This window comes from Avibacterium sp. 21-594 (assembly GCF_026226815.1).
Taxonomy (GTDB): domain Bacteria; phylum Pseudomonadota; class Gammaproteobacteria; order Enterobacterales; family Pasteurellaceae; genus Avibacterium; species Avibacterium avium.
Map to the genome: position 1 here is coordinate 2,166,483 of NZ_JAKKOC010000001.1, position 57,671 is coordinate 2,224,153.

Sequence of the window (57,671 nt, forward strand, 5' to 3'; positions counted from 1 at the left end):
AAGCGGGCTTTGATAAATCTCACCCGTTAAATTTCAAATTGTTATATAACACCTCCGATAACCACAAAAAATTGGCGAGTGCTGCGCAGTCCATTTGGAAGAAAAATTTACAAGGCGTGGTCAATATCACTTTGGAAAATCAAGAATGGAAAACCTACTTAGATACGCGTCATCAAGGCAACTTTGATGTGGCGCGTGCAGGTTGGTGTGCGGATTATAATGAAGCTAGCACGTTCTTGAACTATTATTTATCCAATAGTGCGAACAACACTGCATTCTATAAAAATCCAGCTTATGATGCCTTGATTGATTCTTCATTCAAAGCGCAAAGCGATGATGAGCGCGCAGAAGTGTATGCCAAAGCAGAAGGATTGTTAGATGCGGATACCGCAATGGTGCCAGTTTATCATTATGTTCAACCGCGTTTAATTAAACCTTGGGTGAAAGGCTTTGCTTATGCGCACCCAGCACAAAACTATTATTTAAAAGACGTTTATATCATTAAACATTAATCTTTTTTACCCGCACTTTTGGCATTTTAAGGAAAGTGCGGGTGTTTTTTTCTAAATTTTTTTGTGGGAATAATTTTATGCTTAAATTAATTTTTCGCCGTATTTTAGAGGCGATCCCAACCTTATTTATTTTAATCACCGTTTCGTTTTTTATGATGCGACTTGCCCCCGGGAGTCCATTTTCCAGTGAAAAAAATTACCCACCAGAAGTCATTGCCAATATTGAAGCAAAATACCATTTGAATGAACCATTAATGGTGCAATATGGCATTTACTTGAAAGATTTGGCACACGGTGATTTCGGGCCTTCATTCAAATATAAAGATTACAGCGTAAACCAGCTTGTCGCGCAATCTTTTCCAGTATCGTTAAAATTAGGGTTTTCAGCCTTTTTAATTGCCTTAGTATGCGGGATTTCCGCAGGCGTTATCGCCGCGTTGAAACAAAATAAGTGGCTAGATTATTTGATAATGACCTTTGCGATGACTGGAATTGTTGTCCCCAGTTTTGTGGTCGCCCCGTTGTTGGTGCTGATTTTTTCCATTACCTTAAAATGGCTGCCTTCAGGCGGTTGGGAAGGCGGGCAGCTGACCAATATGATTTTACCCATGATTGCCCTTTCCCTTTCTTATATTGCTAGTATTGCGCGGATTATGCGTAGCTCAATGATCGAAGTCTTGCATTCTAATTTTATTCGCACGGCGAAAGCAAAAGGGTTACCAATGTCGCGAATTATTTTGAAACACGCGTTACGCCCAGCACTGTTGCCTGTCATTTCTTATATGGGGCCTGCTTTTGTGGGAATTATTACCGGCTCAATGGTGATTGAAAGCATTTTCGTGCTACCGGGAATCGGGCAGCTTTTCGTGAATGGTGCGCTAAATCGTGATTATTCCTTAGTGCTAAGTTTAACTATTTTGGTTGGCACATTAACCATTGTGTTCAATGCCATTGTAGATATTCTTTATGCCGTGATTGACCCGAAAATTCGTTATTAATGGAGTGCAGACAATGATAAAAACAAAAGAAAATCAAGCACTAATGGAAAAATTAGGGGAGCAATTAGACAAAGTCGAAGGGCGCAGTTTATGGCAAGATGCCAGACGCCGTTTTTTCCGCAATAAAGCGGCGGTGGTGAGCCTTTTCGTGTTATTTCTCATTTTGCTTTTTGTAACCTTTACACCAATGTTGATGCCCTTTAGTTATGATGATACCGATTGGGCAATGATGTCTTCACCGCCAGATTTTGAATCAATGCACTATTTAGGCACAGACGGCTTAGGGCGAGATCTTCTAGTTCGTATTGCCATTGGCGGGCGTATTTCCTTATTAGTTGGGATTGCAGGGGCACTTATTGCCGTTTTAGTTGGCACGCTTTATGGCGCAACCGCAGGTTATGTGGGCGGCAAAACCGATGCGATTTTAATGCGTATCTTAGAAATCTTATATTCTTTTCCGTTTATGTTTTTTGTGATCCTATTGGTCACGTTCTTTGGGCAAAATATTTTGCTGATTTTCGTGGCAATTGGCATGGTGTCTTGGCTAGATATGGCGCGTATCGTTCGTGGCCAAACCCTAAGCCTTAAGCGTAAAGAATTTATTGAAGCGGCGATTGTATGTGGTGTTTCACCAAGTCAAATTGTTTGGAGACATATTGTGCCGAACGTATTAGGTGTTGTGGTGGTTTATGCCTCCTTGCTCGTGCCGGGAATGATCTTGTTTGAATCTTTTTTAAGTTTCTTAGGATTAGGTACACAAGAACCGCTTAGTAGTTGGGGCGCATTACTAAATGATGGGGCAAACTCAATGGAAGCCGCGCCTTGGTTACTAATTTTTCCAGCATTATTTTTAGTGGTAACGCTATTTTGTTTTAATTTTATTGGTGATGGCTTGCGTGATGCGCTTGATCCGAAAGATCGATAAGGTGAGAAAATGAAAAACGAAAAACACCCTCTCCTTGATGTTCAAGATTTAAGAGTAACCTTTAAAACGCCTGACGGCGAGGTTACTGCGGTGAATAATTTAACTTTTACCCTCAATGCAGGGGAAACCCTAGGCATTGTAGGGGAGTCAGGCTCAGGCAAATCGCAAACCGCGTTTGCCTTAATGGGATTATTGGCAGATAACGGCAGAACTTCGGGATCAGCTCGTTTTAATGGCGAAGAGATTTTAGGTTTATCGCCATCACAATTAAACCGCTTAAGAGCGGAGCAAATTGCGATGATTTTCCAAGATCCAATGACGTCGCTTAATCCTTATATGAAAATTGGTGAACAACTCACAGAAGTGTTGGTGCTACATAAAGGTTATGATTACAAACAAGCTTTTGAAGAATCCGTGAAAATGTTAGATGCGGTGAAAATGCCCGAAGCGCGTAAGCGAATGGCAATGTATCCGCACGAATTTTCTGGCGGTATGCGTCAGCGTGTAATGATTGCAATGGCATTATTATGTCGTCCAAAATTATTGATTGCTGATGAACCAACCACAGCCTTAGATGTAACCGTTCAAGCGCAGATTATGACCCTATTAAATGAGTTAAAACACGAGTTTAATACAGCAATTATTATGATTACGCACGATCTTGGCGTAGTAGCTGGGAGCTGCGATCAGGTGCTGGTGATGTATGCGGGAAGAACGATGGAATATGGCTCAGCGAAAGATATTTTCTATCAGCCAACCCACCCTTATTCCATTGGGTTGATCAACGCTGTGCCACGTTTGGATTCTGAAGAAGATAAGCTTTTAACTATTCCCGGCAATCCACCTAATTTATTGCATTTGCCAACGGGTTGTCCATTTAGCCCACGTTGCCAATTTGCAACGGAACAATGCCAAAACAGCCCACCATTGGAACAATTTGCACCAAACCGCTTGCGTGCTTGTTTTATTGAGCCAAGCCAGCTGGTAAGGGAGAATTAAGATGAAAAAATTATTATTAGAAGTTGAAGATCTGAGCGTACACTTCAAAGTGCAAAGCAACGAAGGCTTTTTATTTAAGAAAAAACAAACCTTGCACGCAGTAAACCACGTTTCCTTTAAATTGTATGAAGGGGAAACCTTAGGCGTGGTAGGGGAGTCTGGTTGCGGAAAATCCACCCTTGCCCGTTCGATTATTGGCTTAGTGAAATCCGCTGGCGGCAATATTTTATGGCTAGGTAAAGATCTTAGTCAGCAATCAGAAAAGCAGTGGCACGACACACGCAAAGATATTCAAATGATTTTCCAAGATCCCTTGGCATCACTCAATCCGCGAATGACCATTGGAAATATTATTGCTGAACCACTGAAAATTTATTTTCCCCATTTATCGGCACAGGAAGTCAAAGATCGTGTGCAAGCAATGATGTTAAAAGTGGGTTTATTGCCAAATTTAATTAACCGCTACCCGCACGAATTTTCGGGGGGACAATGTCAGCGGATTGGCATTGCACGCGCCTTGATTATTGAGCCAAAATTAATTATTTGCGATGAACCCGTTTCAGCGTTGGACGTATCCATTCAAGCGCAAGTAGTGAATTTGTTAAAATCCTTACAAAAAGAAATGGGCTTATCGCTGATTTTTATCGCACATGATCTTGCTGTGGTTAAACACATTTCCGATCGCGTATTGGTGATGTATTTGGGCAATGCGGTAGAGCTTGGCACTTATGATAAGGTGTATCACGAAACCAAACACCCTTACACCAAAGCCCTGATGTCGGCCGTGCCAATTCCTGATCCTGATTTGGAACGGGGTAAAAAAATTCAGCTACTAGAAGGGGATCTTCCATCACCAATCAATCCGCCTTCAGGCTGCGTGTTCCGTACTCGTTGTCCCATTGCAGACACAGAATGTACTCTCAGCAAGCCACGCTTGGAAGGAAATGAACAGCATTTAGTTGCGTGTTTTAAAGTTTAATTTATTACGGGATATGTGGCATCATATCCCCTTATTTTATGGCTAACAGGAATTTGTTAGTTTTTTGTTTGGCTCTGAAGCCAAAAAGTGGGGTAAAAAATACCGCACTTTTTATGTTTTAAAGGAAAGTAGAAGTTGGAAATGCGTCATTATTTCATTTTCGCAATTTGTTTTATCTTATTGCAGCTCTTTATTTTTATTTTTAATCGCACCCTATCTTGGTTGTATTTTTCACCTAAAAACACCGCATTGTCACGTTTTATTCGTTTGTTAAATTACCTTGTGGCAAATGCGATAGTGCTACTTACTATTTCTCGAATTTACCCAATGTTTCGACTCAGTGCCTTTATTTTGGCATTTTTGTTATTTGCGAGCTTTGTCAGTTTGGCTTGTGCGACAATTTATTTTGTGTTTAGAAACCAAAAATTTAAGCAAGAATTACAGCGCACTTTAGCTTGGCTTTATCCCATTGGTTTAGCCAGTTTGATTGGTTTGAGTGTGTATAATGCTTACACGCCACAGGTGATTCATTATGAAATCACGCTAGACAAGCCTTTCAAGCCACTACGCATTGGAATGGCGAGTGATTTTCACCTTGGACGCTTATTTGGTGGCAAGCAGTTAGATCAACTGGCTGAAATAATGAACACACAAAAGGTGGATATTATTTTGCTACCGGGCGATATTATGGACGATAATATTCAGGCTTATGTGGCAGAAAAAATGCAGCCACATCTTGCGAAACTGCGTGCGCCCCTTGGAGTTTATGCCACCTTAGGCAACCACGATTTCTTTGGGCAGCAACAAGCCATTGCCAAAGAAATCCGCAAGGCGGGTATTACGGTTCTGATGGATCAAGCACTAGAAGTGGATAACCGTTTTGTGCTGATTGGACGCAATGATGATTTATTCAAAGCGCGGCCAAAAACTAAGCAAATTTTAGCCGCACTTGATAAAACTAATGATAAAACAAAAAGGGAGCTACCGATTTTTCTGTTAGATCATCGTCCAACAGAAATTATGGAACATTCCACCTTACCGATCGATATTCAAGTTTCAGGCCACGCGCACAAAGGGCAAGTGTTTCCTGCAAGTTTGATCACAAAAGTGTTATATCGTTTAGATTATGGTTATGAGAAAATTGGCAACGGACATTTTTTCGTAACTTCAGGTTATGGTTTTTGGGGAATCCCAATGCGATTGGGATCGCAATCGGAAGTGTTTATCATAGATGTGAAAGGAAAAGAGTAGGAATGATGATGAACGTTCTAAATAAAAATTTTAGCAAAATTTTCACCGCACTTTGCTTGGGGGCGAGTGCATTGTTTGCCAATCCTGCGCAGGCGGAAGGCAGGCTGACGGTATATTGTAGTGTGCAAAGCTCAACTTGTGAAAAAATCACGCAAGCCTTTAGTAAAAAATACAATGTGCAAACCCAGTTTGTGCGTAACAGCACAGGCGCAACCTTATCCAAGTTAAAAGCGGAACAAAATAATCCGCAAGCGGACGTGTGGTATGGCGGCACAATCGAATTGCATCATCAGGCGGCAGATCTTGGCTTGCTTAGCCCCTATCGCTCACCAAAACAAGCGGAAACAATGCCACAATTTAAAGCCTTGTTGGATAAAAAAGGCGAATTTACGTCTATTTTATATATGCTTGTTCTCGGCTTTGGCGTGAATACGGAAAAATTTGCTGAACTCGGCATTAAAGAGTATCCAAAATGCTGGAAAGATTTGCTCGATCCACGCTTAAAAGGGCAAATTCAAATCCCTGATCCACAGCTCTCTGGCACAACTTATACGGCTATTGTTACGCTCATTGAGCTTTTAGGGGAAGAAAAAGCCTTTGAATATTTAAAACAACTTGATGCGAATGTATCGCAATATATGAAAAGTGCGCAAGTAACCAGCAATCTATCTCGCGGTGAAAGTGCGGTAAGCGTGGGATTTGTGCATAGTTATGCTACGGAGAAAGAAAACGGTGCGCCAGTGGAAGCCATTTTGCCTTGCGAGGGCGATAGTTATTCCCTTGGTGGATTGAGCATTATTAAAGGCGCGAGAAACTTAGATAATGCGAAATTATTTGTGGATTGGGCATTATCTAAAGAAGCGCAAGAGCTGCCGTGGCGTGAAACGGGAGTATATCAAATTCCAACTAATGTGAATGCCGAAGCCTCACCAAAATCCGTTGATCCAAAAACCTTAAAGCCGATTAATATTGACTTTGAGCGTTTTGGCTCAGCAGAAGAAGGGAAGCGTTTAGTGAATAAATGGGTGCAAGAAATTAAACTGAAAAAAGAAAATTTATAGGAAATATAGATACGAGGCATAAAGTAAAGCTTAAAAAGATGACATTGAAGCCATTACTTATCACATTTTGGAGCCTCTCCCACAATTTGTGTAAATGCCTGTTTCTGAGATAATACATTAGATACAGGTATTTTATTATGAACGAAAAACAACTCCACGCCTTGGCAGCAGAATTTGCCAAACACCTCAAAACGCCGGAAGACCTTAATCAGTTTTCTCGAATGCTCAAAAAAATCACGGTCGAAGCAGCCCTAAACGCGGAACTGACTGACCACCTTGGTTATGAAAAACATCAGCCACGAAAAGGCAAAAATGCGCGTAACGGCTATACGTCCAAAACTGTGATGTGTGATGAGGGTGAAATGGAAATTGATACCCCTCGTGACCGTGAGGGCACCTTTGAACCGCAGCTTATCAAGAAAAACCAAACCCGAATTACCGGAATGGACGAGCAGATTATCGCCTTATATGCCAAAGGCTTAAGCAATCAAGAAATCGTCGAAATGTTCAAAGAACTCTATGATGCTGATGTGTCAACGAGCTTGATTTCTCGCGTGACAGATTCGGTTAAAGAGCGCGTCTTGGAATGGCAAAATCGCCCGCTTGATGCGGTGTATCCGATTGTTTATTTGGATTGCATCGTGGTCAAAGTGCGTCAAGACGGGCGGATTATCAACAAGTCCGTCTTTGTGGCGTTGGGTGTGAATTTGGAGGGGCATAAAGAATTACTCGGACTCTGGATTGCCGAAAACGAAGGCGCGAAGTTCTGGGCAAACGTGCTAACAGAGCTGCAAAATCGCGGTTTAAAAGACATTTTAATTGCGTGTGTGGACGGTTTAAAAGGCTTTCCTGACGCCATTAATGCCGTTTATCCCCAAACCAAGATTCAGCTTTGCATTGTGCATTTGGTGCGTAATAGTTTGAAATATGTGTCATGGAAAGATTACAAGGCGGTGACTGCGGATTTAAAACAGGTGTATCAAGCCCCGACGGAGATGCAAGCACGCGAGAATTTGACCGCACTTTCGCAAAAATGGCAGGAAAAATACCCGCTTGTAGCGAGAGGTTGGGAGGAGAATTGGGCGAATATCGCGACATTTTTTGATTATCCGTCGGATATTCGCAAAGCGATTTATACCACCAATGCGGTGGAGTCACTCAATAGCGTGATTCGGCGAGTCATTAAAAAACGCAATGTATTCCCGACGGATGAGTCGGTGTTCAAGGTAATATGGCTGGCGATGAAAGATGCGTCAAAGAAATGGACAATGCCGATTCAAAACTGGAAACAGGCAATGAATCGTTTTATGATTGATTTTGGTGATCGCCTCGACGATCACCGTTAAGTTGAAATGGGTGTTTACACAGAATTTGGGATAGGGTCACATTTTGTGTTGTTCTATTATCTGCCTGTGGTGGTTCTACGCCTCAGCCCGAGAACACAACAAATACAACAGAGCAAAAAATTAATGCGGTATATTTAGAGCGTGATCTGAGTTTCCCTGTTCAAGTGAAACTCATTCAATATTTCACTCATGCTATATCAGGGACTCGTTCTGATGTCGCAATGTTAACACCTGACATTGTTCTTTATTTTGAGAATCAGCGTGGTCAGCGTTTACCGGTTATCAATTATGCAGATGGCAGTGCAATGCAAGTGGTTTATGGTGATCGTTACCGTTTAATTTATGAAAATACGAGTTATCAGAATACCTATGAATTGGTAATCAGTATTGATGGTATTGATGTGAGCAAAGGTACGCAAGCGAGTCAGTATAATAATGGCTATGTTTTACACTCTCGTAGCAAAATTGCCATTGATGGTATTCACCATGATAATCACCTCACGCCTTTTGTTATAAAACAAGCGCAAGGTATGGTTGGCATCGCCATTCATCGCCTAAAAAATATAAGGATAAAACAATGAAAAAATTAACCCCACTTTTAGTGGTAAGTTCAGTTTTAACACTCACTGCTTGTTCTAACACTAAATTAACTGATGTAGATCACAAGTGATGTCCACCAGAGCAAGTGAAGCCACTTGAGCAAATCCAGCGTGATAGTGTTAACTTGGCAGCCGATGCTTATTCCAATTCGGAAAATCAGCAAATAAAGATTTGTTAGCGAAAGGAAAAAGCTCACTTGATGAGTTAGCAGAAAAAATTTAAAATGGTTATGCTCGTATTGATAGCATCACTTTAACTGGTCATACCGATCTCCTTGGTTCAGAAAAAGCGAATTATAAATTAGGCTTAAAACGTGCGGAAACGGTACGTAGTTACTTACAGAGCCATGGTGTTTCAGCACCAATTAATGTAGCAAGCGCAGGTGAAAGCCAGCCTGTTACTAAAGACTGTGTAGGTAATAAAGCAACTAAAGCATTGGTTGCTTGTTTACAACCAGATCGTCGTGTGAGTGTTGAAATTATGGGTATTCGTAAACCTTAACCTTCTTAAAGAGAGCAAGCTGTTTGCTCTCCCTAACTTAAAGGAGTCCAAATGAACAAAGTATATAAAATCAAGTATGATCCTATACTTGGACGCAGTGTTGTTATGTCTGAATTAGGCAAAACAGCAGGTAAAAAAGCGAGTAAAGCGCTAATAGCCATAGCAATTGCCAGTTCTGTATTCAGTGGCGTTGCATTCGCCGGTGAAGCAGGAATTGGTAATAATCGTCCTTCTCATTTTGCAGGGCGTATTAGTGATGTAGATATTGATGCAAAATTAGCTGAGTTTCGCAAAGATCCAACCCTAGCAAATGCCAAATATCATATTAATGCCGAGGGTTACAACGCCGGTTTAGTTGGTGATAAGCTAGTAAGAAATGCCAGTGCCGATCCTGATTTTCTTGCAACCATCAGTGCTTCTTGTAAAGCAACAGGGGCTGATTGGGAGAATAGTTGTACCCTTGATGATAAGCAGAAAATAGAAGCATATTTTCAAGACTATGTTTTAGAAGCCATTAAGCTAAGAGATTCGGAAGTCCGTGATACAGGAAATGTTGATCATACTGCGGGTGGTCCTAATAATAAAGACGTTTACACGATTTCTGGTGGTAGCTGGGACGAGATGGATTGGAAAGCCAATGATAAGCGTGAAATGTTATTACCTAGTAGTGAAAGTTTAGGTATCGCTGATTCAGGAAAAAACTCTGGCGTTTATCGTGATGTCTATGTGGATCATGCAACATTAAATGTGGAAGACAGTGCGGTGTTTATTTCACGTCCAACAGCACACCGTGCTCAGGTATATGTCGTTGATGGGGGAACCATTAACTTTAAAGGCGAGCATACCTATATAATTAATATGCAACCAGTTCAGAGCCATGCCCTTTCTATTGGTTATACAAAAGAATTGGATGGGGATGATACATTTGGTAATGTGAATGCGAAAAACTTAACTGTTTTTATGGGGAATGGAAATACAAAAGCAGCAGGTAAGTGGGCTAGAGGAATTTTGGTTGGTTCAGATAAAGAAACAGCAGACATTTCAACTCTGAATGTAGAGAAAAATCTAGCCGTAGATGTTCGTAGCTGGGCAAATGGAGCGGGTGCAGTTGATGTTATGCTAAAAGGTGTTGCTAACGTAGGCGGAACAACCACTATCGCTTCTGATCGACCATATGGTACAGGCTTAAAAGTGCGTGGTTTATTCGATGGCAAGGGAAATATTAGCATTCTTTCAGGTAATAATATGACCTACAATGGAGGCTACAGACCACAATGGGGAATTGATAACTCTGGTCGTATCTTTGCTGGTTCTGATGTTTCTGTTCGAGTATTAAGCCATGATAGCATTGGTATCAAATTGAATGAGAGCGGAGAGGATAATCATGGCCGTAGTGTGATGGATGTTGCAGGGAACTTAACCGTAAATCAGGGGGAAGCGGAATCTAAAGATAATCAAGAGTGGGTTCCTCGTGAAGTGATTACTGGAACGGGAGTTCTTGTCAATGGCGGTGATTTACGAGTTGCTGGCAATTATTCAGGTAAAAGTGAAAACACCAAAGAAGTAACCGCACTGAAGATTGATAATGGTGCTGTTTCTGTGGGGGGAAATGTAAACCTTGAAACAATTGGTTCTAAGGGGGGCTCGGTTAAAGTAATTAATCGAGATCAAACAAGTACGGCAAAGAATACGCTGATTGCTCTTAATGGTAGTAATGCTAACCTTAATGTAGTGGGGGACACCACACTTGGTTTACACAGCCGAGAAGCAACAGGGATCAAGGTAACAAAAGGTGAAGCTGTACTTGGTGGTGCAACCATACCAGATAGTAAGACATTCCGTGGTGGAACAGCCGAAACCAATCATGAAAATGCAGTTGTTACCTTTGCTAAAGGGGCTATTGAAGGTACGATGACTGCAGGTACTGCAGTAGAGTTAGCGCCAGAAGATAGTAAAAAAGCAGTCTACCTACAAGAGAATACTGCCACGATTACAATGAATGGGGCAGAAGCGAATGGTGTGGTAATTAAAGACGCGAGCGGAAATACAACATTTGATGCGACTGTAAAAGGTAAAATTGAGTTAACGAATGCAACTTCTGATGAAACGAAACACGCAGCGATTAATTTAGCTGGTGAAGGCACATTAACTGTAAGTAATACAGCAGAAGTATTGAATGTTGCAGACAAAGTTGCCATCTTGAAGCAAGATGACCGTAATATTACTGCTGATGTAGCTGGTAAAGTAGTGGGTAAAGTATTGTTTACTGGGGCAGGAGCGAATAAGTTGACCTTGTCTGAAAAAGCAGACAGCAACACATCAAATATGACGGTAATTGATGGTGGTGCTGGTGCATCAGATTTGATCTTAAAAGGTGATGGTTATTTATTAAATGCCTTCACAGCAAGTAATGGGGCAACTAACTTACCTAGTGGGCAAACAGCATCACAACTACTAAATTGGGATACCTTGAACTTAACAGACACAACATCAGGGGCTACCTTGAATTTAGTCGGTGATACTACGGTAAAAACCAAAACGACCATTGGTGTGAATAACTTCTTAACTAAAAAGCAAGTACAAACCGCTACTCTAACCAGTGGAACAGTAGAAAATAATGGGACTATTGATATACGTGATAGCAATAGCTCTATTAATAATACCTTAAAAATTGAAGGTAATTATGTGGCTGGCACAGATGCGAAGGTGTTAATGAACACTCATTGGGATGAAAATGGCGATGAAGCAGGTGCTCAGTCATACTCTGATGTCTTACATATTACCGGTACAGCTACGGGTGTAACCAAAGTAATACCAATTAGTGGTTCAGAGAATAATGTGATTAGTGGTACAGCTAAAACGGTTGCTGGTTCTCGTTTCAATACGGTACCTGTGGTTAAAGTGGACGGGCAAAACAATGAAGGAACCTTTATAGGAACTGCTCGTGTGGGAGATGGGACTAATGCACAATTAATTAGCCGTGAAGCTGGAGTTGGTCGCGAATATTATTGGACATTGTATGCTGATACAACGCCACCTACAACACCGCCGACGACGCCACCTACAACACCGCCGACGACGCCACCTACAACACCGCCGACGACGCCACCTACAACACCGCCGACGACGCCACCTACAACACCGCCGACGACGCCACCTACAACACCGCCGACGACGCCACCTACAACACCGCCGACGACGCCACCTACAACACCGCCGACGACGCCACCTACAACACCGCCGACGACACCACCTACAACGCCACAAATACCAATATTGGATCCGTTGGTACCAATTACGACCTTAATGCCAAGAGCTAATTTGGAAATGGGGTATAACACTTTGGGTGGTTTACATGATCGCCGTGGTGAATTGCAATCTATGGCTTGGGATTCTTGTGGCTGTGTGCAAAAAAATGCAACAGATCAAGCTTGGGTACGTATTTTCGGAAAAAGGCTTGAGCTAGATGGTAAACATCGTTTTGATTTAGATATGGATCAATATGGTATCCAAATTGGCCATGATTTCAGTATTCGTTATAATCCTGAAGATGGTTCTCGCCAACATACTGGTGCATATTTAGGCTATGCGAGAGGTAACACCGATTTCTTTGATCGTTATCGTGCGGTTAATGGTGTAATTAGCGATGATAAATTCGTTGCAAAAGGTAAAACAGATGCTTATAGCCTTGGTTTATCACATACTCGTTATGCAAAACATGGTGGCTATATGGATTTCGTAGCACAAGTTTCATGGTTGAATAATAAATATCAATTAAGAGATGTTGCGTTAAATGCGAAACAAAAAGGTCTCTCTGCTGCTGTTTCTGTAGAAGCTGGTCGCCCATTTGTGATTAATCATTCTAATTGGATGATTGAACCACAAGCTCAGTTGGTTTATCAATTCTTGCATTTGAATAAATTCACTGATGGTGCATATCAAGCTCAACAAGCAGATGTTCATGGCTTGCGCGGACGTGTAGGTTTCCGTTTAGCTCATAATAGTCGACACGGATATTTCACTGATTCGATCTATTTCACAGCGAATGTATTGCACGATTTTAGTGCAGATAAATCAGCTAAAGTTGGTACAGGTGAATATAGCGAAAAATTCAACCGCACTTGGTTTGATTTAGGCTTAGGTGGTCAAATCCCAGTGAGCAAAAATGGTTATATTTACTCAAGCGTTCATTATGAACGTAACTTTAGCGGTGCAAAACGCCAAGGTTACTACGGAACTATTGGCTATAAACATACTTGGTAATAAACAGAGGGATACATCTTTGTATCCCTATTTAAAAAAGGAATCATTATGAAAAATACATATAAATTATTAGCATTAAGCACTTTCACATTAGCTCTGACTGGGTGTTCACTAAGTGAACCTGAATACTCATGGTGTCAACCTGAAGCGGTTACTGAACAAATTAGTTTAGCAGCTGATGCTTTATTTAAGTTTGATAAATCTGCTAAAGAAGACTTACTACCGAAAGGTCGTGAGACTTTAGATGAATTAGCTAATAAATTAACTACAGGCTATGTTCAAGTAGATAAAATTGATCTTGTTGGACATACAGACCGTTTAGGTAGTGAAAAATATAATTATGATCTTGGCTTACGTCGTGCAGAAACAGTAAAAGCTTATCTGAATGACAAAGGTATAACAGCGCCAATCACTACAGCAAGTGCTGGTGAAACTCAACCAGTAACTAAAGACTGTGTTGGTGAAAAAGCTACTAAAGCGCTTGTTGCTTGTCTACAGCCAGATCGCCGTGTAGTTGTTGGTATCACTGGTGTGAGAAAAGTAGAAAAATAATTAAAATAGGAAATAAAAGCCACATGATAAAATGTGGCTTTTTTAATATCTTTTATAATTTTGTCTGTGCTTAATAATTTTTTGAGATATAGCCCCTTTACATAAGGCAAGATAACGTTAAAAAACGGCACCTGTCCATATTCTTCCACATTCAGTTAATGACATTTGCCAATAATCTGGTGCTTGATTGTCTATGGCTTTAATGTAAATTTTTACTAGGTTTCGCCATAAATATCACTGTCCGATTCCAGAATAATACAAAGATTTTGTATTATTTAGACTCTTTCAGCTTACTTTAAGGGGGCTATTTTAATTTTATTTTTGGGGCTGTAGTAGATTAGCCCTAAATTTCACACCATTTTCGCAATATTTTTAACTGCTCTTTTGGTGTCCCAAAGTTAAACCGAAATTCACATTCCTTCAAGAATAAAGGAAAGTTTTTTCGGTTAATTCCATTATATTTTCGCAGTATCCGCTTCGCCTGATTCCAAAAATTTTCAATGCCATTAATATGATTTTGTTTCACCGCAAATAGCTCGGAATGATTGATTCGTTCGTGGTGAAATTCACTCACATCAAGCGCATCATAACTGCGATAAGTGTCCGTATAAACCCAGCTATCAGGCTTGATTTTTCTTTTAATAACAGGGAGTAAGTAATGTTTCACTCTTAGTGTTTTCAACCACAACAGTAAATACCTTTCCTTGTCGTTTTAGTAACCCAAAAACAGCAACTTTTCCAGCCGCTCCTCGTCCTCGTTTTCCCTTTCGATGACCACCAAAATAGCTTTCGTCTAGTTCAATTTCCCCCTCAAAAATCTCGTTAACTTCAAGGGATAAATGATAGCCAATCACAAGCCTGATTTTATGGTAGAACAAAGCGGCTGTATTCGGTTGAATATCTAGCAAATTTGCTGCTGTTCTTGCAGTAACTTCTGCGACAAAAAACTCAAGCAGTTTTTTCTGTATGGATTTCTTTAATTTACAATATGTTATCTTCATTTTTGTAGTATAGCATTGTTGATAATCTACTACAGCCCCAAATTAATTTTTAGCCAAAAAACGACCCCACTTTTTAGGTGGGGTCTGTGCTTTTAGCCTTTAGCCCTTAGCCTTTCAATCGTTCAAAGCCTGCTTTCAGATCCGCGATTAAATCTTCAACCTCTTCAAAACCAATATGCACACGAATTAATGTTCCTGTGAGCTTACGTGTAATATTTGGGCGAATTTTGGCAATTTCTTCAGGTTGGTTATACAGAATTAAAGATTCAAATCCCCCCCAAGAATACGCCATTGAGAAGAGTTCAAAATGATCCATAAAACGTTCTAATTGTTCTTGGGTTAATTTTTCGTTTAACTCAAAAGAAAACAGCCCACTTGCGCCAGTGAAATCTCGCTTAAAGTTTTCGTGTCCTGGGCAGCTTGGCAAAGCAGGGTGATACACGGCTTTGACTTCAGGCTGTTGAGCCAGCCATTGCGCCACTTTTAAGCTATTTTCTTGATGTTGTTTAAGGCGAACCGCTAAGGTACGAATACCGCGCGCAGTTATATAAGCGGTATCCGCATCTACCATTTGCCCCATTAAATAAGAATGTTCGCGTAATTTATCCCAACAACGGGCGTTAGACACCGCCGTGCCAATCATTGCATCGGAATGGCCCACTAAATATTTCGTGCCAGCTTGGATTGAAATATCAATATCGTGTTCCAACGCCTTGAACAACACGCCTGCTGCCCAAGTGTTATCAATCATAATCACCACATCAGGATTCACCGCACGCACGGCTTTGACAATTGCAGGAATATCAGGCACTTCCATCGTGAGCGAGCTTGGTGATTCTAAAAACACCACTTTGGTATTAGGTTGCATTAAATTGGCGATCTCCGCGCCCATAAGCGGATCATAATAAGTGGTACTCACGCCCATTTTTTGCAAAATGACATTACAGAATACTTGAGTTGGCTCATAAGCCGCCCCTGTCATCAAAATATGATCCCCTGTGGCAACAAAAGAAAGAATCGCATTGGTTACTGCTGCTGCGCCACAAGGATAAAGATAACAACCTGCGCCCCCTTCTAATTCACACATTAAATCTTGCAAAGCAAAGTGAGTGAGGGTGCCGCGGCGGCCGTAATATAATGCGCCTTTGGTGAGATTTTTGCCTGCTTCTTTTTTATCTGCAAGGCAATCAAAAACCAGCGAAGAAGCTCGCTGAATCACAGGATTGACGCTACCTTGCGTCATTCTCTTTTTGCGTCCAGCGTGGACAAAAGTGGTGTTTGATGTGGTATTTGCTTTCATAAATTTTCCTTACTTTTATTAAACTTAGGTAAAAATAATCAATTTAATAGATAAAAACAGCTATTCAAGTGCGGTGCTTTTCTTTAGAATATTTGCCGATTTACGCTTATTGTTGTTTAAGCATATCTATCATCAATTTTTTATAGGAGATTTGTACTATGGTATTAGTAACTCGTCAAGCACCAGATTTTACTGCATCAGCAGTATTAGGCAACGGTGAAATCGTTGATAACTTTAACTTAAAAGAACACATCAAAGGTAAACCAGCGGTTATCTTCTTCTGGCCTTTAGACTTCACTTTCGTATGTCCATCTGAAATCATCGCATTTGACAAACGTTACCAAGAATTCAAAAACCGCGGTGTTGAAGTAGTTGGTGTGTCTATCGACTCTCAATTCACTCACAATGCGTGGCGTAAAACCTCTGTTGATGCAGGCGGTATCGGTGAAGTTCAATTCGCAATGGTTGCAGACGTTAAACACGACATCGCACAAGCTTACGGTATTGAACACCCTGAAGCAGGCGTTGCACTTCGCGCTTCATTCTTAATCGACAAAGATGGCGTTGTTCGTCACCAAGTTGTAAACGATCTTCCACTTGGTCGTAACATTGATGAAATGATCCGTATGGTAGATGCGTTACAATTCCACGAAGAGCACGGTGAAGTTTGCCCAGCTCAATGGGAAAAAGGTAAAGAAGGTATGACTGGCAGCCCAGAAGGCGTTGCAAAATACTTAAAACAAAACGCAGATAAACTTTAATTTTCTATTTCGTTTGATTTTATTTAGGAACGCAATAAGCCCTACTTATGTAGGGCTTATTTTTTGCATAATAAAAGACACAATAAAAAAAGCTAAGTTTTATTAAACTTAGCTTTTCTTTGGATCAAATCATTAAAAAATTGATGATGCAAGAACAAGGATCACGCTAAGTGAAAGAACCACCATCATCATTGCATAGCCAAATGTACCCATAATTTACTCCTAAAAGTTGATAAAATTTCTCGGGATTATAGCAAAATTGCGAAAAAAAGAAAATTTCTTAAACAAACGAGAAAAAGCTGTGATGAAGTGCAAATTTTTTCACAATAAGCCTTAACAATTCCATTTCGCCCCTTATAATAGCCAAAATTTTTTGGAGGAACTATGGCAACAATTAAAGATGTGGCAAAAATGGCGGGCGTGTCCACCACCACCGTATCCCACGTGATCAATAAAACCCGCTTTGTTGCACCTGAAACAGAAAAGCAAGTACGCGAGGCCATTCAAGCACTCAATTATTCACCGAGCGCAGTGGCAAGAAGCTTGAAAGTAAACACCACAAAATCTATTGGAATGATCGTAACCACCAGTGAAGCCCCTTATTTTGCGGAAATTATTCACGCGGTGGAAGAGCATTGTTATCGCCAAGGCTATTCTTTATTTTTATGTAACACGCAAAACGAGCCTGAAAAAATAAAAAATCACTTAGAAATGCTAGCCAAAAAACGCGTGGACGGCGTATTGGTAATGTGTGCAGAATATACACAAGATTCTCTTGATCTATTGGCGAATTTTACGGATATTCCAATGGTGGTAATGGATTGGGGGCCGAATAATCAAAACACTGATATTATTCAAGATAACAGCTTTGAGGGCGGTTATATGGCAACCAAATATTTGATTGATAACGGACATAAAGCCATTGGTATTATCGCGGGAGAATTAATCAAAACCACCGCCAAAACACGCTATGAAGGCTTTGTGAAAGCAATGGAAGACGCCAATTTACCCATCAATCCTAACTGGGTGATGGAGGGCTTTTTTGAGCCTGAAGACGGCTATGAATGTATGAATAAAATCTTAAGGCAAGATGAACTACCAACCGCCGTGTTTTGCTGTAATGATGTAATGGCACTAGGCGCAATTTCGGCCATTGGCGAAAAAGGGCTGAAAGTGCCTGATGATATTTCCATTATTGGCTATGATAATATCCACGCCTCACGTTTTTATTCGCCGCCACTCACTACGATACATCAGTCTAAATCTCGTTTAGGCGCACAAGCGGTGAACTTATTGTTCCAACGCATTAGTGAGAAATCAGGCCAGCACGAAATTATTGAAATGCACCCTGAATTGGTGATCCGTAGCTCGGTGAAAAAATGTAATTAACGCCAATTTATCCGATCAGTACAATGCCCGTTAAGTGCGGGCATTTTTATTTCTATTTTTTAACAAATTTGTAACTTATTTAGATTTTATATAAAAAAATTAGAAAATTTTATAGAAAAAACTACCGCACTTTTGATTTATATTATTTTTTATCTTTTAAATAATTGACCTTTCTCCCTATTTTTGATTATATCTATCTCAGAAAACGAATTTACTTTTTTGTGAGGTGCTTATGATCCAACAATACACAACGTTGCGTAACAACATCAATATGCTTGGGCATTTCTTAGGGGAAACCATTAGTGATGCGCAAGGTAGTGAAATTCTTGATTTAATTGAAAAAATTCGCGTATTATCAAGAAATTCCCGTGCAGGTGATGAAAAATCCCGTGAACAATTGCTTGAAATACTAGCCACAATTTCCGATGAAAATATCATTCCTGTGGCGCGTGCTTTCAGCCACTTCTTAAACCTCACCAATATTGCTGAACAATATCAAACTATTTCTCGTCAGCATATTGACCAAGAGTCTTCCGACCGTACCTTAGAGGCGCTCTTTCAACGCTTAAAAGCACAAAATGTGCCAACAGAAAAAGTGCTTGATGCGGTACAGAAATTGATTATTGAGCTGGTGCTTACCGCTCACCCAACAGAAGTAACACGCCGTTCACTCGGACATAAACACGTTGAAATCAACCGCTGTTTAAGCCGTTTGGAACACGATGATTTAACCGAAGCGGAAACCACCAAACTTAAACGCCGTTTAATGCAGCTGATTGCCCTTGCTTGGCATACCAATGAAATTCGTACTCAACGTCCAACGCCCGTTGATGAAGCCAAAGCAGGAATGGCGGTGATTGAAAACAGTTTATGGAAAGCCGTGCCAGAATTCTGCCGTTTATTTAACTTCCATTTAGAGAAAAACTTTGCGGTGCAGCTGCCGGTAGATCTTGCTCCAGTGCGTTTTTCTTCTTGGATGGGTGGCGACCGTGATGGTAACCCATTTGTTACCGCGCAAACCACGCGGCAAGTGTTGCTGATGAATCGTTGGAAAGCGGCTGAACTCTTTTTAGAAGACATTAAATTGCTTGCCGATGAGCTTTCGGTGATTGAATGCACGCCTGAATTCCGTGCTAAATATGGCGATCACCTAGAGCCTTACCGTTTTGTGGTGAAAGATTTGCGTAGCAAATTGATTAAAACCGTGGCGTATTACGGCGATTTATTGGAGGGCAGAACCCCAGTTGTAACTGAGCAAGAATTACTAACTGATGACGAACAGCTTTGGGAACCCCTTTACGATTGCTATCAATCTCTACATCAATGTGGAATGCGCATTATCGCTAACGGCGCACTACTTGATTGCTTACGCCGTATCCGTTGCTTTGGTTTATCCCTTTCTCGTCTTGATATTCGCCAAGAAAGCACACGTCATAGCGATGCCATTGCAGAAATCACCCGTTATATCGGTTTAGGCGATTATTCACAATGGACAGAAGATGACAAACAAGCCTTCTTAATCCGTGAATTAAGCTCACGCCGCCCATTGTTACCGCGTGATTGGCAGCCTTCAGCAGAAACGCAAGAAGTGCTAGATACCTGTAAAGTGATCGCAGAACAGCCAGAGGGCGTGATTTCTTGCTACATTATTTCAATGGCGCGTACGGCTTCTGACGTGCTTGCCGTGCATTTACTCTTGAAAGAAGCGGGCGTGCCTTATCACTTGCCTGTTGTGCCATTGTTTGAAACCCTTGATGACTTAGATGCGTCTGAAGAAGTAATGCGTCAATTATTCAATATCGGTTGGTATCGTGGCGTGATTGACAACAAACAAATGGTGATGATCGGCTATTCCGACAGTGCCAAAGATGCAGGAATGATGGCGGCCTCTTGGGCGCAATATCGTGCTCAAGAACAGCTAGTGAATTTGTGCGAAGAACTCGGCATTGAACTTACCTTATTCCACGGACGTGGCGGCACAATCGGACGTGGTGGCGCACCAGCACACGCAGCGCTACTTTCTCAACCACCACGCTCATTGAAAAACGGCTTGCGTGTTACAGAACAAGGAGAAATGATCCGCTTTAAACTGGGCTTATCAGCGGTGGCTGTGGGCAGTTTGGATCTTTACGCCAGCGCAATTTTAGAAGCCAATTTATTACCACCACCAGAGCCAAAAACAGCGTGGCGAGAAGTAATGGACGAGCTTTCTACCACGTCTTGCGAAATTTACCGTGGTGTGGTGCGTGGCGATAAAGATTTCGTGCCTTATTTCCGTTCTGCAACGCCAGAACAAGAGCTGTCAAAATTACCATTGGGTTCACGCCCTGCAAAACGTAATCCAAATGGTGGGGTAGAAAGTTTGCGTGCCATTCCTTGGATTTTCGCTTGGATGCAAAACCGCTTAATGCTCCCAGCGTGGCTTGGTGCTGGTGCTTCCGTGCGTTTAGCTATTGAGCAAGGCAAAGGTGATGTGATCGAAGAAATGTGTAAACAATGGCCGTTCTTCTCCACGCGTATCGGAATGTTGGAAATGGTATTCAGCAAAACCGACACTTGGCTTTCAGAGCATTACGATCAGCACCTTGTGAAACCTGAATTGTGGTACTTAGGGCAATCATTACGCGAACAATTAAAAGCAGATATTCAAACAATTCTGTCTTTATCGCACGAAGATCAATTAATGTCTGATCTTCCTTGGATTGCCGAATCTATCGCACTGCGTAATATTTACACCGACCCACTTAACTTATTACAAGTGGAATTATTACGCCGCTTGCGTGAAAATCCAGAAAATCCAAATCCTGATGTTGAACAAGCCTTGATGATCACCATTACAGGTATCGCAGCGGGAATGCGTAATACAGGTTAGTTTTCCTTGTTACATTGTTAAAGGTGATAGAAACGTTAAAAGTGATAGAAAAGTGCGGTAAAAAAGACCGCACTTTTTTTCAAAATCATTTACTTAACCTTATGGATTGAGTAATATGTGCGCCCTTTTAATAACAAAAATAAGTGAAATTTAGAATGGATTTATTTATGGATATTGTTGGTTATTTTGGTACGGCACTTGTTGTGCTTTCCTTTATGACCAATTCGCTTTTTAAGTTACGTTTATTCAATGCCATTGGCGCATTTTTTGTAACTATTTATGCAATTTATACCCACGCAATTCCAGTGGTTTTGTTGGACGGTTTTATTGTTATTATTAACGTGATTCAGCTATGGCGAAATAGAAAAAATACACAAAGCTAGGCGATACAAAGCTGTTAAGTTTATCCAAATAAAGAAAAGGGGCAGAAATTTAATCTGCCCCTTTCATTTTAAAAACTCAAATTATTTCAACCGCTCTTTTGCTTCAGCAATGGCTTCTGCCACGCGTAATGGGGACACCCCACCTTTGGCGCAGCGTTTGTCTAAGCAGGATTGTAGCGATAGGATCTCATACACATCATCGCTGATCACATCACTGAATTGGCGGAACTCTTCTAAGCTCAGATCTTCTAAGCCTTTGTGTACGCTGATGGCATACACCACCGTTTCGCCCACAATATGGTGAGAATCGCGGAATGGTACGCCTTTTGCCACTAAATAATCGGCTAGCTCGGTGGCATTTGAGTAGCCTTTTAGCGCCGCTTCACGGGTGCGCTCAACGTTCACTTTAATATCATCTAACACGAAAGTCGTCATATCTAAACAGTCTTGCCAAGTATCCAAGGCATCAAAAATGCCTTCTTTGTCTTCTTGCATATCTTTGTTATAAGCCAGTGGCAAGCCTTTTACGGTCATCAACATTCCAGTTAGCGCGCCCATTACACGGCCTGCTTTACCACGAATGAGTTCGCAAGCATCAGGATTTTTCTTCTGTGGCATTAAGGAAGAACCCGAAGTAACGCGGTCAGAAAGCTCCACGAAATCTGCTTCACCGCTGTTGAAGATAATCATATCTTCCGCAAAACGTGAAAGGTGAGCCATACTTAACGAAGCGGTGGAAAGCAATTCGATAATGTGATCACGGTCGGAAACGCTGTCTAAGCTATTGCGAGTTGCCATTGCAAAGCCGAGATCTTGTGCTAATTGCTCACGATCAATCGCATACGCCGTGCCAGCTAAGGCACCGCTTCCCAAAGGACAAGTATTCATTCGGTGATAAGCGTCCGTGAGGCGAGAATAATCACGCTCAAGCATTTCCACATAAGCCATACACCAATGGGCGAACGTGATGGGTTGCGCGCGTTGCAAGTGGGTATAACCCGGCATTACGGCGTGTTGATTGTTTTCTGCGGTTTCCACCAATTTGGTCTGCAAGGCACGAATGGAATATTGCAACTCGGTTACACGCTGTTTGCACCACATTTTGATGTCTAACGCCACTTGGTCGTTACGGCTACGTCCTGTGTGCAATTTTTTACCCAGATTTCCTACTTTGTTGATGAGCTTACTTTCTACCCAGCTGTGAATGTCTTCAGCGTCATCTTGCAAAATACCTTGCAAATTCGACCGCACTTCAATCAGCAGTTCGTTTAAGGCTTGCTCTAATTGTTGCTGTTCTTGCGCGCTTAACACGCCAACGCTAACCAAGGCTTTTGACCAGCCGATTGAGCCTTCAATATCCTGTTCTGCAAGGCGATAGTCAAAGCGTAGTGAATCGTTGAAATCTTTAAAACGTTTATCTGCTGCTTGTGTGAAACGTCCACCCCAAAGTGCCATAGTTTATCCTTATCTTTTTGATTTTTATGATTAAAAAATGTAGAGGCGAACCCAAATGTTCGCCCATACCAAATTGCTTTACGTTTACGGTAAAATTCTGGTGCCGATTATCTCACCTGCAAAAAGTGCGGTCAATTTTTCTGGATATTTCCAGTTGGCAATATCCACACCTGTGTTAAGCATTTTTGCTGCATCTAAGGCGGCATTGACCTTCACGATCATTCCATCTGTAATCACACCTTGCTGAATAAGTTGTTGAATTTGTTCGCTATTAAGCTGTGGCAGGCGCTGTTTATTGGCATCTAAAACGCCATCAACATCAGAAAGCATCACCAGATCGCCACCAATTAATGTGGCAATCGCCGTTGCTGCTTGATCCGCATTTACGTTCATTAAACGCCCTTGATCGTCCACCGCAATGGAGCTAATAATGGGTAAAAAGGCTTCACTTAGCAAGGTATGCAAAAGGGTGGGATTATTTGGCTTCACATTGGCAACGTGGCCAAGTTCTTCATCAAAGGCTTGTGCGCTGGTGAGTTTGCCATCTGCCAAACAAAGCCCCACGGGGTTGAGATTAAATTTTGCCGCTTGTGCCACCAAAGTTTTATTGGCAATGCCTGCCAGCGCACCGACGATAATATCAATTTGATCTGCTGGCGTTACTCTTAAGCCATTTTTCTTTTGTACAGGCAATGCAAGGCGCTGCATTAATTCGTCCACCACGCAACCGCCACCGTGTACGATAAGCAAAGGGCGGTCGAAATTTTGCTGATAATTTGCTAATGCGGTAAACAGATTTTCCATTGCTTGCGGGGTATCTAATAGCACGCCGCCTAATTTAATTACTAAAGGTTTCATTCTTTTCTTCCACTAAATTAATCCCAAGGTTTCCGCAAAACCGTAACGAATATTGGCACATTGCACCGCTTGTGCTGCCGCGCCTTTAAGCAGATTATCTTCTGCGCTAACAATGATAATGTAGCCATTTTTAACCGCAAAACCAATGTCGCAATAAGGGGTGAATTCCACCGCTTTAATGCTCGGCAAGCCTTGTTCATAGACGCGCACAAGAGGGCGATGCGCATAATATTGCTGATAGGCTTCACGGATTTGCTGTTCGCCCACGCCGTCTTTCAATTTGGTGGTAATAGTAGCTAAAATGCCCCGTTTAAAATTGCCTAAGTGCGGGGTAAAAATCACTTCTGTGCCTAAATGGGTGGCAATTTCAGGCTGATGACGATGGTTAAATACGCCATAAGCATTCAGGCTGACTTCGCAAAAACTATTCGTGAGCGATGCTTTGCGTCCAGCGCCGCTTACCCCACTTACTGCATTAATAATAGGTAACTGATTGAGATCTAATAAATTATTTTCAATTAATGGCTTTAAGCTGAGTTGAGAAACTGTTGGATAGCAACCAGCCACCGCCACTAAATCCGTTTGCGTAATGGCACTGTCATTCCATTCCGCTAAACCATAAACCGCTTTTTCTAATAATTCAGGATAACGATGTTCAAAACCATAATATTGTGGATAAAATTCCGCATTATTCACCCGAAATGCGCCAGATAAATCAAACACTTTACATTGATTTTGCAAGAAAATTGGCGCAAGATCGTGGCTAACTTCGTGTGCGGTGGCTAAAAAGACCAGATCATTTTGTTGTGCAAGTGCGGTTAAATTTTCGTCCAAAGGTTGCAACGGTAAATCAACAATCTGCTTCAGTTGCGGATAAATATCAGAAATGGCTTTATGCGCATCTTGGCTTTGCGCTGAAACATATAATCCATTGAGCTGAAATGCAGGGTGCAGGGTTAGAATACGAGCCAATTCAGCCCCTGTATAACCACTTGCCCCAATAATAATGGCTTTTTGCATAGAACACCTTGTAGATAAAAATATAACACTTGATTAATTATGCTATTATTGTGCATAATTAATCATAAATCAACCTTTAATTTAATACAGGATAAACTTAATGAAAAAATTGCCGCCTTTCCTTGAAATGTACTCTCAGCTTATCGCATTGCCCACTATTAGTAGCGTAGAAGCAGAATTTGATCAATCGAATAAAGCCTTAATTGAATTGCTTGCCACTTGGCTTGGCGATTTAGGCTTTACAACCAACATTATTCCCGTGGAAGGCAGCCGAAATAAATTCAATTTATTAGCCACTTATGGTGAAGGGGAAGGGGGATTATTGCTCGCAGGGCATACAGACACCGTGCCTTTTGATGAAGGTCGCTGGCATTTCGATCCTTTCAAACTCTCCGAAAAAGACGGCAAATTTTACGGCTTAGGCACCGCGGATATGAAAGGCTTCTTTGCGTTCGTGTTAGAAACCTTACGTCATATTGATCTCAGCAAATTAAGCAAACCCTTACGCATTCTTGCTACTGCTGATGAAGAAACCACACTTTTGGGTGCACGCACCTTCAGCCAGCACAGCCATATTCGCCCAGATTGTGCCATTATCGGCGAGCCAACTTCCTTAAAACCCGTGCGCGCGCATAAAGGGCATATTGGGCAAGCGGTGCGAATTATGGGGAAAACAGGGCATTCCAGTGATCCTGACAAAGGCATCAACGCCATTGAATTAATGCACGAAGCCACAGGTTATTTAATGGAAATGCGTAATGAGTTAAAGGAAAAATATCATCATTCCGCCTTTGCCATTCCTTATCCGACAATGAATTTTGGCGCAATCCACGGCGGCGATGCGGTAAATCGTATTTGCGCGTGCTGCGAACTGCATTTTGACATTCGTCCGCTGCCACAAATGCGTCTAGAAGATCTCAATGAAATGCTACAAGAAAAGCTGCGTCCAATGTTTGAAAAATGGGGTGATCTTATTTCACTCAAAGCCTTACACGAACCCACTCCAGGTTATGAATGTGAACACTCCGCCCAAGTTGTCCAAGTGGTGGAAAAATTGCTTGGCGAAAAATGCGAAGCGGTGAATTATTGCACGGAAGCCCCTTTCATTCAACAACTTTGCCCAACATTGGTGCTAGGCCCTGGTTCAATCGAACAAGCCCATCAACCTGATGAATATCTCTCCGCCGAATTTATCGAACCCACTCACGAACTGTTGAGCAAATTAATTAAGCATTTTTGCTAAAGAAAATATTTCCTAAAAATAAAAAGTGCGGTGAAAATTTTGTTAATTTTTCACCGCACTTTTTTATTATGAAAGTTATTATCGAATAGTAAAATTAATTGGTACGCTCATTGAGCTAGCTAAACCAGCAGGTTTCGGGCCGATTGATTTGGCATTTTTTACCGCGCTTAGTGCAGCGTTATCTAAATCCGCATTGCCTGAGGATTTTTGCACACTGGCATTGAGTAATGCGCCATCATTAGCGATTGAAAAGCTAATGGTTACAACACCTTGTTTACGCATCATTTTGGCGCGTTGTGGATAGCGTTTGTGGCGTTCAATTTCTCGGCGTAGCGCATTGCGATAGGCATTGAGTTCATTTGAACTTGTGCCTTTGCCGATTAAATTAGGATTGCTCACCGTTGCCTTGCCCAAACTGGTTGCAACAGAATTGGCTTTGGCGTCTGAATTGATGTTGCGATCACCTTTTATTAGATCTTTATTGGCTAATGGTTTTTCTTTCGGCTTTTTCTGTACTTTTTCTTTTTTCTGTTTCTCTTTTTGTGGTTTTTCTTTCTTTGGCTCTTTCGGCTTTTCTTTCTTAATTTCTTTTGGTTTTTCTGGTTTTGGCGGTTCAGGTTTTACAATGGGATCGGGTACAATTTCTTTTGCCACTGGCTCTGGTTCAGGTTCTGCAACAGGTTCTGGTGCAGGTTCAGGTTCTTCAACGGTCATTCCCATTAGCATTTCCATTGAAATACTATTATCGATCACGTCTGCTTGATAGCCATTGGCGCTGCTATCGGCTTTTACTGCATAGACAATCGCCCCAATCACGGTGGCGTGAAATAGGAGAGAAAAGAAGAAGCCGAACCAAGAACGATGTTTATTTGCCATTTATTTGCCTTTTTCTTTCATTGTGACAATGGCAACATTTTTGATGTTATTTTTCGCCATTAAATCTGTTAGGCTAACAAAATCTTGGAAGGTGGCTTTGGCGTCCACTTTCAGGGTGACTTTTTGATCTTTTGCCCAGCTTGCCACTTCTTTTTCCATTTGCGCTAAATCTGTCGGCTTATCGTTAAAAAAGATTTCGCCTGTTTCCGTAACGGTTAATAATTTGGCTAAATCGTCCGATTTAAACGCCACAGTGCTACTGGCTTTTGGCACGTTCACTTGAATTTTGCCTTGCGAAATAAAAGACGCGGTGATTAAGACAATCGCCAGCAACACTAACATAATGTCAATGAAAGGGATAATATTGATTTCATCAAACTTTTTCACATTATGCCCCTAGATTTTTTTGTCCGTTTAAGGCTTTCCATTTTAGGCGATTGACTTCCACTTTGCGTTGCAAGCCGTTGTAAAACACCATTGATGGAATGGCGACTAAAATCCCCACCGCTGTGGCTTTTAAGGCAAGGGAAAGGTTAAGCATAATGGCAGCGGCATCAATGTCCCCACCTGAATTTCCTAATTCATAGAAAGTTAATAAAATCCCGATAACTGTACCCAATAAACCCACATAAGGGGCATTTGAGCCAATGGTGGAAATAATGGTGAGGTTACGGTTGAGATCGATGTCTAACTCGTGGATATTGGTGTAGTGTGAAACGTTCACACGGCTTAAAAAGATAAAGCGTTCAATCACGAACCATACCATAATAAAGCTCATTAAACCGAGTAAACCTAAAATAATATAATCAACATAATGTTGTAAAAATGCGAATAATTGCGGCATTTGAAAGTGTCCTTAACGCTGACTTCAAAAGATTAGCTAGATTAGCTAAGTTGTAATTGAGAATTAATTTCAATTAGCTTTGAATTCTAGCAAATTAAAAATTCTAGGTAAAGTTTAGCGGAAAAAAGTGCGGTATATTTTTCTCATCGTTTTATGCAAAATCATGGCAAACGATTGCGTAGGCGTGCTACAATACGCGCAATTTTCAGTAACTCAAGCCATATAGGAAAAAATCGTGAGCAAACAATCATTAAGCTACAAAGATGCGGGTGTGGATATTAATGCCGGTAATGCCTTAGTAGAAAAAATTAAAGCCGATGTAAAACGCACCACACGTCCCGAAGTGATTGGCGGGTTGGGCGGATTTGGCGCGCTTTGTGCGTTGCCGAGCAAGTATAAAGAGCCAATTTTGGTGTCTGGTACAGACGGGGTTGGCACAAAATTACGCCTTGCCATTGATTTGAATAAACACGATACCATCGGCATTGACTTGGTGGCAATGTGTGTTAATGATTTAGTGGTGCAAGGGGCAGAACCGCTATTTTTCCTAGATTATTATGCCACAGGCAAATTAGACGTCGATGTGGCAGCCAGTGTGATTAAAGGCATTGCCAATGGTTGTGAGCAATCAGGTTGCGCCTTAGTGGGCGGGGAAACCGCAGAAATGCCGGGAATGTATCATCAAGGTGATTATGATTTAGCAGGTTTCTGCGTGGGCGTGGTCGAAAAATCAGAAATTATTGACGGCAGCCAAGTGAAAGTGGGCGATGCCTTGATCGCATTAGGCTCAAGTGGCGCACATTCCAATGGTTATTCCTTAATTCGCAAAGTGATCGAGCGTTCAGGTATCGATCCTGCTAGCGCAGAATTAGACGGCAAGCCTTTCGCCGATCAAGTGTTAGCACCAACCAAAATTTATGTTAAATCCATTTTACAATTAATCAAACAAGTGCCTGTTCACGCCATTTCTCACTTAACGGGTGGTGGTTTCTGGGAAAATATCCCACGCGTGTTACCGCATAATGTGAAAGCGGTGATCGATGAATCAAGCTGGCAATGGCCTGCTATTTTTAACTGGCTACAAGAACAGGGCAATATCGATCGCTATGAAATGTATCGCACCTTTAACTGCGGGGTGGGTATGATCATCGCCTTGCCACAGGATCAAGTGGAAATCGCGTTGGCGTTATTGCAACAAGCTGGCGAAAAAGCGTGGCAGATTGGTCGCATTGAAAGTGCGAGTGAAGGCGAAGAGCAGGTTGTTATTCGTTAATGAAAAAGATCGTTGTACTGATTTCTGGTGAAGGACAAACCTTGCAAAGCATTATTGATGCTTGCAAGGTGGGGGATATTCCTGCGCAAATTTGTGCTGTTATCGCCAATAAAGCAAATGCTTATGGCTTACAGCGCGCAAAAATGGCTGAAATTCCCACCGCACTTTTTGAACGCAAAGATTACGCTGATAATCTAGCAATGGATCAGGCTATCGGTGATTATATTGCTGAGCTTGGCGCAGATTTAATTGTGCTAGCTGGCTATATGAAAATTCTAACCGCTGAATTTACCCAACGCTTTGCAGGCAAAATTCTCAACATTCACCCCTCATTGTTGCCGAAATATCCGGGCTTACACACTTATCAGCGCGCGTTGGAAGCGGGCGATCAAGAACACGGTACAACGGTGCATTTTGTCAATGAAGAAGTGGACGGTGGTGCGATTGTGTTGCAAGCCAAAGTGCCAATTTTTCCAGATGATGAAGTCAGTGATATTGAACAGCGCGTGAAATATCAAGAGCAGCAAATTTATCCTTTAGTGATAAATTGGTTTGTGACTGAGCGTTTAAGGTTAAAAGAAGGCAAGGCTTATTTAGATCAGTGCGCGTTACCTGAAAATGGCTATGCCACAGAATAAAATTGTATAAAAATGCACCGCACTTTGATAATCCTTATGAAATATGAGCGATTTTTAACAAAAGTGCGGTCATTTTTTTATGGATTTTTGTTATAGTAAGGCAAATTTTGTAACCTATCAGGATCACAATGACAGAAAAAGTTATTATTGATGAAAATCGATTTATGCGAACCATCTCTCGCATTGCACACGAAATCATCGAAAAACATCAAGATTTGGATCAATTAGCCATCGTTGGCATTAAACGCCGTGGCGCGGAAATTGCTGATTTAATTAAGCGAAAAATTCTTGACCTTACAGGCAAAGATTTGCCATCAATGGATTTAGATATTACTTTTTATCGCGATGATTTAGAATACATTGAGCCGCAAAATCAATCGCCAGTATATAGCGGCACATCAAATTATCTGAGCATACAGGATAAAATTGTTATCTTAATTGATGATGTATTATTCACTGGTCGTACAATTCGTGCTGCATTAGATGCGCTGATTGATTTTGGACGCGCAGCAAAAGTAGAATTAGTTATTTTTGTTGATCGTGGTCATCGTGAGTTACCGATTCGCGCGGATTATGTCGGGAAGAATATCCCAACCAGTCGAAGCGAGAAGATTCAAGTTCGGACAATGAAATTTGATCAATGTTACGAAGTGGTATTACAAGCAAACAACAAATGAACCTTTTAGCAAAAAAATTATCTAATTAACCAGATTTTAACTCTAATTAATGGAATAAAGATGAAACTATTAAAGATTAAGAACCTATTTCTTTCAGCAATCGCCTTATTTGCCGTGGCTGTAACCGCACAGGCAGAAGAACGTGTAGTGGCAACGGTAAATGGTGTGCCAATTTTGGAAAGCCAAGTGCGCGGGGCATTAGGTAAACGTGCGAATACATCAGGCAATCGTCAAGCAGCGCTTAATAGCATCATTGATGAAATTTTAGTGCAACAGGCTATTCAAAATTCTGGCGTAAAAGTAAGTAGTGCGCAGGTTGATCGTGTGATTGAAGGGATTGCAGCGCAAAATGGTTTAACCTTTGGACAACTTCTTGATGCCCTTGACTATCAAGGCATTAGCTATCCTCAGTTCCGTCAGCAAATTGCTAATCAATTATTAATGGGCGAAGTGCGTAATAAAGTAATTGGTGAAAGTATTGGCGTGAACCAAGAAGAAGTTCAAGAACTTGGACAAAAACTTCTACAACAGGCGCGTGCGCAAGGTACAGAAAAGAAAGTAATGGGAACGGAATATAAAGTTCGTCATATCTTATTGAAATTAAACCCATTATTGAATGATGCACAAGCAAAAGCAGAATTAAATAAAGTGCGTAGTGAGATTCAAAGTGGAAAAACAACCTTTGCTGATGCGGCATTGTTATATTCTAAAGATTATTTATCAGGGGCGAATGGCGGTAATTTAGGTTTTGCTTTCCCAGAAGCTTATGTGCCACCTTTTGCGAAAACCGTACAAACCACCAAAAAAGGCACAATTTCTGCGCCGTTTAAAACAGAATTTGGTTGGCATATTTTAGAAGTTACCGATACCCGTCAAGGGGATCGCACACAACAAGCTTATATGCAAAAAGCGTATCAGCAGCTGATCAACGAACAGATTCAAACTTATTCGAAAGATTGGCTAGTAGCCTTGCGTAAACAAGCGAATATTCAATATTTCAGATAATCAAAAAATCCCAGCCAAACGCTGGGATTTTGTTTTATAATAGCCCGTCTTTTTTTAACGTGATAAAAAATATGAATTCAAAAACACATTTAGGTCATACTGCGCGTAAACGTTTTGGGCAGAACTTTTTATTTGATCAAAATATTATTCAAAGTATTGTGGCGGCGATTTATCCTCAGCCAAATCAATTTCTAGTGGAAATTGGCCCTGGTTTGGGAGCATTAACTGAGCCTGTTGCAGAGCAAGTTGAGCATCTTACCGTGGTAGAGCTGGATCGCGACTTGGCAGAACGCTTACGTCATCATCCATTTTTACATCAAAAATTAACGGTAATTGAAGCCGATGCTATGCAATTTGATTTTGGCGAGCTCTATCGCGAGCAGCATTTAGCGGAAAAAAATCAGAAATTACGCATTTTTGGCAATCTTCCTTATAACATTTCAACACCATTAATGTTCCATTTGTTCAACTATTGCGAACAAATTCAAGATATGCACTTTATGCTACAAAAAGAAGTGGTAAAACGCCTTTGTGCTGCGCCGAATAGCAAGGCTTATGGACGCTTAACCATTATGGCGCAATATTTCTGCCAAGTAATGCCGGTCTTGGAAGTGCCACCAACAGCATTCAAGCCAGCACCAAAAGTGGATTCAGCAGTGGTGCGTTTAATTCCACACAGCACGCTTCCGCACCCTGTGAAGGATTTATATTGGCTTAATCGCGTGTGTACGCAAGCCTTTAATCAACGCCGTAAAACCTTGCGTAATGCACTTTCTACGTTATTTTCTGCAGAAAATCTTACCGCACTTGGGATTGATTTAAATGCACGAGCAGAAAATTTGTCTATTGCTGATTATGCAAGATTAGCCAACTGGCTGGCGGATAATGCTGAAAAAAGTGATGAATAAAAAAATCCCTTACTAAAATTAGTAGGGGATTTTGTTTATCTGATTAAACAGTCATTGGAACTTCCATTAACAGAATTTCAGTGTCGCTATCTGCCACAATATCAAAATTCTCTGTATCCCAAACACCTAGACCATCGCGGCTTGATAGTTTTTGCCCTGCAACTGTCGCTTCGCCTTTCAATACGAAAGCATACACGCCGTTGCCTGATTTATGAATGTTATAGGTTTTTTCTGTTCCTTTATCAAATTTCGCTAATGAGAACCACGCATCTTGGTGAATCCATACGCCTTCATCATCGGCATTCGGTGAAAGAATTTGTTGGAAATCATTTGGTTTTGCGCCATCTGCAATGCTAATTTGTTGATAACGCGGTGTAACATCTCGTTTATTCGGGAATACCCAGATTTGTAGAAATTGAGCAGGGATATCCGCATTAGGATTCATTTCACTATGGCTTACCCCAGTTCCCGCTGACATCACTTGAATGTCGCCTTGGCGAATGACACTGCCGTTACCCATACTGTCTTTATGCGCCAAATCACCACTTAATGGAATAGAAATAATTTCCATATTATCGTGCGGATGCGTACCAAAGCCCATTCCACCTTCTACATAATCATCATTGATCACGCGCAATGCACCAAAATGGATACGCGCTGGATCATAATAATTAGCAAAGCTAAAAGTATGACGGCTTTTTAACCAACCGTGATCTGCGTTGCCACGGCTATCTGCTGAATGATATAAAGTTTTCATCGTTACACTCCTAAATTTTAAATTTGTTGAAATCATTTATTTACGGGAGCTATTCTACATTTTCTATTTAGGAGATAAAGATGAAAAAAATGAAAAGACTTTTTATTCATAGTAAAAAATAAGGCGACCCTATGGGATCGCCTTGATGGTTTTATTGCTGAACTCTCGCTTTAATCCGATCAGCAAACATTCCAATACTTACTGCGAAATAATTGGAGCGATTCCAATCAAGCAAGGTGCGGAAGTTGTTTGACACTAAGAAAGCGCGACCATTTTCACCGTCTGGTTGCACAAGCCATAATTTGGCGTGGGAAAGTGCGGTGAAATTTTGTGTACTTTCTGAGTTGAAGGATTTGAGTTCAATGCCCTGAGCTTGCCAATCTTGCAGTGAACGCGCTTTGTGCTTTTCAATGCCCGCTAAACTTGGGCTAATATACTGATTTAAACGCACCTCCACGCCCCACGGCAATTTGTCGTCCCAACCTACAGTATGCAAATAACGAGCGATAGAAGCGAAAACATCATAGTGATTTTTCCAAATATCTTTCTCACCATCACCATTACCGTCCGCTGCATAGCTCAGGTAAGAACTTGGCATAAATTGCGTTTGCCCCATTGCGCCAGCCCAAGAACCTTTCATTTTATGGCGCTGGATATGATCACGTTCTAACATTTTCATCGCAGCAATAAATTCTTTACTAAATAATGGCTCACGGCGGCCATCAAAGGCAAGGGTGGCTAATACAGAAAGCACATCATAATAACCTTGATAATAACCAAAGCTACTTTCCATTCCCCATAGCGCCATTAAATATTCTTTTTGTACGCCAAATTTTTTGCTCGCCTTTTCTAATTGCGGTAATTGTTCCCAATAACGTTGTTCCGCAACATTCACCTTATTTGTGGTCAGTACGCGATTAAGATAATTCGTTACCCCATTAGGATTGAATACTCTTGGTTCATTCGGGTTACGTTTTTTTATTTTCCCCGCTTGTTGTTTATCCAATGCCACTGCTTTAGGAATATATTGAATATTTTGTTGTGCATTTAGCACCGCACTTGAAACCCCTTGTCCAGCGGCTTTAGCTTTTAGAAATTGTACATAATCATCAAAATTATTTAATGTACGAGGTTTGTTATATTGAGTATTTGCACTCACCGCTTTAATAGAATGACTACTTGAACAAGCAGATAATAAAACCGCAGAAAATAATGAAGTAAAAATTAATTTTTTGTTAAACATTGGCTTTCCTTAAAATAAATAAAATTTTATTTGCGTAAAAACTTATAGATGATTTTTAATAATGAAACAGGTAATAAACGTGGTAAAACACGCAATAAAAATACGATAAATCCTGAAATCGTGGATTGTAATTTAACGTTGCGTTTGAGTTTAAATAAATTCCACTCACATTTTGCTTGCGCTAACCCACGGCGGCGAGAAACCATTCCATTGCCTACGCGAGCATAAACTAAAATATCAGGCAAATTCGCCACATTTTGCGGATATTTCGCCACCAAGTTTATCCATAAATAATAATCTTCTTGAATATCTTGATAACCCCCAGCAGCGAGTACGACAGATTTTTGATAAGCCACGGTCATATGATTGAAAGGGCTGCGCGTTTTTGTGAACTCGACAATTTCTTTAGGTTGAGTTGGTACATTGCGATAACTCACAATGTCTTGCATATTCTCGCCAAATTCAGCAATTTGTCCGCCAAAAATAATGGTTTCAGGATTTTGTTTGATGAAATTTACTTGTTTTTCAAAACGTTGCGGATCGCAAATATCATCGGTATCCATACGGAAAACCCATTCGTTGGCACAATGCAACAATCCTTCGTTTAATGCTTTGCCCAATCCTTGATTTACCGGCAACTTCACTAATTTTAGCGGTAAAAATTCTACAAAATTTTGCACCGCACTTTCTAATTCCGGCGTAACGACTCCGTCAAATACTAAGACAATTTCATCTGCGGGCAAGGTTTGCGAGCGCAAACTTTCTAAACATTCACGCAAGAATTGTGGATTTTCCTTAATATATAAGGACATTAAAACTGAGAATTTCATTAAATAAACCTTTTTAAATGAATAGCTAATTTTGGTGAAATAAAAATGATGATCGCAATAATCAGCGATTTAATATTTTTGCTTAATTTAAACATTTTCCAATAATAAATTCCTGCTTTGCGTGATAAATTCATAATATACGGATAGGCAAGCATATAAAGTGAATTTAGAGCAAAGTTTTTTTGCTGAGTTGGTGTTTTCACATAATTCTTTTCAATAAAACCGATTGCTTGTTCTGTATTGGTTAAATTGGTTGAAACACTGGAACGTTGGGTATGAAAAGTACATTCTGTTAAAGCCTGATCGACATAGCGCGGTTTTAATTCAGGTGATGAAATTACTTTTAATACAAACTCATAATCTTCTAAAGATTTTAATTGCGTTGAAAGCCCACCTAAAGCTAAAAAGAAAGATTTCTTAATCCCAATCATCGGCATTCCACCAATTTTATTGGCTAATAAAATATTATCCAATGTGAGATCTTTTTGTTGTGTAAAAGGGTGAGTAAAATAGCTAAAATTTTCATTCACCATTACACATTTTGCAGGGTGATAAATAAAATTCACATCAGGATTTTGCGTAATTTTCTGCGCTAAAATTTCACATTTCGACTTTTCAAAACGATCATCATCATCTAAAAATAACAGCCAATCTTGCGTTGCATTTCTTGCTCCAATATTACGGCTTTCCGCCGCACCTTGGTTTTGCTCATTACGAATAACGGTTACACGAAAAGGATAATCTTTTTCTACCACTACTTTTTCTTTCGAGCAATCATCAACAATGATGACTTCAAAATTATGCGCACTTTGCTGCGTTAAACTCGTTAATAACGCAGGGATTTCTGCTTGTCGATTATAAGATGGCACAATAATACTAAACATTTTGTTTTCCTTCTTTTCTAAATAAGAAGAGATTTTTCCCCTGTTGGCCAAATAAAGATAATAACATTAGCAACACTAGCATTATTCCAGGGAACGCATAAGTATCTGCTTTAATATTTAATACAGAAAGTATAAATAATGTGGATAAGGTAAATAACCAACTTCCATTAAACCAATTTAATGCTACTTTACGTACAAAATAAACAGTAAATAAAAAACAGACTGATAAATAACCGATTCCACCATAAAGTAATTGGCGTAAAAAACCGCTGTCGGTTAAGCCATAATATTTTCCATTTGGCATAATATATCGTCCATCGCCCCATAAAATTTGTTTTAGTTCTGGGATAAATAAATGGCGCTTCATTAATGTGTCTGTTGATGAACTACTTAATCCTTGGAGATTAATCAAATTAATTAATGGTTCTAATGCGTGGGCGACATAAGGATTTTTAGGGTAATAAATGGCCAAGCCTAAACAGAGTAATCCAAATAAGCCTAAAGCAGGTAAGTATTTCCATTTAAAATAAATGGCGATACTAACAATGGAAAGTAGTAAAAACGTTCTGCCTGAAATTAATCCAATACATAAAATTAAGAATAAATACACCGCACTTAATTGATTATGTGCTTTGTTGTAAGCCAATAAAAAGTGTAATAAAAGAATGTAAAAAGCACTTAATTGGAAGAATGCTGATGACGTAATATTATATAGACGATACTCTTGCTCTGAACCATAAAAACGTGGCAATACAATATTGGTTGAAAGGGCAAGTTCTGCCATAAAGCCAATGCCCATTAATGCCGTTACACCGACAATCCATTGAACAATAATACCAATTTTTAAATCTTGAATAAGCAGTGCTTTTCCATTGTTATTAAAATAAAAAATATTATAAATGCTAATAGCAAAAATAAATAAAATTAAGGTTTTGCTATATTGCAATAATACAGAATAATCTTGCGTGTGGTACGCTAACATTGGAATTGCACTTAACGAAATTAGGGTGATAATTGCGATTAGGCTATCTAACGGGATAAAAATACCTTGTGGGCGTTGTTTTTTTACTACTTGATAAGCTAAGCAAATGAGCGAAATAGCCCCAACAAAAAATGCCATTCGGAAAAAGTGGAATAGCCAAGGATCATAAAGATAAAATAAATTGACTAATGCAGACATTATTTTCCACCTTTTAGGTTACGCGTTATAGCAAGTAGTTTTTTTAATGGATATTTAATTAACTTTTGCCAAAAATGATGTGTTATGCTGCCACGCACATTTTCTAAATTGCTCATTAATTTTGGATTTTCAATAGCCAATAAAGGGCGAACCACTTGTGTATCTAAAGCAAATTTATTTCCAAATAAAATATAATCATCTGCCAGCCAATAAGGTTTTTCTTCGGCTAAAAAGGCTTTCACTGCAGATTTTTTAATTAAATAGGCTACCGTGCCAGCAAAATAGTTACGATAAGGATAGGCGTAGCAAAAAGGCGATCCCGCAATCTTATTGCGTAAAAATGAAAAGGTTGTTGGATAGTTAATTTCTAATTCAGAATGATTAAAATCATCAATTTTAGACTGACCAATAAGAATAATATCCGCTTGAATATTTTCTTTGAGTAAACAATCTAAATGATGTTGAAAATCTTGATTAAACAACGCATCATCTTCACAAATTAAACAATATTCATCGTCTTGAATATTTTCATCATTGGCAATTAAACGATATACAGCCAAATGGCTTAATGTACAGCCAATTTCGCCTTTGGTAACATTTCGCCCATAACGCTCAGAAAACTTTTCTTGATCATAAAGAGCGGTGAGATTTTCTGGCGTTTCTTGCATCGTATTAATTGCACTAAATAGCGTGAAATCTTGTGTGTTTGGCTGAGCAAAAAAGAGCTCTCGGCGTTGATGATCTTTATCTAAAGAAATAAGAAATTTTTTCATTTTATCCAACTTAAATTAGTTATTCGTCTTTATAGGGAATTTATAATAGTAAATGAGTGAAATCATTAACCTCACTAAACTTGCCCCTATTAACGCATAGGCCACCCCATACAATCCTTGATTTTTAAAGGCAAAAAATAATCCCACTAAAACAAGAATAGAAATAATCTGGCGTGTAAATAATAATACTTGCTTACCTAAAATCAGCATATTTTGTGATAATAACCAAGAAAGCCCTGCTAATAATGAATTAATAATAAACCACAATAATACTGGGGCAACTTCAATATAAGCATTACCAAAAAATAAATGAATGACGGGTTCTGCTAAAAATGGCACAATTATCACCGCACTTATTCCCATTAAAAGAATAAGCCCTAGCACCGCTCGAATACGATTTAGATTATTGAGTAAACCCGAATAATAATAATCTATTAGCATATTTATTATACGAGTGAGCAAGGCATCAAAGGCAATGCAAACCGTATATAAGCCTAAAGTATAATTTCCCATTAAAGCGACAATTAAAAAACGATCTAAATTTACCGTTGTTGCGCCAAAGGTTTGTAGCAAGTTTTGTTTTAGCCAATTTTTGAAGAAATAATTTGGTATTATGCTTTTTATTTCTGCTTTCTGCTTAAACTTTTTTTCTATTTTGCTAAGGGCATAAAGTGCAAATAAAGCTTGTATGCAAGTTAAAATGGTTAAGAGCTGAACCACTTTTTCTAAATGCTGCTCACCAAAAAGAAAATAATAGCCACCATATAAGCCCACGGCTAAAATCGGTTGCTGCAAAGAAAGTAGGCGATAAATAGATAAATTAGCATCAATTTTACTTTTCTCTAAAGTAATTGTAAAAATAGCCGTCAAAACAACATTTAAAATAAATAAATAATGAAATGACGTAATATTAAATAATAAAAGCGAAAGGCTGGATACCAATACCGAAAATAATAAAAAAGCAGAAAAATAGTAACGCCAATAATGATATTGGTTATTTCGCATACAAAGAGCGAGAGAAAACCCAACGCCGCCAGTAGCAATGGTTACCACATAGGTTACGGACGTAATAAAAAGTTGTAACGCACCACGTTCTTCGACTGCAAGCAAACGAGCAAGCAAAAAGGAACTCACCATTGTGAGTCCCGTGGTTAAGAAAGTGGTAATCAACAGTTTTGCAAAGGATTTATTCTTCATAAACTTTCACAAAATCAAGGCCTTGTGTCCATTGGCGATAATAGCCTAAGTTTTTACCATAGGAGTTATCACAAACTTCATTTGGGATTTCTAACAGGCAAGAAAAAATATGTCCGTGCAATCGGCTTGTTATCACTAAATCATAGTGTTGGAAAATGTCTTTACAGCGTTTAATCACCGCCAAACTATGGCGATACCATAAATTATTTACTATATTCTTTAACCAAGGCTGATGAAATTTATTCGCGACTTTCGCTAATCCACTACAAATACGTTCATAATATTTATCTTGTGTGGTGAGAATATCTTCCCAATCTTTTATTTCGGCATTCTCTGGTAATGTGGCTTGGATATTTTTTTCCAAATGGCTTGCTTCAATGTCCTTGCGTAAAAAATATAAGGTTTTTTCTGCCGATTTTTGCACCGCACTTTGGTTTTTGAATCTTTGGTTTTTGAATCTTTGGTTTTTTAATAATGCTGAACCATAAAGTTGATGCGCCATATCAGGCGATAGAAAAACCTTATCAGAAAACTGATCTTTCATTAATTGATAAGTTGCCTGATCGCGCGCAAATAAATAGCAGTCTTTATGGGCGGAAAAAATGGCTGCCGATTTTTCTTTCGCTTCGGGATTAGAAAAATAAGCAGTTTGTGGCATTACAATAATGCGATTATTCGGGAAAGCTTGCACCAAGGCTTCGCGCATTCCTTGAATAGCAGGGTAGAGATCACCAAAATTGCCGCCGCCGTGGCATATTAATGTGGTGTTTGGTTTAACATATTTTTTTACTTCATCAAGATCGAAACTTTGCAAGCAACGTCTTAATCGAATATTAATTTGATAATCCTGAAAAAACGCTTCTGTTCCCGCATAAATGAGTAAATCCCCCACGTTTAAATGGAGCGGATAATCAAAATACAGCACATCATTTTTATCCACGATAACATCAAGGATTTGCTCTAAATCTTGTTTAAGGGAAACTAAAATTTCGTTCATTGTTAATCATCTTTCCTATAAAGCTGCTTATCAGCGTAAAGGGGCTATTTTAAAACAGAATGCCTTGTAGATCCAAAAGGATTGATCATCTTTACAAAAGATTACAAGCCCTTTATGCTAAGCGGCAAGTTATTCAGCCCGAGATTATTTTATGTTTTTACTCACCAAACTTATTACAGCGATCATTCTTCCGCCATTTAATGTCTTGATTTTATGGATTTTGTCTTTATTCTTTTTTAAGAAGTTGAGCTTTATTTTCGGTCTTTTGGGCATTGTCATTTTGTATGTGTTCAGCATTCCTTATACTTCGCAAAAATTGCAAGATAGTCTAACAAAACAAACGCCGCTCAGCCTTGCTGATTATAAAACTGCGCAGGCGATTGTGGTGCTAGGTGGTGGTTTGCGCGATAGTGATGAATTATTTGGCAGCCTTGCAGTTCCTGGCGTTCCCCTTGAACGATTGCGTTATGCGGCTTATTTACATAGAGAAACTCAGTTGCCGATTTTGATTACAGGCGGAACACCTAATGGCAATTCTGAAGCTAAAATAATGGCAAAAGAGCTGCAAGAGTTTTTCCACACACCAACCAGATGGTTAGAAGAAAAAGCGAAAACCACCATTGAAAATGCTCAATTTACTAAGGCGTTATTGGAAAAAGAACATATTCAGCGTATTATTTTGGTCACCAACCAATGGCATATGCAACGTGCTAAATTCCTATTTGAAAAACAAGGGTTTAGCGTTCTTCCTGCAAATGTAGGCAAAGGCGTTACGCCAGAAAGTTATGATTTAACGCTAATGCACTTTATCCCACAAGCCAGTGCAATGCCAGCTAATATGCAAGCCTTGAAGGAATGGATTGGTTATTGGAAAGAGAAATTCTCAAAATGAAAAAACAACAAAAAAAGTGCGGTGAAAAATCACCGCACTTTTTCTATGGATAAAAATAATTAAGCCATTAAATTACCAATATATTTTGATAAAGTCATAATGCTTAACACCGCCATTAAAATGACCACCAATGCTCCCGCCGCAGTCATCCAAACAGGGTGTTTGTAGTCTCCGACAATTTTACTACGATGTGCTGCGAGTAAAATTAATCCGAGTGAGATTGGCAGAATTAAACCATTTAACGTTCCAACAAAAACAAGCACTTGTGCCGGTTTTCCGATAGTTGCAAGCACGGCGGTAGAAATGACGATAAAGACAATAATCCAGCAATTTCTATGCTTAGCAATAAATGGTGAGAAAGTGGTTAAGAAAGAAACGGAGGTGTAAGCCGCCCCAATGACAGAAGTAATCGATGCTGCCCAAATCACAATACCAAAAATAATTAAACCCACATTACCTGCCACGTGAGAAAAAGGCGTTGCGGCGGGATTAGCAGGATCAAGTTTTACACCTTGCGAGACCACGCCTAACACAGCAAGGAATAACACCACGCGCATAATTGATGCGATCAAAATGGCAGAAACAGAACTTTTACTGACTTCTTTTAAAGCGTCTTTCCCCGTTATCCCTGCATCAAGTAAACGATGCGCGCCAGCAAAAGTGATATATCCACCAACCGTTCCCCCAACTAAAGTGACAATTGCAATCACATCAAGTTTTTCTGGCATAAAGGTATGAACCGCAGCCTCAGCAATTGGTGGTTGGGCATTAAGCGCAACATAGATTGTTAGTGCGATCATCACAAAGCCCATCACTTGTGCAAAGCGATCCATTATTTTTCCTGCTTCTTTAAACAAGAAAATACCAACAGCAATCGCACCACTGATAATCGCCCCCGTTTCTGCTGGCAAGCCGGTTAGGATATTTAGCCCTAACCCCGCACCGCCAACATTACCGATATTAAAGGCGAGCCCGCCCATAACAATCAATACGGCAAGAAAATACCCCGCTCCGGGTAAAACCGCATTTGCAATGTCTTGTGCCTTTTTTTCCGATACGGCGACAATTCGCCAAATATTTAGCTGTGCACCAATATCCAACAAAATAGAAAGTAAAATCACAAAGCCAAAGCTGGCAAATAAGGTTTGGGTGAACGTGGCGGTTTGCGTTAAAAAGCCTGGGCCAATGGCTGAGGTTGCCATTAAGAACGCTGCCCCCAGTAATGCACTGCGGTTTTTAATCATAAAATACTCCTGTATATTTTTTGTTATTAATTGATGTTATGTTTAATTTGATTTCAGTTGAATGTTGTGTTCCGTCAAAGCCTGACGAATTTTTTCAGCAAAAGAAATCGCGTGTTCACCATCGCCGTGCAAACAAATGCTATCCGCTTTAATTGGCACTTTTACGCCATCAACGCTTGGCACAGTGCCTTGTAGCACCATTTGCAGTACTTGGCTGATGGCTTCATCATCATTTTCTACCATTGCATCAGGGCGAGTACGCGGCACTAATGAGCCGTCTGCAAGATAATGACGATCAGCGAAGACTTCTGAAATTACTCCTAAGCCTTGTTGTTCCGCCACTTGTAACATTAAACTGCCCGATAAGCCCATTAATTTCAATTTAGGATCAAAGGCTTTTAAGGTTTGTACGATTAGGGTGGCAAGTGCTTCATCTTTTGCCGCTTGGTTATATAACGCACCGTGCGGTTTCACATAAGCCAGTGGCACAGCTTCCGCTTCACAAAGGGCTTTGATTGCACCAAGCTGATAGAGCAGACAGGCTTTCAGCTCTTCATCAGGCAGCTGCATATTGGTACGACCGAAATTTTCGCGATCAGGAAAACTTGGGTGTGCGCCTACTTGCACTTGGTTTTCTTTTGCCCAACGAATGGCTTTTCGCATTTCGTTGAAATCCCCTGCGTGTAAACCGCAAGCGACATTCGCTGAAGTAACAAGCTGCAGTAAGCGTTGATCATTACCGCAGCCTTCTGCTAAATCCACATTTAAATCAACGTGTTTCATTTACTTTTCTCCTTATGCGAGCTAAATAATCTTGGTTTTGTTGATAACGTTCGCGTGCTTCCTGATGAGAAATCACAGAAAAATGCACCGCACTTTCTAACGCATTTTGTGCTAAACGCCCGAGATCTGCTTCAATCACACAAGCAATTTTTGGATAACCGCCCGTAGTTTGTGTGTCCGCCATTAAAATAATCGGCATTCCGTCTGGCGGCACTTGCACCGTTCCCATTGGTGCGGCGTAAGAAAGCATTTCCAATGGCTGAGTGAGATTGAGTTTTTGCTCTCCACTGAAACGATAGCCCATTCGACTGCTATTTTTTTCTAATCGCCAAGGCTGGTTTTGAAAAACTTGCTGACTTTGTGCGGTGAAATGGTCAAATTCAGAGGACGGCACGAGATGAATTTTATTGGTAAAATCAATAGGTTCAATGCTGATCGTAGAAAGGAATGTGTCGCGTTTGCCTGTGGCTATGTTATCTCCCGCACGCAATAATCGCCCTTGATAACCACCAAATCCAGCTTTGAGATCGGTGCTGCAAGAACCTAGCACTTTCGGCACATTAAAACCGCCTGCTACACAAAGATAAAGATAATTTCCCATTGTGATCCGTTTAACCGTTAAACGTTGGCGTGATTTTGCTGTGTATCGCCAATAAGCATAAATCGGCTGGTCATCAAGGTAGGCTTCACATAATGCACCGGTGAAACAAAAAGGCGTATCACAATCGAAAGTTAGGCTAAAACCGCCTAGTGTCGCTTCAATGGCAGGGGTATTCGGCTCATTTTCCAGTAAAAGGTTACCTGCTTGTAATGCTAAGGCGTCCATTGCGCCTGCGTGTCCAATACCAAAATTGCGAAAGCCAAAACGCCCTAAATCTTGGATATGGGCGAAGCCATACATATTTTCAATATAAATCATAGGGTTATACTCTCCGCCACAAATTTTACGTTATCGCCAGCCATTAACAACACTGGCGGCTCTTGGCGAATATCAAATAATGGCATTTCCGTTCTGCCAAGTAATTGCCAGCCCCCTGGGGAAGTGAATGGATAAACGCCGGTTTGGCTGCCACCAATGCCCACTGAACCTGCGGGAACTTTGGTTCTTGGCTGTTCTCGTCTTGGTGTGTGTAAATTTTCAGGTAAACCGCCTAAATAAGGAAAGCCCAGTTGAAAGCCCATCATAAAAACGGTGTAAGTGGGCGCGGTGTGGCGGCGGATAATTTCTTCGGGCGTGGTGTGATGAAATTTCGCTACATCAAATAAATCTTCGCCAAATTCACCGCCATAATGCACAGGGATTTCAATTAATCGGCTTTGCCGTGTTTCTGTTTGCTGTTCGCTTTGTTGCCAATAATGTAAGACTTGTTGCTCAAGTGCGGTGGGATTTGTGTCAAAATGATAAAACAGGGTGAAATTGTTCATTCCCACCACCACTTCTTGCACATTGGGCTGCTGACGCATTTGCTCTGCAACAAGCCAAATACGTTGTTGCTTTGGTAGCTCTGCTGGCGGCGGTAAAGAACAAAGAAGAGAGCGTTCACTGGTTAAGGAAAAAGTTAGCATACATAACCCTCGTTTGTTAATGAGATGTTATTTTTCTAACGTTATTTCAACATACTGTCAAGGGAAAATGAATGATTTGGTTGAAAATAAAAAAAGCCACTTAATTTTCGTTAAGTGGCTTGGGGATTAATTAAAATAAAATTAGTGAGCCATTATCAATAGCATAATTGCCATTTTCATATCATTTTCTGACATTTCTTGATTGTTAAAAATTAATTTTTGCTTATCTTTATCCAACAAGATTTTAGCGTTAGCTTTATCCCCTTTTAACATAAGGAAATTATTGCTTCCCATTTCTGTAAGATATTGCTCAACTATATTTTCAACTTCTTGCTCGGATACCTGTTGTGTTCTTGGGTTTATTGCAAAGATATTTTTAACAAATTGAACTAACGCTTTTTTCTCTGATTCCGCAGTAATGTTAAAGCTATCAAAGGCATCGAAAACTTTTTCATTTTCTAATGCGCTCTGAAACGCTTGGCTTAAAGCAATTTTTACTTCAGCGTCAAAGGCTTTGCCTTTATCATTAAAAAGCTCAAGTTTATCAATATCTAACACAGGTTGGTTGGCTAAAATTTCTTTTTGTACTTGGCTAAGAACCTTATCATTATTGAAATCACTTTCATCAAGTTCATTTAAGCGATTTACCGCATCGCCTAAAATGTGATTTAATGAACCTTTGAATTTTAATCCTGTAATTGGTTTATTATCCAGTAAGATATTTTTAACATCATAATCAAAGTTCGTATCAATAAAGCCATTTTTCTCATTGATTTTATTTTCAATTTCAAGCTTATCTAACACAAGATCGAAATTGTTTTGGGCTTTATGAAAGGAAATTTTCTCAATTGAAATATCGGTATCGCCTTGATAAATATTTTTCCAAGGAGTTGGTGAAATATCACTTTTCCCTTTTAAATTTTCTACGTCTAAACGATCTTTATTATCGATAATTAAAGAAAATTTGCTCACATCAATTTCAGACTTACCATAGCCTTGCTGATCAAGGTCAAATTTTCCATCTAAATTCCAAGCCATTTCGACTTGATCAGCAGTCTTATGAGCCACATCGGAATAAACTTTTCCTTTAATTTCTTGCCCATAGCTCATTGTTGTTACGGTTCTTAATGGATTTTTGCCATTGTCAGCGAAATAGGCTTGGGTATCTTGCGTTTTTTCTACTTCTGTATCGGCAGAAAATAGCGCAAAAGAAAAGTCATTTAAAGTGATAGGGCCGTGGTGAATTTTCCCCACAAAAGGAATTGTTCCGTTTAATTCTTCGCCTTTTATTTCAAGCTGATAACGTACATCAGAACTAAAAAAACCACGATCTAAAATCGCATCTTTAATTTGTACGGAATAACCAGTATCAGCGAAAGATTGTTGTAACTGCTGATTGCTTAATTGAATGTAGTCGATATATTTTTGTTCGGCGATTTTTCCTGTGTACCACGCACCGCCGCACCAAGCACCGCCCAGAATGGCAATTAATCCGATTGATAAAGCTGATTTTTTCATTAGTTTTCCTTTTTTATGAAAATAAAATTTGTTGAAAAATAACACAATTGTAAAATAATCGCAAAGAATAATAAAAAAGAGCGGTGCTTTTTGAGGAAATTTTATAACAAAAAATGGGGAAAGCCCCCATTTTTGTGATGTTTAATGAATTACTCTGGACGTACGCCTAGTGTGTGGCAAATGGCATAAGTTAATTCGCTGCGGTTTAGGGTGTAGAAATGGAAATCTTTCACTCCTTCACGAGAAAGCACGCGCACCATATCCATTGCGATGCTCGCCGCAACAAGGTTTCTGGTAGTTTGGTCGTTCTCCAATCCTTCATACATTTTTGCCATCCACGCAGGAATCTTCACATTGGTGATCGCTGCCATTTTTTGTAGCTGTTTGAAATTGGTAACAGGCAAGATCCCTGGCACAATCTCCGCATCAATACCGATAGAAGCACAGCGATCGCGGAAGCGTAAATAGCTGTCAATATCAAAGAAAAATTGAGTAATAACGTGATTTGCACCCGCATCAATTTTGCGTTTTAAATTGATCAAATCTGCTTGGGCAGATTTTGCTTCTGGGTGTACTTCAGGGTATGCCGCCACGGAAATATCAAAATCAGCCACGGAACGCAATAATTCCACTAAATCTGACGCATAGAAAGGCTTTTTGTCGTATCCAGCTGGCTCATCACCGCGCAATGCCACAATGCGGCGGATACCGCTATCCCAATAATCTTGGGCAATTTTTTTCAACTCTTCTGGTGTGGCGTCAATTCCGGTTAAGTGCGGTGCTGCTTCCAAGCCTGTTTCTTGCTTAATATGTTTCACCACACTGTGAGTGCGATCACGTTCCCCTGAATTTGCCCCATAGGTGACGGAAACGAATTTCGGTTTTAGCACTTTTAAACGATGAATGGAATCCCACAGAATTTTTTCCATATTTTCATTTTTTGGTGGGAAGAACTCAAAAGACACGTTGATGTCGCCGTTAATGCCTGATAAGTGGTTGTTTAATGTATCAATTTCCTTTGCATAGCTCATAATTTTGTATCCTTTTTTATTGTTATGATTGTCTATCTAGACTGCTTTACGTCTATAAGATAGAGAGAAAAGGAATATGTGTCAATTTCAAAAATTTCATTGTTTTTATGAAGTAAATTCATATTATTCATAATTAAAGCTATTTGTTGTCGTAGGGCAAATTGGTTATACTTTCAAAACATTGATCGCTGAGGACAAGAAGTCTATGAATAAAAAAGTAAAAATTATTGGCATTCTTTCTGTTATCACTGCTTCCTTAGCATTGGGGGCGCAGTTTTACACAAATCATAAAATTGATCAGCTTTTACAGCAGTTTCCCTACCAATTAAGCGATCAAATCAGCTTAAATGTGGCGGAGCAAGATAAAAATTTCTTTACACGTCAGTTGATTTTCAGTCTTATCGATGAAAAATCTGCCAAATCAAGTCAAATTATTGCCACAAAAATCACCGCACTTCCTTTTGCAGTTTTAGCTGATTCTGAACTGGTGGCCGAATTTGTTCGGGAATTAAACAAAAATTTTAAAGTTACGATTGATAAAAATAACATTACTAGCAAATTTTCTGTGATTGGGGATTATTCGCAAACCAATATTCATACTCAATTCCGCGATTTAACTAATAAAGCACAAGACTTAAATATCGATTTGAATTTTATTTCTAAAAATAAATATATGGAAGTTCAAACGCAATTAAGTGGCTTTAATTATGATCATAATTCCAAGTTAGAACAACTTGATCTTAATGCAACTTTAATTCCTTTGAATGAAAGCAAGTATGATTTAGAAAGTCTTAGTGTAAAGCTAAAAGATTCTACCATTTATCTTCTAAATGGTGAAAATACAACCATTAAATTAAATGGTTTGGATTACAATTTTAATAAATCTCTTTTAACCAATGCATATAGTCTTAAAACTAAGATTAAAGCAAATGCGTTTTCTATTTTTAATAAGAATAATAAAGAGCAGTCCATTAATCTTAACGATGTTGATTTTTCAATAAGTCAAAATGAAATTCCTGCGGGTATAAGTTATTCTCAGCTGTTTGCATTATTGCAAAATGATGAAAAAATAGATTATGCGAAACTACTTGATTTAGCCATTGACTTGCTTACAAAAAATAAAGATATTTCCCTAGATTTTAACGTAGGAAAAACGACTATTCCTTTTAAGAAAGCAGTAAAACCATTGACTATTGATAAGTTAGCCTTGGATTTTAATGGCGATTTAGCAGATATAAATAATGCTAGTTTTAAAACTTCATTGGCAGTAGGTGAGATTAAAAATGAGGAAAAAAATCGTGAGTTTGAGATGAAAGGTACGCATTTCAAACAATCTATCCAAGGTTTTGATTTGGCCACTCGACTTTTCTTACTTCGCACATTAATCATTGATTTGATTGAAGGGAGGGAAACGCTAGATAAAAAGGCGATGATGGAGAAAATAGAATATTTGGCGAATCATTACCAACAAAATTCTGAAACGGATTTCTCGGTGCAAAGTATTAGTGGTCTTAATAATGTTTACCTCAAAAATCTAGTCATTAAATCGAAGGACGAATTTGATAAAAATGATTCTTATCAGGGTAATTATGGCATAAATCTTGAAGAATATTTAAACAAATCTGGTGATTTTAAATTAACAAATTTAAAGTTTGAGTTGCCGATTAAGTTAGAGAGTGTTTCTTCTGTAATTCCGGTTTATTTATGTACGCAAACTGTTTTTTGTGCTATTTATTCAGATAAAGATGCCACTGATCTTACAAATAAGTGGATAAAAAATGCTGTTATTAAAACAGATTTGACGATAAATAATGGCCTTTTACAAGGAATAATTTCAACTTCTTCTAATGATTATTCAATGCCATTTAATATTTCGTTAGATCTATCGAGTAAGAAACTTAGTTCAGCAAATAGCAAAGAATCCATAGAATTATTATGGAAACAAAAAAATGCGTTTACAGATCTCAATATTAATTTATCATTAGGAAACCGTTTATTTAAAGATAATTCAATTTGGCCAGAATATGCAGAAAAATCGGCTGATTGGTCTTTATTAATTAATTCCGTGAAACCCGATGGGGAACTGAGTCCCTATTTAGTGGAAAATGGAGAAAATTATGAATTCCATTTACAAAAAACGGGAGAATCCTTATTGATTAATGGTACAGAAATTTCGCAACCTAAAGCAGAGTAGTGAAAAATCGGGCTGACCTAGAATAGCTAATTCCATAATCACTAATATTAAAGTGCGGTGAAAAAATTAACAAAATTTCGAGCCTCTCCCACAATTTGTGTAAATGCCTGTTTCTGAGATAATACATTAGATACAGGTATTTTATTATGAACGAAAAACAACTCCACGCCTTGGCAGCAGAATTTGCCAAACACCTCAAAACGCCGGAAGACCTTAATCAGTTTTCTCGAATGCTCAAAAAAATCACGGTCGAAGCAGCCCTAAACGCGGAACTGACTGACCACCTTGGTTATGAAAAACATCAGCCACGAAAAGGCAAAAATGCGCGTAACGGCTATACGTCCAAAACTGTGATGTGTGATGAGGGTGAAATGGAAATTGATACCCCTCGTGACCGTGAGGGCACCTTTGAACCGCAGCTTATCAAGAAAAACCAAACCCGAATTACCGGAATGGACGAGCAGATTATCGCCTTATATGCCAAAGGCTTAAGCAATCAAGAAATCGTCGAAATGTTCAAAGAACTCTATGATGCTGATGTGTCAACGAGCTTGATTTCTCGCGTGACAGATTCGGTTAAAGAGCGCGTCTTGGAATGGCAAAATCGCCCGCTTGATGCGGTGTATCCGATTGTTTATTTGGATTGCATCGTGGTCAAAGTGCGTCAAGACGGGCGGATTATCAACAAGTCCGTCTTTGTGGCGTTGGGTGTGAATTTGGAGGGGCATAAAGAATTACTCGGACTCTGGATTGCCGAAAACGAAGGCGCGAAGTTCTGGGCAAACGTGCTAACAGAGCTGCAAAATCGCGGTTTAAAAGACATTTTAATTGCGTGTGTGGACGGTTTAAAAGGCTTTCCTGACGCCATTAATGCCGTTTATCCCCAAACCAAGATTCAGCTTTGCATTGTGCATTTGGTGCGTAATAGTTTGAAATATGTGTCATGGAAAGATTACAAGGCGGTGACTGCGGATTTAAAACAGGTGTATCAAGCCCCGACGGAGATGCAAGCACGCGAGAATTTGACCGCACTTTCGCAAAAATGGCAGGAAAAATACCCGCTTGTAGCGAGAGGTTGGGAGGAGAATTGGGCGAATATCGCGACATTTTTTGATTATCCGTCGGCTATTCGCAAAGCGATTTATACCACCAATGCGGTGGAGTCACTCAATAGCGTGATTCGGCGAGTCATTAAAAAACGCAATGTATTCCCGACGGATGAGTCGGTGTTCAAGGTAATATGGCTGGCGATGAAAGATGCGTCAAAGAAATGGACAATGCCGATTCAAAACTGGAAACAGGCAATGAATCGTTTTATGATTGATTTTGGTGATCGCCTCGACGATCACCGTTAAGTTGAAATGGGTGTTTACACAGAATTTGGGATAGGGTCAAAATTTCCACCGCACTTTTTCTCTCTTTACTTTACAAATCGCAAAATCCCCCTACAATAACCGCCTTTACGCATTTACCTTGAGTGAATGCCTGACTTGTAATCAGACACAAAGAGAAATTTATGACAACCACATTTAAACCAGAACTGCTTTCACCCGCAGGTTCGTTAAAAAATATGCGCTATGCCTTTGCTTATGGCGCTGATGCCGTTTATGCAGGGCAGCCACGTTATAGCTTGCGTGTGCGCAACAATGAATTTAACCACGCCAATCTAAAAATTGGGATTGATGAAGCGCACGCGCTAGGCAAAAAATTCTATGTGGTGGTGAATATTGCACCGCACAATTCCAAATTAAAAACCTTTATTAAAGATCTTCAGCCTGTGGTGGAAATGAAGCCCGATGCCTTAATTATGTCTGACCCAGGGTTGATTATGCTAGTGCGTGAACATTTCCCCGATATTGACATTCACCTTTCGGTGCAAGCCAATGCAGTGAACTGGGCAACGGTGAAATTCTGGAAACAAATGGGGCTAACTCGCGTGATTTTATCCCGCGAACTTTCAATTGATGAAATTGCTGAAATTCGCCAACAAGTGCCAGATATGGAAATTGAAATTTTCGTCCACGGTGCATTATGTATGGCCTATTCAGGGCGTTGCTTGCTTTCAGGTTACATCAACAAGCGCGATCCAAACCAAGGCACTTGCACCAATGCGTGCCGTTGGGAATATTCGGTAGAAGAAGGCAAGGAAGACGAAGTGGGCAACATTGTTGGCAATGAAATCCCTGTGAAAAATGTTGCGCCAACCTTGGGCGAAGGGCAAACCACGGACAAAGTCTTCTTACTTGCAGAAAGCCAGCGTCCAGAAGAAAAAATGTCTGCCTTTGAAGACGAACACGGCACTTATATTATGAACTCAAAAGATCTGCGCGCCGTGCAACACGTTGAAAAACTCACACAAATTGGGGTTCATTCACTAAAAATTGAAGGGCGCACCAAATCTTTCTATTATTGCGCAAGAACCGCACAGGTTTACCGTAAGGCCATTGATGATGCTGCCGCAGGCAAACCTTTTGATGAAAGCTTAATGGATACCCTTGAAAGCCTTGCACACCGTGGCTATACCGAGGGCTTTTTACGCCGCCATACGCACGATGAATACCAAAACTACGACTATGGCTATAGCATTTCTGAGCGTCAGCAATTTGTCGGCGAATTTACCGGCGTGCGTAAAGATGGCTTAGCCGAAGTGGCAGTAAAAAATAAATTCTTACTTGGTGACGAAGTGGAATTAATGACGCCGAAAGGCAATATCGTGTTCAAAATTGAACGTATGCTAAATCGCAAAGGGGAAGAAGTAGAAGCGGCGCTAGGGGACGGACATTTTGTTTTCTTAGATGTACCAGAAGATTTGGATTTAGATTATGCCTTGCTAATGCGAAACTTGGTGAACGCCAATACGCGCAATCCACACGCAAATGAAAAATAATTGTTAAAAATAGCAATTAATTGTTAAAAAATTGTTGCAGATCAAATTTTTTAGCGTATAATTCACTCATACCCTAAAAAGTATGACTCCAAATATTTTCAGCCCTTCTTTGAAGGGCTTTTTTTATGCCTGTTTTAGAATGATGAGATGATCTATTGAATTCTATGCAACAACACCAACACTTCATAATGTGCCGTATTAGGAAACATATCAAAAAGTTGGATTTTTTGTGCTTGGTAGTTGGCTAATTCTTGCAAGTCTTTGCCCATTGAAACCGCATTGCAGCTGGAATATAAAATAAAGTGCGGTTGTAATTTATTGAGAAATTGAGCCAACTCTTTGCCGATGCCACGGCGTGGCGGATTGACGATGAGCAAATCTGGTTTTTCATTTTGTGCTAAGGCGAAATTTGCTGCATCTAAGGATTGAAACTTCACCTGTGCTAAGCCCAATTTTTCTGCTGACAAGCTGGCACTAGCAATCGCTGATGGGGAAATTTCAATGCCGGTTAATTGCACGTTTACACCTTTTTGTTGCAAGATCGCTGCACAATGCAAGCCAAATCCCCCTACGCCGCAAAACAGATCCCAGATTTTGCTAATGGGAAGATCTTTAATCCATTGCTGTGCCGTGCCGTATAAGCCTTCTGCCACCTTTGGATTGGTTTGGAAAAAGCCTTGTGGGCGAATAAATAACGGAATTTGGTTAAAACTTTCAGCGAGCTGTTTTTGTTCCGTGAGAAAAATTTCTTCTTCCCCTTCTAAAATCGCTGCGTGTTTCGGTTGAATATTGAGGCTTACCACTTTTATTTGTGGTAAGTTTGCTAATAATTGTGGTAATTCTCGTTGAATAAGCGCCAGTTTGGCGGTAGATCGCAACACAAAACGCAACATTAATGTGCCGTTACTTTGGCTTTCGGTGAGTAAAATATATTTCAGTTCACCTTTGCGTTTCGCGATATTATAAGGCACTAAGCCCGCGCGCCCGATAAAGGTTTTTAATTGGGCAAAAATCTCAGTGAAATGCGTAGGGTAGAGTAAACAATCGGATAAATCCACCGCACTTTGCGGATCATTGGGATCGGTCAAAATGCCTAAAATCGGACGTTCCACCGAACCGCTCACCACCATTTTGGCTTTGTTACGAAAACCTTGTTGTGCAGAAGTATAAGGTGGCAACCATTCAAGCTGTGATTGATCAATCCCATTAAGTTGTTGAACTAAATGCGCTTTTTTCTCATCAAGCTGTTTGGTATAAGGCATTTCAAGCCATTGGCAAGAACGGCATTGTCCTGCCATAAAGTGTGGACAAACTGGCATTGCTGACATTTAGGCACTCGCTAACCAAGTTTGTTGAAGTGCGGTCAATTTTTGCTGGTTTTCTTGCCAACGTGATGATTTTTCTAAAGTTTTCCAATCTAATTGGCTACGCTTAAACAAACCTTGCAAACGTTGTTGGCGCAGGGCATATTGCTCAGCTGTTTCTTGCGGTTGGAAATGATCCAATACTTGGATCACACCTTCGCGTTCGTTACATAGCAATAGTAAATCGCACCCTGCATTGAGTGATTGCTGACAACGTGCCACAAAATCCCCCATAAAGCCTGCGCCTTTCATTCCTAAATCATCAGAGAAAATTGCCCCTTTAAAACCAAGCTGCTGGCGGAGTACTTGTTGTAACCAGTAAGCGGAGCCGCTAGCAGGTTGCGGATCGCATTGGGTATAAATCACGTGTGCAGGCATTACGGCATCAAGATAATTTTCCGCAATCAGTTGTTGAAATGGCACAATATCCTGATTAAAAATCTCTGCTTTTGAGCGCTCATCATACGGCGTTTCAAGGTGAGAATCTGCCAGAACCTGTCCGTGTCCGGGGAAATGCTTGCCTGTGCTGGCCATTCCTGCTTGCTTCATTCCAATAATAAATTGACGTGCGAGATCAAGAGTTTGTGTGGCTTCATCGTGAAAACTGCGATCACCAATAGCGCGGCATTGATGGCCTAAATCCAGCACGGGCGCAAAACTTAAGTCAATATCCAGCGCGATCATTTCTGCCGCCATTTGCCAACCCGCTTGCAATGCCATTGCTTGTTGCTGTTGCGGATCGGCAATTAGGCTAGCGAAACTTTGCATTGCGGGCAGTTGGGTAAAGCCTTCACGAAAACGTTGTACACGCCCGCCTTCTTGATCGACGGTAATCAATAAGGGTTTCTTTACTTTCTGCCGTAAGGTAGCGACAAGATGTTGAATTTGCTCACGATCATAAAAGTTGCGGGTAAATAAAATTACGCCAGCGACTAAGGGGTGCGCAAGCAATTCTAATTCTTCTTGGCTAACTTCTTGTCCAGTAAGATCGATAAGTAACGCTGACATTGAAATCCTTATTGCAATTTATTCAAACGAAGATATAAACGGTAATTGACGCTTTGTTCTGTTGGTGGAACAGGCGTTAAGTTGGTTTGTTGGCTTGGTTGCAGCAGCAAACTAGAGGGCGCCTTTAAATTCGGCTCTTCCCCTTGGGTTACGCCATTTTTGTTATACCAAAAGAAATAATAAGCCACATCAAGCTGCTGCTGACTTTTGTTTTTCAACCAAACATTGTTGCTGCGTAATTTTGTTTCAATCAACGGCGCAAGATTGGCTTCTACATTTAAAATAGGCTCATTTTCGCTCACAATATTTTGCGAAGGTATGGAACTACAAGCCGCAAGCAATAGGCTTAATCCGCACAGAAAAAACAGTTTTTTCATTATTTTGCCAACATTTTTCCTAAAGGTTCACCACCAAGTAAGTGCATATGTAAATGATACACCTCTTGTCCACCGTGTTTGTTGCAATTAACGATTAAGCGATAGCCATCTTGTGCAATGCCTTCTTGCTCAGCCAGCTTAGCCGCCACAGTAAATAAACGCCCTAATGCCACTTCATCTTGTTCGGTAACTTCATTCACGGTTGGGATCAGTTTATTCGGAATAATCAAAATATGGGTTGCCGCTTGTGGTGAAATATCACGAAATGCGGTGACTAATTCATCTTGATAAACGATATTCGCTGGGATTTCTTTACGAATAATTTTGCTGAAAATGGTTTCTTCTGCCATAGGAAAATCCTTGTGTTAGAGAACTAAAAGTGAAGTTATTTTATCAGAATAGTGCGGTAGAAAATAATAAAATTTTCACCGCACTTTTGTGTATTAAGAGATGAATTTAAATTGGAAAAATTTGGCTATATCCACTTGGCATTTTGACTGTTAGGCTGAGTTCGCCGCCCATTTTTTCCACATAGCGTTTTAGGGTAGAAAGTTTAACATCATTCCCGCGTTGCTCTAATTGGGCGATAGCAGATTGAGAAACGCCGATGGCTTCAGCCATTTCTCGCTGAGAAAGTGCCAATTTTTCGCGTAACATTGCAAGTCCTGTTTCCAAAATTAACTCATCAGACATTTCTTTTATTTTTTGTTGTGTCTCTGCGGTTTCTTGTGAGATTAACTCATCTAGCGTGGTATATTTAGTCATCTTTTTTCTCCAAGGTTGCTAAATAAGCGGAAAATTCATTGTCAGCTAATCTGATCATTCGATTGTAGAATTGTTTGTCACCACTTTTATCCCCTGCGCATAAAACAATAGCTTGGCGCAGTGGATCAAAAGCAAAAAATGCGCGAATAGGTTTGCCTTGATGTTGAACGCGCAGTTCTTTCATATTGACATATTTTGAACCTTTTACTGTATCAGCATAAGGACGCGACAACTGTGGCCCATAAAATCTTAAGTTATTTAATGAAGTTAAAACAGCGATACGGCATTCTTCATCTTGCTTGCTTAACCAAGATTTGAATTGTTCTGTTGCAATTACCGTCCATTTTCTCTGTTCTTTCATTTTTATTAGAGTACCTAGAAATTTGTAAGCATTTTATAATAGTTAGATTATCAAAACAATAATCTATGTATTATCATTTTTCATTGGTTGAATCAGATAGCGAATTTGTTTGTTGCAGTTTTGTTAAATTTAAGTTTTATAATGTTGCGATATGTTAAATCAATGTTGTAAAAATTGATTTACAACAAATTTTATAAAAAATAAAATCTTTTTTAGTTTAAAGTTCAGGACATATCCCTTAGAATTAGCACATAACTTTTAGGGGGTAGAATGAAAAAAGAAAATGCCGTGAGTTTTATGGCAACGCCAACAGAAATGGCGCAATTAGCCGAAAATATCGCGACCTATAAAGCGACTAAAAATCAATTCTATTCTTTTCTTTCCGCAATTTCTGCAGGCGCATTTATTGCCCTTGCTTTTGTTTTTTATACAACAACACAAACCGGTCTCTCCAACGTGTCTTGGGGCTTAGCCAAGCTTGTAGGTGGTTTAGTTTTCTCTGTTGGGGTGATTATGGTGGTTGTCTGTGGCTCGGAATTGTTTACTTCATCAACAATGACGCTGGTTGCACGTGCAGGGCAACGCATTAATACAATTCAAATGTTACGCAACTGGATTGCCGTTTATGCCGGTAATTTTTTAGGTGCTATCGTTATCGCTGGACTCATTTGGTTTGCTGGGCAAACAATGGCTGTGAATGGACAATGGGGGTTAACCATTCTAAAAACCGCACAGCATAAGATTCATCATAGTTGGTTTGAAGCCTTTAGTTTAGGTATTTTGTGTAACATTATGGTATGTATTGCAGTTTGGATGAGCTATGCTGGAAAGACCTTGACTGATAAAGCATTCATTATGATCTTGCCAATTGGTTTATTTGTTTCTTCTGGTTTTGAACATAGTGTAGCAAATATGTTTATGATTCCACTTGGTATCATTACAGCGCATTGCAGTTCTGCGGAATTTTGGCAAGCTATCGGGTTGAATGCTGAGCAATTTGCTGATTTAGATGTATATCATTTTGTCGTAAAAAATCTTATCCCTGTTACGCTTGGTAATATTGTTGGTGGCGGGGTATGTATTGCATTAATGCAGTGGTTTACTAATAAACCACATTCACATTAGTTTGGCGTAAGAGCGGTTGTTTTTTTCATCGTTTTTACATAATTAAATTTTATTTACGTTAAAGGAAAATAGTAATGACTCAATTAACTGAAGCGCAACAAAAAGCGTGGGAAGGATTTACCCCAGGCGATTGGCAAACAGAAGTCAATGTACGTGACTTTATCCAAAAAAACTATACCCCTTATGAAGGTGATGAATCATTCCT

55 protein-coding genes and 1 pseudogene (2 of these 56 cut by a window edge) are annotated in these 57,671 nt (G+C 39.9%); 28 read left to right on the forward strand and 28 right to left on the reverse strand.

Annotated features, from left to right (window positions below; all coding sequences use genetic code 11):
• The 12 genes from L5B76_RS10455 to L5B76_RS10505 form a co-directional block, all read left to right on the forward strand.
• A protein-coding gene (locus tag L5B76_RS10455) for an ABC transporter substrate-binding protein (protein WP_265755369.1) crosses the window boundary here: on the forward strand, positions 1-512 show its 3' end. It extends 1,129 nt beyond the left edge of the window; the window shows 512 of its 1,641 coding nt (coding positions 1,130-1,641); its start codon lies beyond the left edge, outside the window; it ends in the stop codon at positions 510-512.
• A gap of 77 nt (positions 513-589) precedes the next feature.
• On the forward strand, positions 590-1,510 hold the full coding sequence (gene oppB / locus L5B76_RS10460) for an oligopeptide ABC transporter permease OppB (RefSeq protein WP_103852558.1): 921 nt from the start codon (positions 590-592) through the stop codon (positions 1,508-1,510).
• Positions 1,511-1,523: 13 nt separating this feature from the next.
• Positions 1,524-2,435, forward strand: a complete 912-nt coding sequence (gene oppC, locus L5B76_RS10465; protein ID WP_265755370.1) for an oligopeptide ABC transporter permease OppC — start codon at positions 1,524-1,526, stop codon at positions 2,433-2,435.
• Between the two features lie 9 nt (positions 2,436-2,444).
• Positions 2,445-3,434 carry an ABC transporter ATP-binding protein gene (locus L5B76_RS10470; RefSeq protein WP_265755371.1) on the forward strand — a complete coding sequence of 330 codons (990 nt, stop codon included), beginning with the start codon at positions 2,445-2,447 and terminating at the stop codon, positions 3,432-3,434.
• Between the two features lies 1 nt (position 3,435).
• Positions 3,436-4,413 (forward strand): murein tripeptide/oligopeptide ABC transporter ATP binding protein OppF, encoded by a 978-nt coding sequence (gene oppF, locus L5B76_RS10475; RefSeq protein ID WP_265755372.1) that lies wholly within the window; start codon positions 3,436-3,438, stop codon positions 4,411-4,413.
• A 135-nt stretch (positions 4,414-4,548) separates the two neighbouring features.
• Positions 4,549-5,664, forward strand: coding sequence for a metallophosphoesterase (locus L5B76_RS10480; protein ID WP_265755373.1), 1,116 nt, complete (start codon positions 4,549-4,551; stop codon positions 5,662-5,664).
• A gap of 8 nt (positions 5,665-5,672) precedes the next feature.
• A complete protein-coding gene (locus L5B76_RS10485) occupies positions 5,673-6,725 on the forward strand; it encodes an ABC transporter substrate-binding protein (RefSeq protein WP_265755562.1) in 1,053 nt (350 codons plus the stop codon).
• Between the two features lie 137 nt (positions 6,726-6,862).
• Positions 6,863-8,071, forward strand: coding sequence for an IS256 family transposase (locus L5B76_RS10490; protein ID WP_013745008.1), 1,209 nt, complete (start codon positions 6,863-6,865; stop codon positions 8,069-8,071).
• A gap of 221 nt (positions 8,072-8,292) precedes the next feature.
• Positions 8,293-8,652, forward strand: a complete 360-nt coding sequence (locus L5B76_RS10495) for a hypothetical protein (protein WP_265755374.1) — start codon at positions 8,293-8,295, stop codon at positions 8,650-8,652.
• Positions 8,653-8,917: 265 nt separating this feature from the next.
• Entirely contained in the window at positions 8,918-9,172 is a 255-nt protein-coding gene (locus L5B76_RS11650; RefSeq protein ID WP_442780796.1) for an OmpA family protein, read from the forward strand.
• A 51-nt stretch (positions 9,173-9,223) separates the two neighbouring features.
• Positions 9,224-13,435 carry an autotransporter outer membrane beta-barrel domain-containing protein gene (locus L5B76_RS10500; protein WP_265755375.1) on the forward strand — a complete coding sequence of 1,404 codons (4,212 nt, stop codon included), beginning with the start codon at positions 9,224-9,226 and terminating at the stop codon, positions 13,433-13,435.
• A 48-nt stretch (positions 13,436-13,483) separates the two neighbouring features.
• Positions 13,484-13,987 (forward strand): OmpA family protein, encoded by a 504-nt coding sequence (locus L5B76_RS10505; RefSeq protein WP_265755376.1) that lies wholly within the window; start codon positions 13,484-13,486, stop codon positions 13,985-13,987.
• Positions 13,988-14,330: 343 nt separating this feature from the next.
• Here the strand turns inward: L5B76_RS10505 and L5B76_RS10510 are convergent.
• Together L5B76_RS10510 and metC are read right to left on the reverse strand one after the other, a co-directional pair.
• A pseudogene (locus L5B76_RS10510) lies at positions 14,331-14,988 on the reverse strand (IS1595 family transposase).
• 106 nt (positions 14,989-15,094) lie between these two features.
• Positions 15,095-16,288: a cystathionine beta-lyase gene (gene metC / locus L5B76_RS10515; protein WP_265755377.1), complete on the reverse strand. Its 1,194-nt coding sequence runs from the start codon at positions 16,286-16,288 to the stop codon at positions 15,095-15,097.
• 158 nt (positions 16,289-16,446) lie between these two features.
• On the opposite strand from metC, the gene L5B76_RS10520 reads away from it, so the two are divergent.
• The 4 genes from L5B76_RS10520 (at position 16,447) to L5B76_RS10535 (ending at position 21,693) form a co-directional block, all read left to right on the forward strand.
• The gene (locus L5B76_RS10520) at positions 16,447-17,049 is read left to right on the forward strand and encodes a peroxiredoxin C (RefSeq protein WP_035685040.1); all 603 of its coding nucleotides are present in this window, start codon (positions 16,447-16,449) and stop codon (positions 17,047-17,049) included.
• 384 nt (positions 17,050-17,433) lie between these two features.
• On the forward strand, positions 17,434-18,438 hold the full coding sequence (purR, locus tag L5B76_RS10525; protein ID WP_103853036.1) for an HTH-type transcriptional repressor PurR: 1,005 nt from the start codon (positions 17,434-17,436) through the stop codon (positions 18,436-18,438).
• 232 nt (positions 18,439-18,670) lie between these two features.
• Positions 18,671-21,310, forward strand: coding sequence for a phosphoenolpyruvate carboxylase (gene ppc, locus L5B76_RS10530; RefSeq protein WP_103853037.1), 2,640 nt, complete (start codon positions 18,671-18,673; stop codon positions 21,308-21,310).
• Between the two features lie 155 nt (positions 21,311-21,465).
• Entirely contained in the window at positions 21,466-21,693 is a 228-nt protein-coding gene (locus L5B76_RS10535) for a YgjV family protein (RefSeq protein WP_265755378.1), read from the forward strand.
• 81 nt (positions 21,694-21,774) lie between these two features.
• Here L5B76_RS10535 and argH read toward each other — a convergent pair whose 3' ends face one another.
• The 3 genes from argH to argC form a co-directional block, all read right to left on the reverse strand.
• The gene (argH, locus tag L5B76_RS10540; protein WP_265755379.1) at positions 21,775-23,148 is read right to left on the reverse strand and encodes an argininosuccinate lyase; all 1,374 of its coding nucleotides are present in this window, start codon (positions 23,146-23,148) and stop codon (positions 21,775-21,777) included.
• Between the two features lie 84 nt (positions 23,149-23,232).
• A complete protein-coding gene (gene argB / locus L5B76_RS10545; RefSeq protein WP_265755380.1) occupies positions 23,233-24,006 on the reverse strand; it encodes an acetylglutamate kinase in 774 nt (257 codons plus the stop codon).
• Positions 24,007-24,018: 12 nt separating this feature from the next.
• Positions 24,019-25,026: an N-acetyl-gamma-glutamyl-phosphate reductase gene (argC, locus tag L5B76_RS10550; protein ID WP_265755381.1), complete on the reverse strand. Its 1,008-nt coding sequence runs from the start codon at positions 25,024-25,026 to the stop codon at positions 24,019-24,021.
• Positions 25,027-25,126: 100 nt separating this feature from the next.
• On the opposite strand from argC, the gene argE reads away from it, so the two are divergent.
• A complete protein-coding gene (gene argE / locus L5B76_RS10555; protein WP_265755382.1) occupies positions 25,127-26,269 on the forward strand; it encodes an acetylornithine deacetylase in 1,143 nt (380 codons plus the stop codon).
• Between the two features lie 78 nt (positions 26,270-26,347).
• On the opposite strand, the gene L5B76_RS10560 is transcribed toward argE, so the two are convergent.
• Genes L5B76_RS10560 through exbB form a run of 3 tightly spaced genes read right to left on the reverse strand, consistent with a single transcriptional unit; the run spans position 26,348 to position 27,989 of the window.
• Positions 26,348-27,145, reverse strand: coding sequence for an energy transducer TonB family protein (locus tag L5B76_RS10560; protein WP_265755383.1), 798 nt, complete (start codon positions 27,143-27,145; stop codon positions 26,348-26,350).
• Positions 27,146-27,532, reverse strand: coding sequence for a TonB system transport protein ExbD (exbD, locus tag L5B76_RS10565; RefSeq protein ID WP_103853409.1), 387 nt, complete (start codon positions 27,530-27,532; stop codon positions 27,146-27,148).
• Position 27,533: 1 nt separating this feature from the next.
• Positions 27,534-27,989: a TonB-system energizer ExbB gene (exbB, locus tag L5B76_RS10570; RefSeq protein WP_115249390.1), complete on the reverse strand. Its 456-nt coding sequence runs from the start codon at positions 27,987-27,989 to the stop codon at positions 27,534-27,536.
• Positions 27,990-28,224: 235 nt separating this feature from the next.
• On the opposite strand from exbB, the gene purM reads away from it, so the two are divergent.
• From purM to rsmA, 5 genes are all read left to right on the forward strand, one after another.
• Positions 28,225-29,262, forward strand: coding sequence for a phosphoribosylformylglycinamidine cyclo-ligase (gene purM / locus L5B76_RS10575; protein ID WP_265755384.1), 1,038 nt, complete (start codon positions 28,225-28,227; stop codon positions 29,260-29,262).
• Entirely contained in the window at positions 29,262-29,900 is a 639-nt protein-coding gene (gene purN / locus L5B76_RS10580; protein WP_265755385.1) for a phosphoribosylglycinamide formyltransferase, read from the forward strand. The genes purM and purN overlap by 1 nt, the downstream gene beginning before the upstream one ends.
• A 128-nt stretch (positions 29,901-30,028) precedes the next feature.
• The gene (gene pyrR / locus L5B76_RS10585) at positions 30,029-30,577 is read left to right on the forward strand and encodes a bifunctional pyr operon transcriptional regulator/uracil phosphoribosyltransferase PyrR (RefSeq protein ID WP_265755386.1); all 549 of its coding nucleotides are present in this window, start codon (positions 30,029-30,031) and stop codon (positions 30,575-30,577) included.
• Positions 30,578-30,637: 60 nt separating this feature from the next.
• Complete coding sequence (locus L5B76_RS10590) at positions 30,638-31,582, forward strand: peptidylprolyl isomerase (RefSeq protein ID WP_265755387.1); 945 nt, start codon at positions 30,638-30,640, stop codon at positions 31,580-31,582.
• Positions 31,583-31,653: 71 nt separating this feature from the next.
• Positions 31,654-32,490 (forward strand): 16S rRNA (adenine(1518)-N(6)/adenine(1519)-N(6))-dimethyltransferase RsmA, encoded by an 837-nt coding sequence (rsmA, locus tag L5B76_RS10595; protein WP_265755388.1) that lies wholly within the window; start codon positions 31,654-31,656, stop codon positions 32,488-32,490.
• A 43-nt stretch (positions 32,491-32,533) separates the two neighbouring features.
• Here rsmA and L5B76_RS10600 read toward each other — a convergent pair whose 3' ends face one another.
• The 8 genes from L5B76_RS10600 to L5B76_RS10635 all read right to left on the reverse strand — a co-directional run bounded on the left by L5B76_RS10600 (position 32,534) and on the right by L5B76_RS10635 (position 40,351).
• Positions 32,534-33,247, reverse strand: a complete 714-nt coding sequence (locus tag L5B76_RS10600) for a pirin family protein (RefSeq protein WP_265755389.1) — start codon at positions 33,245-33,247, stop codon at positions 32,534-32,536.
• A gap of 151 nt (positions 33,248-33,398) precedes the next feature.
• Positions 33,399-34,490 (reverse strand): lytic murein transglycosylase, encoded by a 1,092-nt coding sequence (locus L5B76_RS10605; RefSeq protein WP_265755390.1) that lies wholly within the window; start codon positions 34,488-34,490, stop codon positions 33,399-33,401.
• Between the two features lie 26 nt (positions 34,491-34,516).
• A complete protein-coding gene (locus L5B76_RS10610) occupies positions 34,517-35,320 on the reverse strand; it encodes a glycosyltransferase family 2 protein (RefSeq protein ID WP_265755391.1) in 804 nt (267 codons plus the stop codon).
• Positions 35,320-36,204 carry a glycosyltransferase family 2 protein gene (locus L5B76_RS10615; protein ID WP_265755392.1) on the reverse strand — a complete coding sequence of 295 codons (885 nt, stop codon included), beginning with the start codon at positions 36,202-36,204 and terminating at the stop codon, positions 35,320-35,322. Before L5B76_RS10615 ends, L5B76_RS10610 begins: the two co-directional genes overlap by 1 nt.
• A complete protein-coding gene (locus L5B76_RS10620; protein ID WP_265755393.1) occupies positions 36,197-37,384 on the reverse strand; it encodes a hypothetical protein in 1,188 nt (395 codons plus the stop codon). The genes L5B76_RS10615 and L5B76_RS10620 overlap by 8 nt, the downstream gene beginning before the upstream one ends.
• Entirely contained in the window at positions 37,384-38,157 is a 774-nt protein-coding gene (locus L5B76_RS10625) for a glycosyltransferase family 25 protein (RefSeq protein WP_265755394.1), read from the reverse strand. Before L5B76_RS10625 ends, L5B76_RS10620 begins: the two co-directional genes overlap by 1 nt.
• Positions 38,158-38,172: 15 nt before the next feature.
• Positions 38,173-39,354 carry a lipopolysaccharide biosynthesis protein gene (locus L5B76_RS10630; protein WP_265755395.1) on the reverse strand — a complete coding sequence of 394 codons (1,182 nt, stop codon included), beginning with the start codon at positions 39,352-39,354 and terminating at the stop codon, positions 38,173-38,175.
• On the reverse strand, positions 39,344-40,351 hold the full coding sequence (locus L5B76_RS10635) for a polysaccharide pyruvyl transferase family protein (protein WP_265755396.1): 1,008 nt from the start codon (positions 40,349-40,351) through the stop codon (positions 39,344-39,346). Before L5B76_RS10635 ends, L5B76_RS10630 begins: the two co-directional genes overlap by 11 nt.
• Positions 40,352-40,502: 151 nt before the next feature.
• On the opposite strand from L5B76_RS10635, the gene L5B76_RS10640 reads away from it, so the two are divergent.
• Positions 40,503-41,243, forward strand: coding sequence for a YdcF family protein (locus L5B76_RS10640; protein ID WP_265755397.1), 741 nt, complete (start codon positions 40,503-40,505; stop codon positions 41,241-41,243).
• 59 nt (positions 41,244-41,302) lie between these two features.
• Here the strand turns inward: L5B76_RS10640 and L5B76_RS10645 are convergent, their stop codons facing one another.
• The 6 genes from L5B76_RS10645 to metF all read right to left on the reverse strand — a co-directional run bounded on the left by L5B76_RS10645 (position 41,303) and on the right by metF (position 47,385).
• On the reverse strand, positions 41,303-42,487 hold the full coding sequence (locus L5B76_RS10645; RefSeq protein ID WP_265755398.1) for an NRAMP family divalent metal transporter: 1,185 nt from the start codon (positions 42,485-42,487) through the stop codon (positions 41,303-41,305).
• Between the two features lie 42 nt (positions 42,488-42,529).
• Positions 42,530-43,270, reverse strand: a complete 741-nt coding sequence (gene pxpA / locus L5B76_RS10650) for a 5-oxoprolinase subunit PxpA (RefSeq protein ID WP_265755399.1) — start codon at positions 43,268-43,270, stop codon at positions 42,530-42,532.
• The gene (locus L5B76_RS10655) at positions 43,257-44,189 is read right to left on the reverse strand and encodes a biotin-dependent carboxyltransferase family protein (protein WP_265755400.1); all 933 of its coding nucleotides are present in this window, start codon (positions 44,187-44,189) and stop codon (positions 43,257-43,259) included. The genes pxpA and L5B76_RS10655 overlap by 14 nt, the downstream gene beginning before the upstream one ends.
• A complete protein-coding gene (gene pxpB / locus L5B76_RS10660) occupies positions 44,186-44,836 on the reverse strand; it encodes a 5-oxoprolinase subunit PxpB (protein ID WP_265755401.1) in 651 nt (216 codons plus the stop codon). Before pxpB ends, L5B76_RS10655 begins: the two co-directional genes overlap by 4 nt.
• A 141-nt stretch (positions 44,837-44,977) precedes the next feature.
• A complete protein-coding gene (locus tag L5B76_RS10665) occupies positions 44,978-46,354 on the reverse strand; it encodes a YdgA family protein (RefSeq protein WP_265755402.1) in 1,377 nt (458 codons plus the stop codon).
• Positions 46,355-46,503: 149 nt separating this feature from the next.
• On the reverse strand, positions 46,504-47,385 hold the full coding sequence (metF, locus tag L5B76_RS10670) for a methylenetetrahydrofolate reductase (RefSeq protein ID WP_115249409.1): 882 nt from the start codon (positions 47,383-47,385) through the stop codon (positions 46,504-46,506).
• A gap of 205 nt (positions 47,386-47,590) precedes the next feature.
• Here metF and L5B76_RS10675 point away from each other — a divergent pair, with 205 nt between their 5' ends.
• The 3 genes from L5B76_RS10675 (at position 47,591) to trhP (ending at position 52,466) form a co-directional block, all read left to right on the forward strand.
• Positions 47,591-49,579 (forward strand): hypothetical protein, encoded by a 1,989-nt coding sequence (locus L5B76_RS10675; RefSeq protein WP_265755403.1) that lies wholly within the window; start codon positions 47,591-47,593, stop codon positions 49,577-49,579.
• A gap of 146 nt (positions 49,580-49,725) precedes the next feature.
• Positions 49,726-50,934 carry an IS256 family transposase gene (locus L5B76_RS10680; protein WP_265755404.1) on the forward strand — a complete coding sequence of 403 codons (1,209 nt, stop codon included), beginning with the start codon at positions 49,726-49,728 and terminating at the stop codon, positions 50,932-50,934.
• Between the two features lie 161 nt (positions 50,935-51,095).
• Positions 51,096-52,466 carry a prephenate-dependent tRNA uridine(34) hydroxylase TrhP gene (gene trhP / locus L5B76_RS10685; RefSeq protein WP_265755405.1) on the forward strand — a complete coding sequence of 457 codons (1,371 nt, stop codon included), beginning with the start codon at positions 51,096-51,098 and terminating at the stop codon, positions 52,464-52,466.
• 152 nt (positions 52,467-52,618) lie between these two features.
• Here trhP and rlmC read toward each other — a convergent pair whose 3' ends face one another.
• The 6 genes from rlmC to L5B76_RS10715 form a co-directional block, all read right to left on the reverse strand.
• Positions 52,619-53,785, reverse strand: coding sequence for a 23S rRNA (uracil(747)-C(5))-methyltransferase RlmC (gene rlmC / locus L5B76_RS10690; protein ID WP_265755563.1), 1,167 nt, complete (start codon positions 53,783-53,785; stop codon positions 52,619-52,621).
• A 9-nt stretch (positions 53,786-53,794) separates the two neighbouring features.
• Entirely contained in the window at positions 53,795-54,838 is a 1,044-nt protein-coding gene (gene nagZ / locus L5B76_RS10695; RefSeq protein ID WP_265755406.1) for a beta-N-acetylhexosaminidase, read from the reverse strand.
• A gap of 8 nt (positions 54,839-54,846) precedes the next feature.
• Entirely contained in the window at positions 54,847-55,215 is a 369-nt protein-coding gene (locus L5B76_RS10700) for a YcfL family protein (protein ID WP_265755407.1), read from the reverse strand.
• The gene (gene hinT / locus L5B76_RS10705; RefSeq protein ID WP_103854702.1) at positions 55,215-55,565 is read right to left on the reverse strand and encodes a purine nucleoside phosphoramidase; all 351 of its coding nucleotides are present in this window, start codon (positions 55,563-55,565) and stop codon (positions 55,215-55,217) included. The genes L5B76_RS10700 and hinT overlap by 1 nt, the downstream gene beginning before the upstream one ends.
• 106 nt (positions 55,566-55,671) lie before the next feature.
• Entirely contained in the window at positions 55,672-55,980 is a 309-nt protein-coding gene (locus L5B76_RS10710; RefSeq protein WP_265755408.1) for a helix-turn-helix domain-containing protein, read from the reverse strand.
• On the reverse strand, positions 55,973-56,341 hold the full coding sequence (locus L5B76_RS10715; protein WP_265755409.1) for a type II toxin-antitoxin system RelE/ParE family toxin: 369 nt from the start codon (positions 56,339-56,341) through the stop codon (positions 55,973-55,975). The genes L5B76_RS10710 and L5B76_RS10715 overlap by 8 nt, the downstream gene beginning before the upstream one ends.
• A 270-nt stretch (positions 56,342-56,611) precedes the next feature.
• Here L5B76_RS10715 and focA point away from each other — a divergent pair, with 270 nt between their 5' ends.
• Complete coding sequence (focA, locus tag L5B76_RS10720; RefSeq protein WP_265755410.1) at positions 56,612-57,466, forward strand: formate transporter FocA; 855 nt, start codon at positions 56,612-56,614, stop codon at positions 57,464-57,466.
• Positions 57,467-57,540: 74 nt separating this feature from the next.
• Positions 57,541-57,671: the 5' portion of a formate C-acetyltransferase gene (pflB, locus tag L5B76_RS10725; RefSeq protein ID WP_265755411.1), read on the forward strand. The gene runs 2,182 nt beyond the window's last position; only the first 131 of its 2,313 coding nucleotides appear in the window; it begins with the start codon at positions 57,541-57,543; its stop codon lies off the right edge, out of view.

Excerpts from the sequence above, each read along its gene's own strand:
- L5B76_RS10655 (WP_265755400.1), bottom strand. The coding sequence starts at position 44,189 with ATGATTTATATTGAAAATATGTATGGCTTCGCCCATATCCAAGATTTA.
- argH (WP_265755379.1), bottom strand. The coding sequence starts at position 23,148 with ATGGCACTTTGGGGTGGACGTTTCACACAAGCAGCAGATAAACGTTTT.
- purR (WP_103853036.1), top strand. The coding sequence starts at position 17,434 with ATGGCAACAATTAAAGATGTGGCAAAAATGGCGGGCGTGTCCACCACC.
- oppB (WP_103852558.1), top strand. The coding sequence starts at position 590 with ATGCTTAAATTAATTTTTCGCCGTATTTTAGAGGCGATCCCAACCTTA.
- trhP (WP_265755405.1), top strand. The coding sequence starts at position 51,096 with ATGACAACCACATTTAAACCAGAACTGCTTTCACCCGCAGGTTCGTTA.
- L5B76_RS10505 (WP_265755376.1), top strand. The coding sequence starts at position 13,484 with ATGAAAAATACATATAAATTATTAGCATTAAGCACTTTCACATTAGCT.
- pxpA (WP_265755399.1), bottom strand. The coding sequence starts at position 43,270 with ATGAAACACGTTGATTTAAATGTGGATTTAGCAGAAGGCTGCGGTAAT.
- pxpB (WP_265755401.1), bottom strand. The coding sequence starts at position 44,836 with ATGCTAACTTTTTCCTTAACCAGTGAACGCTCTCTTCTTTGTTCTTTA.
- L5B76_RS10665 (WP_265755402.1), bottom strand. The coding sequence starts at position 46,354 with ATGAAAAAATCAGCTTTATCAATCGGATTAATTGCCATTCTGGGCGGT.
- metF (WP_115249409.1), bottom strand. The coding sequence starts at position 47,385 with ATGAGCTATGCAAAGGAAATTGATACATTAAACAACCACTTATCAGGC.
- L5B76_RS10715 (WP_265755409.1), bottom strand. The coding sequence starts at position 56,341 with ATGAAAGAACAGAGAAAATGGACGGTAATTGCAACAGAACAATTCAAA.
- L5B76_RS10615 (WP_265755392.1), bottom strand. The coding sequence starts at position 36,204 with ATGTTTAGTATTATTGTGCCATCTTATAATCGACAAGCAGAAATCCCT.
- exbB (WP_115249390.1), bottom strand. The coding sequence starts at position 27,989 with ATGCCGCAATTATTCGCATTTTTACAACATTATGTTGATTATATTATT.
- oppC (WP_265755370.1), top strand. The coding sequence starts at position 1,524 with ATGATAAAAACAAAAGAAAATCAAGCACTAATGGAAAAATTAGGGGAG.
- L5B76_RS10700 (WP_265755407.1), bottom strand. The coding sequence starts at position 55,215 with ATGAAAAAACTGTTTTTTCTGTGCGGATTAAGCCTATTGCTTGCGGCT.
- metC (WP_265755377.1), bottom strand. The coding sequence starts at position 16,288 with ATGAAAGCAAATACCACATCAAACACCACTTTTGTCCACGCTGGACGC.
- L5B76_RS10560 (WP_265755383.1), bottom strand. The coding sequence starts at position 27,145 with ATGGCAAATAAACATCGTTCTTGGTTCGGCTTCTTCTTTTCTCTCCTA.
- L5B76_RS10470 (WP_265755371.1), top strand. The coding sequence starts at position 2,445 with ATGAAAAACGAAAAACACCCTCTCCTTGATGTTCAAGATTTAAGAGTA.
- argB (WP_265755380.1), bottom strand. The coding sequence starts at position 24,006 with ATGAAACCTTTAGTAATTAAATTAGGCGGCGTGCTATTAGATACCCCG.
- focA (WP_265755410.1), top strand. The coding sequence starts at position 56,612 with ATGAAAAAAGAAAATGCCGTGAGTTTTATGGCAACGCCAACAGAAATG.
- nagZ (WP_265755406.1), bottom strand. The coding sequence starts at position 54,838 with ATGTCAGCGTTACTTATCGATCTTACTGGACAAGAAGTTAGCCAAGAA.
- rlmC (WP_265755563.1), bottom strand. The coding sequence starts at position 53,785 with ATGCCAGTTTGTCCACACTTTATGGCAGGACAATGCCGTTCTTGCCAA.
- L5B76_RS10625 (WP_265755394.1), bottom strand. The coding sequence starts at position 38,157 with ATGAAAAAATTTCTTATTTCTTTAGATAAAGATCATCAACGCCGAGAG.
- L5B76_RS10485 (WP_265755562.1), top strand. The coding sequence starts at position 5,673 with ATGAACGTTCTAAATAAAAATTTTAGCAAAATTTTCACCGCACTTTGC.
- L5B76_RS10710 (WP_265755408.1), bottom strand. The coding sequence starts at position 55,980 with ATGACTAAATATACCACGCTAGATGAGTTAATCTCACAAGAAACCGCA.
- argE (WP_265755382.1), top strand. The coding sequence starts at position 25,127 with ATGAAAAAATTGCCGCCTTTCCTTGAAATGTACTCTCAGCTTATCGCA.
- L5B76_RS10620 (WP_265755393.1), bottom strand. The coding sequence starts at position 37,384 with ATGTCTGCATTAGTCAATTTATTTTATCTTTATGATCCTTGGCTATTC.
- L5B76_RS10675 (WP_265755403.1), top strand. The coding sequence starts at position 47,591 with ATGAATAAAAAAGTAAAAATTATTGGCATTCTTTCTGTTATCACTGCT.
- L5B76_RS10635 (WP_265755396.1), bottom strand. The coding sequence starts at position 40,351 with ATGAACGAAATTTTAGTTTCCCTTAAACAAGATTTAGAGCAAATCCTT.
- L5B76_RS10500 (WP_265755375.1), top strand. The coding sequence starts at position 9,224 with ATGAACAAAGTATATAAAATCAAGTATGATCCTATACTTGGACGCAGT.
- L5B76_RS10680 (WP_265755404.1), top strand. The coding sequence starts at position 49,726 with ATGAACGAAAAACAACTCCACGCCTTGGCAGCAGAATTTGCCAAACAC.
- rsmA (WP_265755388.1), top strand. The coding sequence starts at position 31,654 with ATGAATTCAAAAACACATTTAGGTCATACTGCGCGTAAACGTTTTGGG.
- L5B76_RS10590 (WP_265755387.1), top strand. The coding sequence starts at position 30,638 with ATGAAACTATTAAAGATTAAGAACCTATTTCTTTCAGCAATCGCCTTA.
- L5B76_RS10490 (WP_013745008.1), top strand. The coding sequence starts at position 6,863 with ATGAACGAAAAACAACTCCACGCCTTGGCAGCAGAATTTGCCAAACAC.
- pyrR (WP_265755386.1), top strand. The coding sequence starts at position 30,029 with ATGACAGAAAAAGTTATTATTGATGAAAATCGATTTATGCGAACCATC.
- L5B76_RS10600 (WP_265755389.1), bottom strand. The coding sequence starts at position 33,247 with ATGAAAACTTTATATCATTCAGCAGATAGCCGTGGCAACGCAGATCAC.
- L5B76_RS10630 (WP_265755395.1), bottom strand. The coding sequence starts at position 39,354 with ATGAAGAATAAATCCTTTGCAAAACTGTTGATTACCACTTTCTTAACC.
- hinT (WP_103854702.1), bottom strand. The coding sequence starts at position 55,565 with ATGGCAGAAGAAACCATTTTCAGCAAAATTATTCGTAAAGAAATCCCA.
- argC (WP_265755381.1), bottom strand. The coding sequence starts at position 25,026 with ATGCAAAAAGCCATTATTATTGGGGCAAGTGGTTATACAGGGGCTGAA.
- L5B76_RS10495 (WP_265755374.1), top strand. The coding sequence starts at position 8,293 with ATGTTAACACCTGACATTGTTCTTTATTTTGAGAATCAGCGTGGTCAG.
- L5B76_RS10610 (WP_265755391.1), bottom strand. The coding sequence starts at position 35,320 with ATGAAATTCTCAGTTTTAATGTCCTTATATATTAAGGAAAATCCACAA.
- purN (WP_265755385.1), top strand. The coding sequence starts at position 29,262 with ATGAAAAAGATCGTTGTACTGATTTCTGGTGAAGGACAAACCTTGCAA.
- L5B76_RS10605 (WP_265755390.1), bottom strand. The coding sequence starts at position 34,490 with ATGTTTAACAAAAAATTAATTTTTACTTCATTATTTTCTGCGGTTTTA.
- L5B76_RS10535 (WP_265755378.1), top strand. The coding sequence starts at position 21,466 with ATGGATTTATTTATGGATATTGTTGGTTATTTTGGTACGGCACTTGTT.
- oppF (WP_265755372.1), top strand. The coding sequence starts at position 3,436 with ATGAAAAAATTATTATTAGAAGTTGAAGATCTGAGCGTACACTTCAAA.
- L5B76_RS10640 (WP_265755397.1), top strand. The coding sequence starts at position 40,503 with ATGTTTTTACTCACCAAACTTATTACAGCGATCATTCTTCCGCCATTT.
- ppc (WP_103853037.1), top strand. The coding sequence starts at position 18,671 with ATGATCCAACAATACACAACGTTGCGTAACAACATCAATATGCTTGGG.
- L5B76_RS10645 (WP_265755398.1), bottom strand. The coding sequence starts at position 42,487 with ATGATTAAAAACCGCAGTGCATTACTGGGGGCAGCGTTCTTAATGGCA.
- L5B76_RS10520 (WP_035685040.1), top strand. The coding sequence starts at position 16,447 with ATGGTATTAGTAACTCGTCAAGCACCAGATTTTACTGCATCAGCAGTA.